Raw genomic sequence first — 57,671 nt, forward strand, 5'->3', positions numbered from 1 at the left:
GAGTCCCCGACGCGATTGTCGAATGGAATCGGATGGTCGCCGGACGGCCGCCTGATGTACTTCACCGACAGCGGCGCCCAGACGACCTACGTCTACGACTACGATCTCGACACCGGCACCACGCGCAACCGACGCGTATTCCTCGAGGTGCCGAAGCAGGACGGTCTGCCTGACGGACTCGCCGTCGACGACGCGGGCTGCGTGTGGATCGCGCTGCACGGCTCCGGTACGATCCGTCGGTACTCACCCGACGCGAGGACAGACCGCACGATCGACATCCCTGCGACGCAGGTGACCAGCCTGTGCTTCATCGGACCGCGCCTCGACACAATCGCCGTCACGAGCGCCCGCTACTTGCTCGCCGACGGCGCACTCGGCACCCAGCCGCTCGCCGGCTCGGTGTTCACCTTCGACGCCAACACCACCGGGCCTGCGGCGACGCCGTGGGCACCCCGCTGACCAGCATCCGCCACCGGCGTCTTCGCCGCTCAGAAAGGACCTGATCGATGTACCTCACCCGCTATCTCGACCCTGTCACCGGCGAAGCCCGCATCGGGCTCGAGACCGAAGACAGCAGCCTGCACACCCTCTCGGTGACCGACCTGCCCGACCTGCTCGCGCAGAGCCGCGCCGAGATCGCGGCCATCATCGCGGCCCCCGGTGCAGTTGTCGAGGGCCCCGTGCGCTGGCTGCCGCCCGTCACAGGGCGCACTGAGGTGTGGGCGGCCGGCGTCACGTACCTGCGCTCGCGCGAGGCGCGCATCGAGGAGAGCCAGGTGAAGGACGTCTACTCGAAGGTGTACGACGCCGAGCGCCCAGAGCTGTTCTTCAAGTCGCCGGCCTGGCGCGTGATGACCGACGACGAGCCGATCGGAATCCGCGCCGACAGCGAACTCAACGTCCCAGAGCCAGAGGTCGCCGTCGTCGCCAACGCCGACGGCGAGGCGATCGGCTACACGATCTGCAATGACGTCAGCTCGCGCAGCATCGAAGGCGAGAACCCGCTGTACCTGCCGCAGGCGAAGGTGTACGCCGGTGCCTGTGCTCTGCACCGTCGCATCCGTCTGGCATCCACCATCGACGATCCGCAGGATCTCGCCGTCTCGGCTTCGATCACGCGTGATGGGAAGATCGTGTGGCAGGCCGACACCTCGACGGCCCGCATGCACCGCACGTTCACAGACCTTCTCGGCTGGGCATTCCGCGGCGACCACCACCCCGAGGGCATGGTGCTGTCCACCGGAACCGGCATCGTCCCCGACATCGACATCACCCTCGCCACCGGCGACGAAGTCGTGATCGCGGTCGACGGAATCGGCGAGCTGCGCAACACCGTCGTGGCGGGCAAGGACGCGTTCACCCCGACCGTGCTCGCTCGCGAGGTGGTCCGCCGATGAGCATCGAGCTCGACTCCACCAGCGAAGAGGTCGAACGGGCGCTCGCGAGTGCAGCCGCCGCGAGGCTGCCGTTCGGCGCGCTGTCCCCCTCACAGCGGCAGGGGATGCTGCATGCGGCCGCCGATGCGCTGACAGATGCAGCGGGCGAGTTGATCGCCATCGCGATCGAAGAGACGAACCTGACCGAGCCGCGCCTGCGTGGTGAGGTCGCCCGCACCGCCTTCCAGCTGCGCGCCTACGCGGACGCCGCCGTCGGCGCGGTGCGCGCCGAGATCGACCTGGCGGATGCTGACGCGACCCCGGCGCCCCGTCCGGACCTGCGCCTGACGAGCCGTCCGATCGGCGTGGTGCTGAACTTCGCAGCGAGCAACTTCCCCTTCGCATTCAGTGTGGCGGGCACGGACACGGCGTCTGCGCTGGCTGCCGGATGCCCGGTGATCGTCAAAGCCCACTCCGGGCATCCGCTGCTGAGTCGCGCGACGTTCAAGGTGCTGGACCGCGCGCTGCGCGCCGCTGGAGCACCAGACGGAACGGTCGGCATCGTGTTCGGCCGCGAAGCGGGCGTCACTGCGCTGCGCGATGACCGCGTGTCGGCCGCGGCCTTCACGGGATCGACCTCGGGAGGGCGGGCATTGTTCGACATCGCGAACGCCCGGCCACGCCCGATCCCGTTCTACGGAGAACTCGGCAGCCTCAACCCGGTCGTCGTGGCGCCGTCGGCTGCGGCTGCGCGGTCGGACGAGATCCTTGCCGGATTCACCGCCTCAGTGACAGGCAGCAGCGGCCAGCTGTGCACGAAGCCGGGCGTGCTGTTCTGGCCCTCTCAGGTGCCGTTCGCCGAGCGTCTTTCGGAGCTGCTTGGGGCATCCGCCGTGCATCCGCTACTCACGCCCGGATTGCAGCGCGGCTATCAGGCGAGCGTCGACGCGGTCCTGACTGCCGGTGCGGAGCTCGTACATGGCGACCCGTCCGCCGCGACGGTCGAGGCCAGCGCGCTGCGCACCACAGCATCCGCCATCGCCGCCGCGCCGTCGGCGCTGCTCGAGGAGTGCTTCGGACCGGCCTCGCTCGTCGTCACATACGACGACGAGTCGGATCTGCTGGCCGCACTGCACGCGATGGAGGGGAACCTCACAGCGGCCGTCTTCGCTGACGCGGGCGATCACGACCTGGTGCGGGCAGTGCTGCCGGTGCTCGAAGACAACGCCGGTCGCATCCTGTGGGGGCAGTGGCCGACTGGCGTCTCGGTCACTCGTGCGCAATTTCACGGCGGCCCTTACCCCGCCACGACGAACCCGCTGCACACCAGCGTCGGCACACACGCGATCGATCGATTCCTGCGCCCGATCACTTACCAGAACTTTCCGGAGGAGTTCTTGCCGGCGGCAGTGCGCTGACGCGCCGCGTTGACAGCGAGAAGGGGGCGAGCCGATGACCGGCTCGCCCCCTTCTGTGTTGCGTCCTACTTCACCGTCACGACGACGCGCGCCTTGACGTCCGTCCCCGCGATCGTGCCGGGGGCCACGAACCAGCCGGCCTTCGCCAGCTTCTCGGCTGGAATGACGTCCCAATCGACTGCCACGACTCCGGTCGTGCCATCGCTGTAGATCGCGTCGACCGAGGCGGGCAGCGTGGGCTGCTGAGCCACTGCGGTGGTGACCGGGGCGGCGGCCGCCTCGACCACGCCCTTGGCGCTCGCAGGACCGAACACACTCAGCTCGGCAAGGCCGACCTCACCACCCACCTTCTGGTTGTCGAAGGTGTTGTTCGGGTCGATCGTGAACTTCAGCCAGGACGTCGTGACCGGGGCATCCAACGCGATCATGTTGTCGGGCTGGCCGTCCCACTTGAGGCCGGTGACGAATTTGCTGCCACCCTCCCACTCGAGCAGACCCTCGACGACCTGGTTCACCTGGTGTCCTCGGTCGACGAAGTTGACACGGTCGACCTTCACGTCAGAGCCGAAGTCGAGCTTGATCCACGGCGAGACATCAGACTGCTTCGACGCCCACGATGTCGCCTTGTCGCCGTCGATGGCCTTCGCCCCGACATAACGCGAGTCCTGGTCGTCTCCGTTGGGAACGCCGTTGCGGTCGCGCACCGACGAGACGGTGACACTCGCCGTGCCGGCGATGTTGGCGCCGGTCAGTGTGAGCGCCACGGGCTCAGAGGTCACGGTCTGGCCGTCGTAGGTGACCGTCGCCCGCACGGTCGCCCCCACGGGAGCGGCCACCGGCTCGGTCAGCACGATCGTGTTCGACGTGCCCACCTGCGCCAGGCGCGGGTCGGAGAACTCGAACTTCGTCGTCACCTCGGCGGGGTTCACCGTGGCGCCGGTGTTCACCTTCGTGGTGACCTCAGCGACAACCGGCTCACCCACCTGGATAGATCCGCTGCTCAGCGACAGCGTCGTCCCCTGCACGTAGTCCGGGAACGACAGCGTGCCGTCAGCGGCGACCTTGGCGAAGAAGAAGGTCGACGCTCGGTAGCCGTTCACGTTGGCGTTGACGGTGACCTTCGTCGAGCCCGCGGCCTTGGCCGTGATGACGCCCTTGGCAGAGATCGATGCGACCTCCGGGTCAGCGCTGACGAGCGAGACAGCCTTCGCCGGCACCGCCACGGGCTTGCCCTCGAAGGACTCCCCCGCGACATCGACGGTCGCCGACTGCTTGCCAGCTGCCACCTTCGGCGTCGCCGTGATGCTGGCGAGCCCACTCATCTCCTTGACCGCGTTGATCTGCACCTCGAGCACGTCGAGGGATGCCCCCGCCGACCCGTCTGGGAACGAGACACGCACGTGCTCGGCGATCCCCTTCACCGGATAGGTGTTGAACTCACCCCAGAAGATCGATCCGCTCGGGCCGTTCGCCGTGTGCGCATCCTTCCAGGTCTCGCCATCCGTGCTCGTCTGCACGACGATCTTGCGCGGCGCGTTCGCGAAGCGCTGGGCCTCTTCGTTGAACGCGAGTCCGACGCTCGACAGATCCGTCGCCGAGTCCAGGTCGAACTGCACCCATGACGAACCGGCCGCCGACGTGCTCCAGCCCGAGCCCTTGAGGTTCTGCGAGTCGATGATGATGCCATCGGCCAGCTTCTTGGCTGCAGCGGACCCATCGCTGCTCGTGATGGTGGCCGAGGAGGCCACATCACGCGTCGGAAGCAGGTCGAGGAACACCCGGTTGCTGGTGACGGTCTTGCCGTCCAGCTTCACTTCGGCCCACACCGCACCGCGCGTCAGGCTGTCGACCTGTGGCGTGGTGACCTTGCCGTTCGCGAAGTCGAAGGTGTCGACCTCGGTGATCGCAACCGGTACGGTCTTGGTGCCACCGTCGAGGTCGACGATGCCGGCGTGCCAGGTCACGTCTGCGGCATCGAGGCGCACGGACTGCCCGTGCCCGGAGCGACCCTCCAGCGCGTACTCGGGCTGCTCATTGATCGAGTACGTTCCGTACGTCTCCTTGCCGCCGATGCGCAGCACCGCCGATGACAGGTCGTCCCCGATGTACGCGAGGCCGTCCTTGACCGAGATCGTCACGCTCGTGCTCTTCTTGACGCTCTCAGCCTTGACCGTCACCTCGACGGTGGCCTTGCCGTCGCGGCCCGGCTTCACGAGACCGTCCTTGCTGACGTCGGCGATCTTCTTGTCGGAGGACTTGAACTTCACCTGATCCACATCCGCCGGCAGCGCCGGGTACGTCATGTAACCGCCGCCGATGAGCTGCAGACGACCCTTGTCGCGCGGCTGCGCGTCGACGGTGGCATCCGTCAGCGCGTAGCTGCGCTTCTTGGACTTCGTCTGGATCTTGATGATGGTGTCAACCGGGTCGACCGTGACGCCCGACAGGTCGAGCGCGAGTTCGGCGCCCTGCTGAGTCGCCTTGCGGACCTTGGAGCCGTCATTGAGCACGGTGACCAACGTCACCTTGTCGTCGATGCCGCCGATCGTCAGCTTTCCGTCCGGGATCGCGTCGAAGCCCGTCTTGCCGTCGGGCCCCTTCATGATGTGCAGGTAGATCGTGTTGTCGCGCTGCGTGGCATAGCCCCACTGCGGACCCTTCGATGCATTCGGGAAGGCGAACGTCTCGTAGTTGCCGCGGCCGTCATCCTCATAGCCGTAGCCGGGGAGGAAGCGCGGGGTCGTCCCCGAGATGGATTCGAGCAGGTTGATGTCGGATGCCGGTGCGTACCAGTCCGTCATCTCATCGCGCACATCGATGAACTCCTGCGCGCCCTTGGGGTAGCGCGTGACGATCTCTTCGGGCGAGTGCCAGTTCGGTCCTCGTCCGTCGACGATCGTCTGGTCGTTGTTGTCGGCGTAGCCGCGACCCGCGTTCATGATCGCCTCCTGCACCACGAGACGGAAGTCATCGCGCTGCGGGTAGTACGGGGAGTCCTGGTTGCGGGTGCCGAGGATCTTCCACGGCTCCATGGGCGTGCGCTTGACGAGGTGGTTGCCGCCCGTGTTGGCGTAGATGTGCGACGCCTCCTCGGTGCGCACATCCGGGTCGCCGTACTCCTCGCCCCAGGCGTTGGAGTTGATGACGACATCGGCCCCGTGGTTGCGCACGGCGCTGTACATCACGTCATAGTTCGCACCACGCATGGCCTGCGGGCCGTCGAAGTAGAGGTAGCTGGGGTCGTAGCGATCCAGCAAGTCCTCGACGTTCTGCACGAACACGTCCGTGGAGAAGTGCTGCAGTCCGCCACCTTCCGTGGCGTAATAGATGCCGACGTCCATGCCGTAGCGACGGATGGCATCCGCCATGGGCTTGAGCCCGTCGACGACATTGCCGTCCTCACCCTTGGGCAGGTACTTCTGGCGATCACCCGCCGGATCGGAGAACTTCGACGGCCAGTGGTAGTTCTGCTGCAGCGCCTCGAGCGTGACGTAGCCCAGGCCCTGATCCTTCGCCCGCTCGGCCCACTGGTCGAACGAGTAGTTGGGGTCGACGAAGTAGCTGAACATCGGCGCCGCGTGGGTCAGCCCGTTCGCCCTCGCCTGCTCGAGGCGGCGGTTCGGACGGTCTTCGACCTTGAGCGTGAATTTCTTCGTGACGCTCGCGCCATCAGCATCCGTCACCTTCACAGTGAATTTGTGGTCGCCGATGCGCGCGTCCGGGCTGATGATGCCCTCGGTGCCGCTGAGGTCGGCCTTGCCGTCGACGAGGCCGTCGGCGATGGTGCCGTCAGCCTTGAGCTCGAGCCCCTTGGGCAGCGCACCGTCGATCAGCTCCCAGGTGTACCCGGGCTTGCCGCCACTGGCGTTGAACTGGAAGGGCGATGCCGAGACGCCGTAGCGGTTGCCGGTCACGGACTTGTTCCACACGTACGGCCACTCCAGGTAGCCCGTGGGAAGGGTCGCGCCCAACGTGCCCTTCTTGAGGCCGGTGCTGTCGAGTGCCTGCGTCTCGATCTTCAGCTTGTCAGCCGGGCCCGACACCGAGCTGACGATGCCGTCGAGGCGGTTGCCGTCCTTGTCGCTGATCCGACCGTAGAAGCCCAGGTACGCGACGTCCTGGTCCTTCGCGATCGGCACGCCGTTGCCGTTGACGTCTTCCGTGAAGGTGTGCTCGATCTGCAGCAGCACCTTGTTCCAACCGGCCTTGAGAGTCACCTCCTGGCGGGTGAGATCCTTCTGCACCTCGACCGGATTGCTCGGAGCGGTGATGCAGGCGTCGTTCACGTACAGGCGGTACGAGCCGCTGGCGCCGACGTTCACGTACGCCTGCTTCGCCTCGGGGCTGTACACGTAGGTGTGCGCGTAGACGAACTTGTCGCGGGTGTCCTCGCCCTTCTTCACCGAGAAGTAGCCGTAGAGGTCCTGGTAGTCGTCGTAGTTGCGGTTGTACAGCCGGTCGTCGAAGTACTCCCAGTCACTCGACTCGCTCGCCTCGCCGAGCGAGTCGCCGATGGCGGGTGTGATCGTCGCCGAGCCCTCTTCGGGTGTCGCGCGCTCGTAGACCTCGATCTCAGAGAGGCCGGTGACCGAGGGGTACGGGCTCAGACCGGCGTCGATGACGATGGCCACCGAGACGACATCCTTCAGGGTGCTCTCGTGGGTGTAGATGGTCGGTGAACCCGGGTCGGCCGAGGTGCTGGTCACTCGCGGGGAGACGACGGTCGATCCGTCCGCGAGCGTGAACGTGAGGTCGTAGTGCGCGTTGACGTGACGGCTGTCACCCCACTGCGCGAGGCGCACCTCATTGAGGGCGATCGGCGATGCCCAGGTGAGTGTCACCTGGGCAGCGTCGGCGGTCTCGGCCACCCACTGCTTTCGCGTGTCGCCGTCGATCAGCTGCGAAGCGGGGTTGACGGGCAGTGCGGCGGATGCCGTGGCCGTGGCCGACCGCGCGAGGTTCGCCGCCTCGGCGACCTCGCAGCCGTAGACCTCATCGGCGACGGCCGTGTCGAACGGCCCCGACACCAGCCAGGAGTTGATGAACGGAGCGTTGCCTCCTGCCTGCTGAGCGAGCGCCGGTCCTGATGCGCCGAACACCACGCTCGTGGATATCAGCGCGGCCGCTCCGACGATCGCTATGGGCTTTCCAGGTCTGAACTTCATTGTCGATCCTTTGCGGTGCGCCGCCCAGCAGGGCGACGACGTGGGGAGGGGGTGGGGAAGGGAGAGAGCTGCGGATGCCTGGATCCGGTGGAGCACGACCAGGCTTAAACGTTTATGCGAGAAGGTAGCGAACCCTCCTCCCAGAGTCAAGGAGGGTTACGCCGGGCGAGGTGTCAGTCGGGCAGAGCGCCGATCCGCGCCACGATCGTCCGCGCCTCGCTGCTGAGCATGTCGCTCGGCCAGATGTCGGGACCGCACGAGCGGGAACCGATTCCGTTCTGCGCTGCGTCGAGGTAGAGGTGGGTCGCGGCCGGTTCGGGCAGCTCGAACGGATGCCGCGCCTGAGCCAGCTCCTGAGCGGTGTGGCGCGTCAGAGTGAATCCCGGGCGGCGACCGAGCAGATCCGCCGGCAGATCGAACATGACACGCGGGGCGCCGTCCTGCGTCAGGATGAGCTCACGCACGTCGGAGCGATGTCCGGTCTCCTGCGGCCGTGCGTAGGGTGCGCTGAGCCCATCGACGTCGGACGAGAAGCGCCCCACCGTAACAGCATGATCCGTGTCGGGGTAGGACTCACCAGGACCAGTGCCGAACCACTCAGCGCCGTCGACGCTCGCAGGCAGGTCGATCCGGATGCCGAGCCGCGGCCAGATGTACGGCCAGTCCGCGGTCGGCTCGAAATCGAACCGCACCCACAGATCTCCGCGATGGAGCTGCCACGTCTCGGTGAGCGTGACCGCATGCCGCGAGTTGGGCGGCGCCCACCGCGTTCGCGTCTGCAGTCCGTTCGCGAAGGTATCGACCGACTCGACACGTCCCCTGAGCAGGTGCAGGTAGTCCTGCTCCCACACATCGGCGTGCGGAGGGTCGATGGTCGCCCGGGCGTAGTCGACCGGAACCATCGGGTCGTACTTGGTGGAGTCGACAGCGCCCGCACCGCGGTCGTTGTCGGTCGGCGCACGGAACAGCTCGCAGCGCACGGGACCGGTCGGCATTCCCGCCAGCGATGTGAGGCGTCCTCCGACGAAGGATGCCGGCCCGAGCGTCGTGCGATGCACGCCGACGACCGGCGTCGTCGCCACCGGCGGTCGGGGTGCGACGGCGCGTGCTCGGTCGTGCACGCTGCGTGGGGTCAGGTCGAACTGCGTGACCGACAGGACATGCCCCGCCGGCGCCCAGGGCAACTCGGTCTCGTACTGCGCCTCGATCGTGACCCACGTCTCGCCGCCGACGGCCGGTTCGGGAACCGGCATCGTCAGCATCCGACGCTCGCCCGGCGCAAGCGCGCCCCGAGGGGTGTCGGCGGCGTCCGACCCCGGCAGGACCGACAGCAGCACGGGCTCACCGGATGCGGGAGCCCCGTCGATCTCCACGCAACCGATGAACCGCACCGGCGCGATGGCGACGCCGGCGTGCCCGCGCACCTCGACGCTCAATTGCCCATCGCGCACCGTGGGCTCGCCGAACTCGACCGGCGCGACGACCGCCGCGAACTCGTGCAGCCCGGGGCTCGGTGACCCGTCTGAGAAGGTGAGCCCGTCGAGCACGAAGTTGCCGTCATGGACGAGTTCGCCGAAATCGCCGCCGTAGGCGAAGTACTCCTCGCCGTCCGGTGTCGTGTGTCGGATGCCATGGTCGCGCCATTCCCAGACGAAGCCGCCGTGGAATCGCGGATGGACACGACTGCCGTCGGCGTTCCGTGCGTGCACCAGCGCTTGATAGCGGGCGAGTCCGCCCGGCCCGTTGCCCATCGCGTGCGCGTACTCCGCCATCAGGAAGGGTCGGGTGCGCACCCGGGCGGCTTCGGCGAAGTCCGTGGCCCACGGCGTCGACCCGTCATCGCCGCAGATGCTCTGCACGTCGGCCACCGACGTGTACATCCGCGAGTAGACGTCGGTGTAGCGCCCCTGGTAGTCGCCCTCGTAATGCACCGGGCGCTCGGGGTCACGCGCGTGCACCCAGTTCGCCGCCGCCGCGAGGTTGTCCCCAGTGTGCGACTCGTTGCCGAGTGACCACATGATCACGCTCGGGTGATTCTTGTCGCGCTCGACGGTGCGACGCATCCGATCCACGACCGCGGTGCGCCACTCCGGCTCGCCGCTGGGGTTGCCGGCCCACTGCACGGGTTCGGATTTGCCGAAGGCGTGCGATTCGTAGTCGTTCTCGAGCAGGACCCAGAATCCGATCTCGTCCATCAGATCGAGGACCCTCGGATGCGGCGGGTAGTGCGCCGTGCGGACCGCATTCACGTTGTGCCGCTTCATAACGTGCAGCTCTTCGCGCACCCAGTCCTCGTCGAACACCCGTCCGAGGTCGGGGTGCGTCTCGTGCCGGTTCACACCGTTGAAGATCACCTGCGTCCCGTTGACTCTGATCTCGCCGTCGACGATCTGCACGGTGCGGAAGCCCAACCGCAGCGAGATCGCCTCGCGCGCACTGGCGACGGTGGCGTCGTACAGCCTCGGCACCTCGGCCGACCACGGCTCGACGGAACCGATGCGCACCGGCAGCACGTCGTCAGCGGTGGCCCAGCTGACATCGACGCCGAGCTCCGGCATCCGCAGTCGGATCGGAAAGGCCCGCTCGTCAGCGGTCAGCTCGGGCAGAATCTCGCCGGCGCCGCTGTGGTGGTCGAACGCCGCACGGAGCCAGACGTCCTCGATGCCGCCGACTGGACGCGCCTGAACGCTCACGTCACGGAAGATGCCAGGCAGATACCACTGATCCTGGTCCTCGACGAAGGTCTGCGCCGACCACTTGTGCACGCGCACAGCGATGGTGTTCTGCCCTGGCCGTAGGGCAGAGGTGACGTCGAACTCCTGCGCGAGGCGAGATCCGACCCCGACGCCGATCTCGATTCCGTTCACCCACACCCGGTAGATCGACTCGACCCCGTCGAAGCGCAATGCCACAACCTCGAATCGGGCAGGATCCAGCCATTCGCCGGGGACCTCGAACGTGCGCCGATGGTCGCCGGTCGGATTCTCGTCCGGTACGTGCGGCGGATCGATCGGGATGCTCAGTTGGCTGTTCGTGTACTCGGGCCACCCGAACCGGCCGCCACCGGCCATCACCCAGTGGCCGGGCAGCTGGATGACGCTCCAGCCCGAGTCGTCGAAAGCCGGGTCGGCGATCGCTTCGTCGTCCTCGCCCTCAGGAAGAGCGTCGGGCGCGCCAAGCGCACCGGGCGCTCCGGCCAGCAGCCGAAAGCGCCATTCGCCGTTGAGGGAAAGGGTCGGGGCATCGGAGTGCAGCCAGGAACGGGCCGGGCGACGCGCGCCTGTTCCTTCGGTGATGGCCGTGACGTAGTCGGCGGAGCGGATCATTCGAGGCGCTGCACTTTCTGGACAGGGGCGAGCGGGTTCGCGAACAGGGACTCTTCGAATTCGTTCAGCGCGAGGCGCACGGCACCGAGCGCGACCGCGCTCTCTCCCAGTGGGGAGACGGCCACCGTCGGCTCGAACACGCAGACGTCGGAGAGGGTCGAGCGGATCGCCTCAGCCGCGATGTCGCCGGCGAGGATGACGCCACCTCCGACCACGACCACCTCGGGATCAACGGTGATGACCAATCCCTCGATGCCGGTGGCGAACTCCTCGGCGAAGTCGATGACCGCCTGACGAGCACCGGTCTCGCCGCGTTGAGCGGCTTCGAAGACCGTGCGCGGATCGATTCCGAGCATCTCCTCGCGAGAGAGCGCGTCGACGTCGACGCCGGTGAAGCTCGCGAGCTTGCGATAGGCGTCGATGAGTCGGCGACCCGACTCCGGCGGAATCTCGCCGGCTGCCCCGTGGTGCCCGAGTGGCGAGACGCCGCCGATGAGGTACGCCGTCCCGAGTCGCCTGCCCGCATGCAGATAGACGGCGCTGCCGCAGTCCGCCGCCGCCCCGACCCAGTGCTCCGCGAGCACCGCAGCACGCATGTCGTTCACCAATCGCACGGGCACGGGCACGAACCCGCCAAGCATCTCGGAGAGGTTGTGGCCGACCAGCTCGGGCAGCGTGGATCGCACCACGGTGCCATCCGCATGCGCGATGCCGACGGTCGCCGCGGTCGCGGCGAGGATGTCGGTCACATCGCGATCGGCCAGCCGCAGCGCCTCGGCCGTCGCCGTGCGCGCGCCCGCGATCCGCTCGCCGACGGACGCCCCGTGAGCCACCGGATACTCGGCGCGACCGATGATCCGGCCCGCCAGATCGGAGACGAGCACCCGCACCCAGTGCGGCGCGAGGTCCAGTCCCAACACGCATCCGGACTGAGGGTCGAACCGGATCGTGCGCGCCGGTCGTCCGGCTGAGCGCCGGCCGGCCCGCGAGTTCGGTCCGGCTTCGACCAGCCAGCCCTGTTCGATCAACGCGTCGACCGCATCCTCCGCGGTCGGCCGCGAGATGCCGGTCGACTGCGCGATCTCGGTCACCGTGTAGCGACCGTCGCCATCATCGGTGTCAGTCGGCGCGGAATGCAGGAACCGCAGCACCGCGGTGATGTTCATCTTTCGCAGCGCAGAGGGGTCCCCGGCGTACGTGGCTCCCCAGCCGTCATCTTTGATCGACATATAGAAATCTCATTTCTGAATCACCTGACGGCTCAGGCGATTCACCAGAGACTAGCGGAAGTCCCGGTTGACAGCATCCCCTCGCCCTGCGACACTACCGAATCAAGAGATTACAAAAAGAAATTTAGTAAGTCTCGTGCAGTGGCGCACCCCTTGGACGCCACGACCCCCTCTCAGCACCAAGAAATGAGAATCCCGTGGTTACACAACGACGTAGAACGCGGCTCCTGACGGTCGGCATCGCCGCTGCAGCTGCCCTCGCACTCACCAGCTGCACCGCCGGCGCTCCTGACTCGTCGGGTTCTGACGGCAAGGACAGCGACGTCACCCTGACGTTCCTCGTCTCGGAGTCGCCGAACCTCACCCCCGAGTACTGGGATGCGGCGATCGCGCGCGCATCGAAGGAAGTTCCCGGCGTCAAGATCAAGAAAGTCGTCGGCGAGAACACCCCCGCCTACGCACAGCAGCTGTTCGCATCGGGCCAGGCACCCGACATCTTCGCGGCCGGCATCGCGAACGGACTCGCCCAGAAGGGGGAGCTCGCCGAATACACGCGTGAGGAGCTGGAGGCGGCTGGCATCACCGATTTCACCTCTGGCACCATCAACGGCAAGTTCTACGGCGTCCCCACCGGCGCTCAGGCCATCCCACTGGTGTACTACAACAAGGACCTCTTCGAGCAGGCCGGCATCACCGCGCCTCCGGCCACGTACGAGGAGCTTGTCGCCGACGCGGCCAAGCTGAAGGCGGCAGGCATCGCTCCGTTCGAGATCGGCGGCGGCGGAGAAGACACCTGGGCCACGGTCCTCACGCTGAACGCCCTCGTCGCGGCAGATGTTCTCGTTGCCGACCCGGAGTGGTTCCTCAAGCGTGAGAAGGACGAGGTGAAGTTCACCGATCCCGAGTTCGTCAGCGCATCCGCCAAGGTGGCTCAGCTGGTCAAGGACGGCTTCTCCGACAGTGCCGGCATGACCCGCAGTTACACCGACCTCGAGCAGGCATTCGTCGACGGCAAGGCCGCGATGTACCCGATGGGCTCGTGGTTCACCGCCGCGGCAGACAGCAAGGACATGACCAACATCGGCGTCTTCGGCTGGCCGAGCGAAGACGGCAAGCCGGCTTTCCCGGTGGTCACCGGCGCAGGCATGAACGTGAACGCCAACTCCAAGAACGTCGATCTCGCCAAGAAGTGGGCTCTCGCGTTCTCTGTCAACACGGAGAACCTCGACTCCACGGTGATCACGGACGGCGCGATCGTGACTGTGAAGGGCTACACGATCCCTGACGGTGTCGGCGGTCTCTACAAGCAGATGGTCGACGCGTATGACGCAGCCGTCGAGGCGGACGCCACCGTTCCGGCCTGGGGCAACATCACCGGCGACGGTGCACTGCCCCCCGGATTCAACGACAAGATGATCGCCGCCAACGTCGATCTGATGACCGGCAAGACATCACCCGAGGACTTCGCGAAGTACCTCGACGAGCAGTACGCCGCCGCGCAGAAGTAAGCGCAGCCCCAGAAGAGAGGGGGACGGACGCCGACCACAGTCGGATCCGTCCCCTTCTCACAGAAGACGACCGAGAAGCGAAGACGCACTCATGAGCACCATCCAAACCAAGAGCAGCCCTGCACTGCCCAAGCGCAGACGATCTCTGCACAGCCCCCTCCACTTTCTGCTGTTCGCCCTTCCTGGCGCAGTGCTGTACTTCGTATTCGTCCTGTGGCCATTGCTGCTCGCCTTCTGGTCGAGCCTGACCAACGAAGACGCGTACCGCGCTGAGACGTCATTCATCTGGTTCGAGAACTACGTCAAGCTGTTCACCGACCCGGCGTACCTGCAGGTTCTCGGCAATACCGTTGTGCTCACGATCATCGCGATCATCGTTCCCAACGCGCTGGGGCTCGGCATCGCGATCCTCCTCGATCGCAGCGGCTGGGCCTTCAACGCGATGCGCGCGGTCTTCTTCGTGCCCGTCATCCTCTCCTCGGTCGTCGTCGCGGTGGTCTGGCAGCAACTGTTGAAGGACGACGGACTGATCAACTCGGTGCTTCGGAACTTCACGCCGAATCCCCCGGGATGGCTGTCCGACCCCAATCTCGCTCTGTACAGCGTCGCGGCCATCGTCGCCTGGCAGTCGGTCGGCGTGTGCGTGGTGCTCTACCTCGCGGGCCTGCAGAGCATCCCGAAGGAGCTGCTCGAAGCAGCATCCATCGATGGCGCAGGACCCGTCCGCCGGTTCTGGACTGTGACCTGGCCCCTGCTGGCACCCTCGGTCACGATCATGACCGTGCTCACGATGATCGGCGGCTTCAAGATCTACGACCATGTCAAGGTCATGACCAACGGCGGCCCCGGAGTCGGCACGACCTCGACCTTGGCGTTCGATGTCATTCAGACCGGCCTCAGCGCTGGCGCAGTAGGCTACAGCGCCGCGAAGGCCGCCGTGATGTTCCTGATCATCGCGCTCATCTCGATGGCCTCGATGAAGCTCATGAAGAAGCGGGAGGTGGACCTGTGAGCATCACAGAGTCGTCAGTCGCCACAGAAGAGCTTGTGGCCGAAGAGGTGAGCCTCCCCCGGAAGAAGCGCCGCTGGCGCGGACCGGAGGCCACGGGGGCGAGCCCCGCGCGCACGATCCTCGCACTGGTCGTCACGGCGATCTTCATTTACCCGATCTACCTCGTGGTGCTCAACGCGTTCAAGACGCAGGAGGACATCTACAAGTACCCGGGTGTGCCGGTTATGCCGCTCACGCTGCAGAACTTCCAGGACGTGTTCACACGTCCGGACGGCCTGTTCTGGAACGGACTGATCAACAGCGTGCAGATCACGGTGATCGGCACCCTGGTCGCCACCATCATCGCCGCGATGATGGCCCACTACATGGTGCGATCCTCGAGTTGGTTCGCGAAACTGCTGTGGGTCACGATCCCACTCGGCCTGATGATCCCTGCGGCGACCACACTGCTGCCGCTGCTGCGCATTCTGGACACCTTTGGGATGATCGGGTCGATCTTCGGCCTGATCATCGTCTACATCGCCGGCAACCTGCCTTTCGGTGTACTGGTGTTCAGTGGATTCATGCGCTCGATCCCCAAGGAGATCGAAGAGGCGGCGGCCATCGATGGCGCTGGTCCCATCCGGACGTTCTGGGCGATCGTGTTCCCGCTGCTCCGGCCCGCCGGCGCGAGCGTCATCATCTTCCTCGCGGTCGGCATCTGGAACGACTTCATCACTCCGCTGATCATCCTCGGGCCCGGCAGCGGCACCACTGTCACTGTGGGCATGTACCGGCAGATCAGTCAGTACGTGTCGAACTACGGAGCGGTGTTCGCCTACATGGTGCTCGCCACGATCCCGATCGTGATCCTGTTCATCTTCTTGCAAAAGTACTTCGTGAAGGGACTGGTCAGTGGCGCATCCAAGGGCTGACGACAACGGCGAGACCCGCGACATCCGCTTGGCGGTGGTCGGCGCGGGAATGCGCGGCCACGCCTACGCGACAGAGGCGGCGGCGCTGCCAGGCGTCGAGGTCGTCGCGGTCGCCGAGAAGAATCCCGCCGCGCTGTCACGGTTGCGGCTGCTTTTCCCGGATGCCCGGGTGTTCGACGACTGGCAGGATCTCGCCGCGCAGCCGCGTCTCGCTGACGCGGTGATCGTCTCGCTCCCGGACCATCTGCACCGCGATGCGAGCGTCACGTTCGCCGAAGCGGGATACGACATCCTGTTGGAGAAGCCGATCGCGACCAGCCCAGAGGACTGCGACGACATCGAGAACGCTGCGCTCGCCAACGGTGTCAGCGTCACGGTATGCCACGTGCTGCGCTACACGACGTACACGCAGAAGCTGATGCAGCTGCTCGATGCGGGTGCGATCGGCGAGATCATGCAGATCGAACATCTCGAGCCGGTCGGTCATCACCACTTCGCGCACTCCTTCGTGCGAGGCAATTGGGCGCGCTCCGCCACCGCCCACAGCCTGCTGCTGGCGAAGTCGTGTCACGACATCGACTGGCTGCTGCATGTGATGGGTCGCCCAGTGCAGCGGGTGAGCTCGTTCGGCTCGCTCGGCTACTTCCGCAAGGAGTCGCAGCCGGCCGGAGCGTCCGACCGGTGCGTCACGTGCCCGGTGGCATCGTCCTGCGCGTTCGACGCCGCCCGCTTCTACCGCAGCGGCCTGAACAACCCCGGGTCATCAGAGGAGTACAACGCACTGGTGATGGCGGGCGAGGTGACCCCGGAGGCGATCGACAGGGCGCTCGAGACCGGCCCCTGGGGGCGGTGCGTCTACCTGTGTGACAACGACGTCGTCGACCACCAGACGGTGCAGATGGAGTTCACGGACGGCAGGCTCGCGAGCTTCACGCTCACGGCCTTCGCCGAGGGCAGCAACCGCAAGACCCGTCTGTTCGGCACGGCCGGGCAGATCACGGGTGACGGCCGCATGATCAGCGTCTACGATTTCCGCACGCTGAAGACGACGGTGTATGACACCGATGAGCTCGGCTTCGATGCTGCCGCCGGTCACGGCGGCGGCGATCGGGGCCTTATGAGGGCGTTCGTCTCCGCACTGCGCAGCTCGTCACCGGCGTCCATGTCCTCGAGCATCTCGGCGAGCATGGCCAGCCACCGCGTGGTCTTCGCCGCCGAAGAGGCGCGCCAAAGCGGCGCTGTCGTCACGGTGGCGGTGCCCGCAGTCTGACGAGGTGACACAGAAGCGGCGCCGACGGGAAACCGTCGGCGCCGCTTCTGTGTGGAGATGATTTGCCTCAGCGCGCGGACTGCGCCGCGACGCCGGATCGCGAGCCCGGCTGTCCCTCGTCGAAGTACCGGATGAGCTCAGGGTCGAGCGCGGGCACGTCGCGTGCGCCCTGATCCGTGCGGATCGACTCGGCACCGAGTACACCGACAGCCACAGCCTGGCGCGCCGCTATGGGCGAGGTCTCAGTCGTTCCACCGTCACGGACGAAGCGAATGAACTCGTCGAGCAACAGCGGGTCTGCGCCACCGTGCGAACCGCTGGCCTCGGGGATCTCGATGACCTCGTCTGGCGCACCGAAGCCGGCCTTGCGAGACATCCACACGTGCACCGCATCTCCAGGACCGTCACCGACGTTCTCGAGACGTCCCTTCGTGCCGATCACGGTGTAGTTGCGCCAGTAGTCCGGCGTGTAGTGGCACTGCTCGTACGTCGCGAACACACCGTTGTCGAGCTGCATGGTGACCATGGAGATGTCCTCGACGTCGACATTCGGGTTGACCCCGGTCTGCTCGGTCGGCGGCCAGTTGTCGGTGCTGATCCAGTCGGTCATCATGTCACCGGCGGGCTTGCCGTGCTCAACGTCGCCGTACACCGTCAGACCGCCCATGCCCGAGACGCGCTGCGAGTAGCCGCCAGCGAGCCAGTGGATCACGTCGATGTCGTGCGCACCCTTCTGGAGCAGCAGCGAGTTCACGTGCTTCTGCTCGGCGTGCCAGTCCTTGAAGTAGTAGTCACCGCCGTGGCCGACGAAGTGCCGAGCCCACACGGCCTTGACCGTACCGATCCTGCCGGACTGGATGATCTCGCGCATCAGCGTGACGACCGGCATGTGCCGCATGTTGTGGCCGAGATACAACCGCGCCCCGGTCTGCTTGGCCAAAACCAGCATCTCATCGGCATCCTCGATCGAGATCGCGATCGGCTTCTCGCAGAACACGGCGACGCCCGCGGAAAGACATGCCTTCGCGACGGCGGCGTGCGTGTCGTCTGGCGACAGCACGAACACCGCTTCGACACCTGACTCGAGCATCTCCGCGAGCTGCGCCGTCACCAAAGCCGACGGCACCTGGTCCGAAGCCCGCGCACGCGCGGAATCGGACGGGTCGCAGATCGCACGGACCTCGATGTCGTCCCTCGCCAGGAGGTCGTCGATGAGAAGTGCGCGCACTCCGAAGCCGACGATGCCGACGGGCATCCGAGTATTGCTCATTACTTAACCTTTCGAGCCACTGAAGGCGATGCCCTGGATGAACTGCCGCTGCAGCACCAGGAAGACGATGATCATCGGGAGCGAGCTCAGCAGCGCTCCCGCCATGAGAAGTGCGTCATCTTTCAGACGCAGGTCGGTGAGCAGGCTCAGCCCGACGCTCAGCGGCATCGAGTTGACGTTGCCCGAGACGACGAGCGGCCACAGAAAGTCGTTCCACGACCACAGCGCGGTCAGCACCGTGAGCGCGATGATGCCCGGCTTGGCCAGCGGCATCATGATCTTCCAGAAGATCTGCCATTCGTTCGCGCCATCGAGCCTGGCGGCCTCTTCGAGCTCCATGGGCAGCGTCGCGAAGAACTGCCTCAGCAAGAACGTGCCGAACACACTGAACAGGCCAGGCAGCGCCATGCCCGGAATCGTTCCGACGAGACCGAGCGCGCCGATGATCTCGTACTGCGGCAGCAGGAAGAGCTGCCCCGGCACCATCAGGACTGCGAGGAACCCGACGAAGACGACGTTCTTGCCCCTGAAGTGGAAGCGGGCGAAGCCGTAGCCGGCCATGGTGCAGAAGATGACCTGCCCCGCGGTGCGCATCGCGGTCAGCCAGATCGAGTTGCCCAGCAGCGTCCAGAATGGCAGCGTGTCGAAGACCTTCTCGTACGCGCGCAGCGTGAAGGGGTCGGGGATGATCTGCGGCGGCACTGCGGACGTGCCCGACAGCGTCTTGAACGAGGTCAGCGTCTGCCAGATGAACGGGAAGACCATCACAGCGCTGAGCACGATGAGGATGACGTAGACCCAGACGAGGGACTTCTTGCGGCGATCACGACCAGGCGTGGCCTGGGTGATCATCATGGTCTCACTCATAGTGCACCCACTTGCGCTGGAGTCGGAACTGGATGGCGCTCAGGGCCAGGATGATGATCAGCAGCACGCAGGCGATGGCCGCGGCTGCGCCGAGATCGTTCTGCAGGAATCCTCGCGTGTAGAACAACGACACGAGGCTCTGCGACTGGGCGAGTGCCGGGTTGTTCTGACCGATCATCAGGTAGATGAGGTCGAAGACCTGCATCGAGGCGATGATGCTGAGCACGCTCAGCAGGAACGTCGTCGGCGAGAGCAGCGGCACGATCACGTTCGTGAACCGGCGCACGGGGCCTGCACCATCGAGCTCGGCCGCTTCGAGCAGCGTGTCTGGAACACCCTGCAGCCCGGCGGTGAAGATGATGATCTGGGTGCCGAGTCCCATCCAGATGCCGACGAAGGCGATCACGATGATGTTGACGACAGGCGTGGACAGCCAAGCGACCCCTGGAATGCCGAATACGGCGAGTGTCTGGTTGACGATGCCGTAGTCCACGTTCAGCAGGATCCGCCAGACGAGGGCGACCGCCACCGGCATGGTCACCACTGGCAGGAAGAACAGCACGCGCCACAGTCCGCGCAGCTTCAGCCCCTTGGTGTTGATGAGCACGGCGACCACCATCGCGATCGGCACACCGGCGAGGCAGATGGCGGCGTACATCAGCGTGTTGAACAGTGCCCGGTACATGTCGGGCTCAGAGAAGATCTCGACGAAGTTGGCGAAGCCGACGAACTCTTCACCGCCGAACGGTCCGACATCCTGGAATGCGAGGTACAGTCCGCGGAAGATCGGCCAGATGTAGAAGACGGCCAGCCCGAGCCCGGCGGGCCCGATGAACACAAGTGCCCACCAGGCCCGCCCACGGCTCGACTGCGAGGCTGGTCGCCGTGCGGCTTCGCGGCCGCGCAGTCGTGCCTTTGTCATGTCACTCCTTGGCGAGCAGGTCGTTCATCTCGCCGGCGAGCTTCTTCAGGCCCGCTTCGGTGTCGATCTTGCCGGTGTAGATGTCCTTGATCATGGTCTCCTCGACCGAGACCCAGGCAGCGGTGTTCTTCGAGGTCGGCAGCGGCACACCAGTGTCGGCTGCATCGAGGAACAGTTGAGCATCGATGGTCGGCAGTGCGTCGACCCATTCCTGCTGCGTGCCGTTGAACGCCGGGATCACCGTGGCGGTCTTGGCCTGGATCTCAGCGACGTCCTTGCTGCCCATGAAGGCTGCGAACTTCGTCGCCCACTCCGGGTTGTCGGACTGTGCGGATGCGGCGTTGGCGAGGCCGTGCACGACCGAGGTGTTCTCACCCGAGGGTCCGACGGGCAGGGGCGCGACGCCGATGACGTCCTTGATCGCCTCAGCGCTGCTGTACGTGCCGGCAGCCCAGGAACCATCCCAGAACATGCCCATCTTGCCCGAGCTGAAGGTGTCGCCGGGCCACGTGTCGGTGATCTGCTGCAGGGTCTGCGAGCCGCCGTCGTTGATCAGGTCGACCCACAACTGCACGCCCTCGGCGGCCTCGGGGGTGTCGTAGCCGGACTTCTTGCCGTCGGCAGAAATGATCTCGCCGCCGGCCTGAAGGATCGTGTTGTAGTAGGTCATCTGACCGTAGGGAGCGGCGGCGGTGCCGTAGATGCCGTCGCCGAGGCCGCTGATCTTGTTGGCTGCGGTCGTGAAGTCGTCCCACGTCCATCCGGCCTTCGGGTAGTCGAGACCGGCCTGGTCGAACAGCGCCTTGTTGTAGTAGACACCGATTGTGTCCATGTCCTTGGGTGCGCCGTACATCTTGCCGTCGAAGGTGTACAGGTCGACCATCGACTTCGGGTAGTCGCTGGCCTTGACGCCGGCGTCGTCCAGGGGAAGCAGCTGGTCGTTGGATGCGTAGAGCTGGAAGTTCGGGCCGTTCACCCAGAAGACATCCGGGCCGTTGCCGGCCTTGAGCTGAGTCTGGAGCTTGGTCCAGTAGTCAGCGGACGGGACGACCGTGATCTCGACGGTGACGTCGTCGTTCTGCTTCTCGAACAGGTCGGCCGCCTCGCGCAGCGCGGGCTCCTGGTTCTGGTCCCAGATCGTGTAGTTGAGCGTGACGGGTCCGTCGCTGGCCTCGCCGCCGCCGGATGCCGAGGAGCAGCCGGTCAGCGCGAGAGCGGCGACCGTGAACACCCCCAGGGTTCCCATGCCGTATCGGATAGCACGTGACTGCATTTCGTTTCCTTTCCACCGCAACTTCGCGGCAGCACTTTCTTTCCACTGTGAAATCGGACGGGTGCGGGGCAGGGACCCTGCTTAACCGATTATGCAGACTCTAACAAACATCCGATGGCTGAGCAACGCGGGATGTCAGCGCGACGATCCGCGGACGAACAGAGTCGGTTCCAGCTCGAGAAGCCGGTCCACAGGCGTGTTCTCGTCTCTGGCCCGCTCGAGGACGAAAGCCACGATCTTCTCCCGCATGTCGCGCGCGCCCACTGAGCTGATGTCGGCCTGCTCTGCCTGCCGCGAGTCGCCGATGCCAATGACCGCGACGTCTTCCGGGACGCGCAGTCCCAGTTCGCGCGCCGTCTGCACCGCAGCGAACGCCACGAAGTCGGCCTCGGCGAAGATGGCCGCGGGGCGATCAGGGCGGTCCAGCAGCACGCGCGCCGCGCGATACGGATCAAGAAGATCGCGTTCATACTCGACGACGTACCCCTCGGGCACCTCGTGACCCGCCTCGCGCATCGATTCCAGATACACCTGACGCCGCAGACTGCCCTCGGGCTGCCCCGACTCGGGGATGGATGTGAGACAGCCGACGCTCGAGGTGCGCTCAAGCAGGTGGCGCATCGCGATCTGCGAGGCACCACGCTCATCGAAGCGCACGACATCGAATCCGTCCGGATCCAGAACCGACGAGTACACCGCGACCTTGCGCGCCAGCGGCCCGAGCTCATCGCGCCACTCCGTGTTGTCCGTCGCCCCGACGGCCACCACGAAGGCAGCGTCGAACTCGCTGCGCGCGAGTGCCGTTCCGAAGTCCGAGTCCATCGCGATCAACGTCGTCCAGCCCTGCGCAGGGGTCCGCTCGCTGAACGCCTCGGCGATGCTCAGCGTCCACGGGTCGTCCAGCATGTGCAGCACGAGCTGGATCACGCCGGTCCGGCCTGTGCGCACCGAGCGCGCCATCCTGTTCAGCCGGTACTGCAGGTCGGCGGCGGCGTCCCGCACTCGCTGCGCCGTCTCATCTGAATAGCGGGCGCCCTCGCCATCCGTGCCGGAAAGCACATACGAAGCCGTCGCGATCGAGACACCGGCGCGCTCTGCGACGTCGCGCAGAGTCACGCGCGTCGCGCGTTTCGTCCCTTGAATGGCCATCAGATCAGAGCATAGCCGTGCCCGCGCGCCGGACTGCGCGATATCACGACGCCGACCGGACGCGCACGACGATCGATCTCGCTTCACTGCGCAGCATGTCATCCGGCCATACGTCGGGTCCGCACGACCGCGAGCCGATCCCGTTCTGGGCGGCGTCGAGATAGAGATGTGATGCGGTGGGCGCAGGCAGCTCGTGCGGATGCCGGGCATCGGCCAGCTGCTGGGCGGTGTGCCTGGTCAGTGTGAACCCCGGGCGGCGACCACGCGGATCCGCGAACGCGTCGATGTGCACGCGCGGTGATCCACTTTCAGCCAGTGACAGACTGCGCAGGTGCGAACGGTGCCCACTCTCCTGCGGGCGCGCGTACGCAGTGCTCAGGTCGTCGATTCCGGCCGTGAACCGCCCGACGCGGGCGGCATGGTCGATGTCGGGGTAGGACTCCCCCGGCCCGGTGCCGAACCATTCGGCACCGTTAACGTCCATCGGCAGGTCGATGCGGATGCCGAGTCGCGGCCAGATGTAGGGCCAGTCCATGGTCGGCGCGAAGTCGAACCGCGCCCAGAGATCGCCGTCGTGCAGCTGCCAGGTCTCGGTGAGGGTCACGGCGTGACGCGAGTTCGGCGGCGACCACCGACTGCGGGTCTGCAGCCCGTTCTCGAACACCTCCACTGACTCGACCCGACCCGCGAGCAGATGCAGGTAGTCCTGCTCCCAGTAGCTCGCGTGCGACGGTTCGGTGGACAGGTGCGGCTGCTCGACGGGACGCGTGGGATCGTGCTTGGTCGAATCGTCGTTGCCGACGCCCCGATCGTTGTCGGTGGGCGCGCGGAACAGCTCGCAACGCACAGCCCCCGCGGCCAGCCCGGCGAGCGAGGTGAGTCGCCCGCCGACGAAGGTGGCCGGGCCGAGAGTCGTCGCGTGGTCGGCGGATGCCGGGGTGAGCGTGCGCGGGACGGAAGGGCCACCCTGCAGGGCGAGCCCCGCCCCGCCAGATCGGGTGAGGTCGAATTGGGCGGATGCCACGATGTGACCGACCGGTGCCCACGGCAGCGCGACGGCGTGCTGCGCTTCGATCGTCACCCAGGTCTCACCATGACCGGACGCGCCGGGGACGGGCATCCGAATCTCGCGGTGCTCGCCCGGTGCGAGCGGCGAAGTCGATTCGAGCACCACCGGCTCGCCGACGCGCACGCCGTCGACTTCGACGCGGCCGACGAATCGCAGCGGCGCGACTGCGACGCCGGCGTGGCCGCGCACGCCGACGCGCAGCTGGCCGTCCTCGACCACATGCGACCCGAACTCGACTGGCGCGATGACCGCGGCGAGTTCGAGCAGTCCTGGGCTCGCGGTGTCGTCAGAGAAGACGAGTCCGTCCATCACAAAGCTGCCGTCGTGCACCTTCTCGCCGAAGTCGCCGCCGTAGGCGAAGAACTCCTCGCCGTCGGCGGTGGTGTGGCGGATGCCATGGTCACGCCATTCCCAGACGAAGCCGCCATGGAAGCGGGGGTAGACGCGCGATCCGTCAGCGTTTCTGGCGTTCGCCAGCGCCTGATAGCGGGCGAGCCCACCCGGTCCGTTGCCCATGGCGTGGGCGTACTCCGCCATCAGGAAGGGGAGCGTGCGCACGCGCGCCGACTCGGCGAAGTCGGCTTCGTACACGGCGGAGGCGTCGTCGCCGCAGATGCTCTCGACGTCGGCGACTGAGGGGTAGAGACGTGAGTACACGTCGGTGTAGCGCGCCTGGCGATCGCCCTCGTAGTGCACGGGGCGCTCAGGGTCGCGAGAGCGCACCCAGTTGGCTGCTGCTGCCAGGTTGTGCCCGGTGTGCGACTCGTTGCCGAGCGACCACATGATCACACTCGGGTGGTTCTTGTCACGCTCGACCGTGCGACGCATCCGGTCGATGATCGGCTCGCGCCAGGCGGGATCGTCGCTGGGGTTCTGCGACCACTCGACCGGCTCCGCCTTGGCGAAGGCGTGGGTCTCGTAGTCGTTCTCGACCATGACCCAGAATCCGATCTCGTCGATCAGATCGAGTACCCGAGGGTGCGGCGGGTAGTGCGCGGTGCGGATCGCATTGATGTTGTGCCGCTTCATCATGTGCAGGTCTTCGCGAACCCAGTCCTCATCGAACATGCGCCCGCGATCGGGGTGCGTCTCGTGCCGGTTCACGCCGTTGAAGATCACCTGCGTGCCGTTGACGCGGATCTCGCCGTCGACGACTTGCACCGTGCGGAAGCCCAGCCGCAGCGAGATCGTCTCGCTCGCGCTGGCGACGGTGGCGTCGTACAGCCTCGGCGACTCGGCCGACCACGGCGCGACCGCGTCGATCCGAACCGGTCGCACGTCAGCGGGGGTTGCCCAGGTGACGTCGATCGCGAGCTCGGGGAGGTGAAGCCGGATCGGGAAAGCGACAGCATCCGCCACCACCTCCGGCAGCACCTCACCGCCACCGGTGTCGAAGTCGAACGCCGTCCGCAGCCAGACGTCCTCGATGCCACCCACCGGGCGCGCCTGCACACTCACATCGCGGAAGATGCCAGGCAGATACCACTGATCCTGGTCCTCGACGTACGTCTGCGCCGACCACTTGTGCACGCGCACGGCGATGGTGTTCGCCCCCGGCCGCAGCTCTGAGGTGACATCGAACTCCTGAGCGAGGCGCGAGCCCGTGCCCACGCCGACCTGCTGCCCGTTCAGCCAGACCCGGTACAGCGATTCGACCCCGTCGAAGCGCAGCACGACCGCCTCGAAGCGCTCCGCATCGAGCCACTCCGCCGGCACCTCGAAGACGCGCCGGTGATCGCCCGTCGGGTTCTCATCGGGGACATTGGGCGGGTCGAGCGGGATGCTGAGCTTGGCGTTCGTGTACTCGGGCCACCCGAAGGCGCCGTCTTGGCCGAGCACCCAGTGCGAAGGCAGTTCGATGTCGCCCCAGCCGGAATCATCGAAGTCCTCAGCGGCGAACGCTTCGGGAGCTTCACCGGCGGGCAGAATCCCTGCCGCGCCGAGGGATCCCGGAACACCAGGCAGAAGCCGGAAGCGCCAGGCCCCGTCCAGCGACAGTGCCGGCGCATCGCTGTGCAGCCAGGATCGCGCGGTCCGACGCGCCCCCTCGCCCGAACTGACAGCTGTGATGTACGCGGGAGAGTGGGACATCTGGCCTCCTTGGCCCTCGGTGTGCGGAATGCTCTTGCGGGTGCAGAGGCGACTCGATGCTTAAACGATTATCCCGTAGGTTCGCGCCGTGGTCAAAGACAGCGCACGGCCCCCAGCACGCCACAGCGCCCGGCGCCGCTCAGAGGAGCGACACCGGGCGCGGCGTTCGTACCGAGGTGCGCCTACGGAGCCCCCACCGTGACGATGGCCACGGCCTTCACCAATGCGCCGGCGACCGTTCCCTCCACGCGGAACCAGCCCGGCTGCGAGACGCTGTCAGCTGACACCGGCTCCCAGTCGACCGTCGCAGGCTCGACAGTGCCGTCGGAGTACACGGCACCCACCTGGGCGGGCAGAGTCGGCAGCTGCCCGACGACTGTGCTTGCGCTCACTGCGGAGAAGCCGACGACGCCCCGGTCGACCTGCGGTCCGTACACCTGGAACTCGGCAAGCCCGGTCTCGCCGCCCATCGACACGTTGTCGATGGTCTTGTTCGGGTCGATCGTGAACTTCAGCCAAGAGGTCGTGATCGGCTCGTCGAAGGCGATGATGTTGTCCGGCTGCCCGTCCCACTTGATCCCGGTGACCATCTTGCTGCCACCGTCCCACTCCAGGAGCCCCTCGCCGATCTCGTTGACGGGGTGACCGCGATCGATCAGATTGACCCGATCGACCTGGATGCTGCTGGGGAAGGTCAGCGTGATGGACGGCGTCGCGTCAGCCTGCTTCGAAGCCCACGAGGTCGACTTGTCGTCATCCGTGGCCTTCGGGCCGAGGTAACGGGAGTCCTGATCGTTGCCGTTCGGATTGCCGTTGCGGTCTCGCACCGACGAAACCGTGACCTGAGCGAGGCCGGCGAGATTGTCACCGGTGGCCGTGATCTTCGCCGGCGCGGACTGCACCTCGACTCCATCCAGGGTCGCGACGACCTGCACCGTGGCTTCGAAGGAATCGGTGATCGGCTCCTTCAGCACGATCACGCTGCTCCCCGGGACCACCTGCAGCCGATCGTCGCTGAACCGATACTCGACGTCGGCGCCTGCCAGGTTCGCCTTGTCGCCGGTGTTCAGCACGCCGTCGACAGTTGACACGATCGGCGCGCCCGCACGAATCGTGTCAACGCTGAGTTTCAGATCGACCGAGGTCAGGAAGGTCGCCAACGAGATGCGGCCGTCCTTGTCGACGTCCACGTACAGGTATTCACTGGCGTGATACCCGGCCCGAGTGGCGTTCACCGTGATCTTCGCCCTGCCTGGCGCGACCGCCGTGATGACGCCGTTCGCGTCCACAGTCGCCACCTGCGTGGCTGCGCTGGTGTAGGCGAGGTTCTTCTTGCCGAGCTCGATCGCCTCGTCGAGGAACGACGCGCCCTTCACCTGGATCGCCGCGGTCTTGCCGTTGTCCGCCACCTTGGCGTCAAGCGTGATGCTCGCAAGCGCCGTCAGGTCGCGCAGGGAGTGCACCTGCACTTCCAATACGTCGATCGGGTTGCCGTTCTGGCCGCCCTCGGGGAACGACACCCGCACGTAGCGCGCCTGCACGCTCTTGTGGGCAGGGTCGACCGGGTAGTTGTAGTACAGCCCGTCCTGTTCCCAGCCGTAGAGGGTCGTGTCGTTCTTCGGCACGGCCTTGGTGTTGCGCGACGTCGGCAGCCCGCCGCCGGAGAGCTCCGTGGTCTCGGTTCCCGTCGTCCACGTCTGACCGTCCTTGCTGTACTCGATCTTCACCTTCTGAGGCGCATTGAAGTACGTGACGTTGTCGGCGTTCGGCATCCGGTGGTTGAAGAACACGTTCACCCTGGTGAGATCCTGCAGCGACTTCAGGTCGTAGGTCAGGCTGCCGGATTCTCCGGCCGGCACGACCCACTTCGATGCATTGCCGCCGGTCTTGTCATTGATCACGCCGTCCGACAGTCGCTTGGCATTCGCCGCATCCGCCGACACCTCGGGCGTGATCCCTGCTGCGGCATTGCTGTCCGGGATGACCGAGACGAAGTTGCGCGTTGAGGTGTGCTTCTTGCCGTTGACGGTGATGTCAGCCCAGTAGGCGTACATCGTCGACTTCTCTACGCTGCCATCGACAGTCAGCACACCATCGGCGACGGTGAACGGAACCTTGTCGGCCGACACCTCGTCGATGACGATCTTGCCCGTCGGGTTGTCCCGGCGACCATCGACCGTCGCGTAGTGGTACGTGACGTCCTCGGCGCGTGGGATGTCGATCTGACCGCCCTTCTCGGTGTAGCCGTTGAAGTCGACGGGAACCTGCTGCCGAGCCTGGAGCTCCTTCCAGAACTGCGCACCACCCGTGCTCATCTCGACGCCGACCAGCGGCAGATCAGGCGCGATGACGCCGTCGCTGACGACGACCGGATACGTGTCGGTCTTCACCTGCGCTTTGTTCACACCATCCTTGTACGTCGAGGTGACGGTGATTGTGGCGGTGCCGTCCTTCTTGCCCCGCACCTCGCCCTTGGCGTTCACCGACGCGATGGACGGGTTGTCGCTGCGGAACTGCACCTTCGCCGGAGCCAAGACGTTGGTGTAGTCATTCAGATAGCTCTCGGCCCGCAGATCGAGGATGTTCGCCTTCTTCTGCGTGCTGAAGGTCTTCACCCCGGTCAGCGCGTAATTGCGTTCCTTGCTCTTGGTCGTGACCTTGATCACCGTGTCGATCGGGTCGGTTTTCACCTTCGACGTGTCGATGTCGACGTAGTACTTGCCGTCGACCTTCTTCGTCGTGAATCGCAGCGACTTGCCTTCATTGAGCCACTCCACCTGCTCCACGTCGTGGGTGAAGGGACCGATCTCGTCCATCGAGTCCTGGCCTGCGAAGCCGGCCTTGGCGGTGCCGTGGATCTGGTTCTTGACCATGTGCAGGTACACGAACTGATCCCGTGACATGGCGTAGCCCCACTCAGGGCCCTGTCCGAACGCGATCGCCTTCTGCGGGTCCTCGAACCAGCCGGGCTTGAGGTCGTAGTCCAAGGTGTAGGGCGTCGTGCCGTACAGCGATTCGCGCAGATCGGGGCCGTCGGAGTTGTCCATCCAGCCCACGATCGACTTGCGCATGTCGGACAGCTGCTGCGACGAGATCGGCACCATCGAGAAGATGTTGGTGTTGTCGAGGTTGCTGCTGAGGTTGTCCATGCCGCGACTGACCGTGACCGATGAGTCGTAGTTCATGACATAGCCATGGCCGTACTGGTTGATCATCTCCTTCGTCGCCTCGGCCCAGTCGTCACGCTCATTGCCCTTGGCGTACTGCGTCCAGACGTCCAGGGCGGTCGTGTAGGGGTCGTTCCACTCCTCATGCGCGGTCTTGCGTCCCTGCTTGAGGATGCCGTTGACCCAGCCGCCCTCGTTGTAGGGCTCGGCGTTCCAGAACGGACGCTCGTGCAGCGTGATGTCCTGGTCGCCGGTCTGCGCATTCGGATTGGCATCGATGAGCACGCGGTCGTTGTAGTTGCGCGCCGAGCTCCATGCGATGTCGGTGTTGGAGTAGGACTCCGGACCGCCGTCGGCGAACAGGTACCAAGGGTCGTAGCGCTCCACGAGGTCCTGGATGTCGGTCTCGAGAATGTCCCGACCCTCGTACTGTGACGACAGGTAAACGCCGAACTTCAGACCTTGACGCTCTGCGGCCTCCTTGGCCTGCTGCACGCGGTCGCGCACCTGCCAGCTGCCGCCATCGCCCTGTTCGAGCGCGCCGTACTTGAAGTTCTTGTTGCCATCGGTCGGCGAGAGGTTCGCATTGGACGAGGGCCAGTAGTAGACGGTGTTCTGGATGGTCTCGGTGGAGAGCATGGTCATGCCCATCTGCTTGGCCCGCAGCGCCCACTCGTCGTAGTTGTAGTTCGGGTCGTACAGGTTCGGCATGGTGCCGGTCGTGTGCGACAGCGCAGACATCTTGCCGTCGATGAACCAGTCGACAGGGTTCTTCTTGACGGTGATCGCGTACTTCTGTGTGGCCGTCGCGCCGTCAGCATCCACCACCTTGACGGTGAAGCTGTAGTCCTTGGCGTCCTTGCCGTGCGCACCGTCGGCGACGGTGCCCTCGATCCGACCGTCGGACGCCAGTGTGAGCCCAGGCGGGAGGTCGCCTGCGCTCACGCTCCAGGTGTACCCAGGTGCGCCGCCGGCGGCCTGGAACCTGAACGCTGCCGCTTCGGGAGCGATGCCGGAGGTGTTCGGCTTGCCGTCGAGAGTCGCCTTCATCGCGACGTAGGGGTTCTCGTCGTAGGCGATGGGGAGGACGTTGCCCGGGTACTCGTTGGCGGGGACGGCGGCGTTGCGCTTCTCGAACGCCTTCTTGTCGATGTCGAGTCCGCCGGTGACGATCGCCAGCTCGTCGCTGTCCGTCACCGAGTAGGTCAGGTCGGGCACCTCGTTGCCGCTGTTGTCCGAGATCCGCGAGTAGAAGCCGAGGTAGTTCTTGTTCGCGCTCGGATTCTTGTGCTGGATCTCGAGCACCAGCTTGTTCCAGCCGGCCTTGAGATCGACGGCGTAGCGCGTGCCGGTCTTGCTCACGCGACTGGGCACCGAGGTCTGGGCGCCGACCTGCGCATCATTCGCGAAGAGGCGGTAGATTCCGGAGCCACCCACCTGCCACTGCACGGACTGGGCCCTCGGGCTGTAGACGTATGTGGCTGCCAGCACCCACTTGTCGGCTGTGGGCTGGCCCTGCTTGACGTCGAAGTAGCCCATCAGGTCGTTGTAATCGTCGTAATTGCGGTTGAAGATCCGGTCGTCGAAGTACTGCCACTCCGAATCATCGGCTCCTGGCCCGTCGAATTCGGCGCCCAGCACCGGTGTGACCCCATCCGGAGCGTCAGCCGCCACTGGATTCGCGAACGGGCCGGAGACCAGCCACTGGTTCAAGTAGGGCGCGGTGCCGCCCGTCTGCATGGCGGAGGCCTGCTGCGTGGGCAACACGCAGCCGACGGCCACGACTGCTCCGACCGCGAGGATCCCGGCAGCGCGCTGCCTGATCATCCGTGAGTGTTTCGTCATGTTCCTTCTCTTCTTCGAGGCGTGCATGCGTTGGATCTGGCTTAATCGTTTATGCATTTAGAGAATCGATTAAGCACGGTTCCAAGAGACAGAGTGGCAACGATCGGCGTCGCCGTCAAGAGTCGGAGCGCTCTGTTTCACCGCGCTGCCGCGCACCGCGTTCTCGCCACACCGCGACCTGCCCCACCACCGCCGGCTCGAACGGCCCGGGACTGACGTGCTCCCCGCGCGCGGCGCCGAGATAGTCGAGGTCCATCAGCGAACCACCGGCGTACCCCTGCCGCGGCACCACAGCATCCGCCATCGCCTCGACATCCACCCGCGGAACGGACGTCACCCACTCAGCCCGAGATTCCAGCGCAAGCTGCCACGAGCCCCGATGAACCTCCAGCGCTACCGCCAGATCGCCCTCGTGCTCGTGCCGGCCGCCCGTGGTGATCACGACGTTGCCCGAGAACGTGCACGGCAGCTCCGCCGCGGCCTTGTCGTACTGCGACAGGTCGACGCGCTGGCCGAGGATGTTGTTCGCCCAGTGCGCGTCGCCCACCGAGCACAGCCTGCGCATCTCGACGAGGTCGGTGGCGTGGGGCACCAGGTACGGCGTCTCCCGGTCGTCATGGCGCACATCCAGCTCGCCGAGCAGGAGGTTGTGCGCAACGAGCATGCCGCGCGAGTTCGACAGCCATCCGCGGCGCGAGAGCAGCAGGTTGTTCGCGACCACGATCGGGCCGTGGCTGACCTCGGTGAAGAGGTCCCGGTAGTTGTCGTGCAGCAGGTTGTCCGAGATCTCGGCGCCCTGGGCCATCCAGTCCAGCCAGATGGCGGCAGGCTCCCCGCACCGGTGCAGGTGATTGCCGCGGATGACGGTGTCGATCGCCCCGTGCAGCTTGATGCCCGCCATCTCGGCACCCGACCAGATGCCCTGAGCATTGCAGTCGTGGATCTCGTTGCCCTCGATCGTGCTGAACGCGCAGCCGAGCGAGCCGACGATGCCGACCTGGCCGCAGTGGTGGATGCTGTTGCCGCGCACCAAATGCGAGCCGATGGTCTCGCGCGACCAGCCGTCCCGCTCCAGGGCGTCGGAGATCGTGTCGTAGTAGCCCTCGGTGGTGCCCCGCTCGCCGTCGAACTCGTCTCGGTTCTTCGCCAGCGCGATGCCCGCGCAGCGCGAATAGCTGATCTCGTTGTCTTCGATCACCCACCCGCGGCTCCAGTACGCGGTGACGATGCCTTCCTGTCCGGCAGTGGGCGCCACCCAGTTCGTCGCCGCGTTGCGGATGTCGAATCCGCGCAGCGTGATGAAGTCCACATGCTCGGCCGTCGGAGTGAACACGGTCGACCGCACCGACACCTCGACATCGGCGACGTTCGGGTCTACCCCCGCTGGGAACCGGGCCGTGACCGTCGTGGCGCCCGCGGGGTCGTATTCTGCGGGGTCGAAGGCTGCATGCCCCCCCGACGCCGTAGACGACCGGCACGGGTCGCTCCACCAGTCCGTCGACGACCGCGGTCCACCCCAGGCCGCTGCCGATAGCCAGTGCATCCGCCGTCGCCACCTCAGGCAGCCACGCCCCGTCGAGGAAGACGTTGCCGCGCCGGTGCCGCCGACCATGGTCGTTGAACCAGTCGCCGTGCACGTACTCCGCGTACGGGTTGAAGCCGTTGAAGTGCGCGTGCGGAATGGCCAGCTGCCACAGATCACCGGCCACTGGCATCCACGAGTCGAATCGGTCGGACCCCGTCAGCACCGCCTTCGCCCCGGGTGCGGCGGCGTAGGTGATCGGGGCGTCGGACGTTCCGCCTCGAGGCGGGTCGATGCGCTCGCGATACACACCCTCGGCCACCAGCACGGTGTCGCCGGCGTTGGCACGCGCGGCCGCAGCCGACACCGTGCGCAGCGGGCGCCCCTCAGAGCCGTCCGCCGAATCGTCGCCGTCCACCGAGACGTGCAGAACGTGCGCCATCAGGCCCTCCTAGCCTTGCAGGGCAGCCAGCCCCTCCGTCAGCGGCACGAGTGCGGGCCGCTCCGCCGTCGAGGCGATCTCGACCCGGCATCCGCTCTCGGCTGACTGCAGCAGCGCGGTCATGACCTCGAGCACGTGCAGGGCGAGCTGTCCATCGGCGCGCGCGGTGCGCCCACCCGAAGCGCGCAGCATGTCGACGAGACCCGCCCCGCGCGCGGCACCGACGACACCGGCGAGAGGCTCGGAGTCGGTCCACTCCCCCTCGCCGACCTGCCGCACGGCGCACGTGCCGTCGAAGCCGTTCGGGTCCGGCACGCGCAGGCTCCCGGCCTCGCCGTGCACCTCGATCGGCGCTGCCGTGGTGGCCGCGGAGTCGAAGCTCATGATCAGCGTCGAAAGCGCACCGGATGCGTGCGTGAGCACACCCGTGACATGCGAGTCGATCAGTACCGGCACGCTCTCGCCGACGCGCGGCCCCGAGCCGATCACGCGCTCGGCGCGCAGGCGGCTGCCGGCGCCGATCACCGCGGTGACCGGACCCAGCAGGTGCACGAGCGAGGTGACGTAGTAGGGCCCCATGTCGAGCAGGGGACCGCCGCCGGGTGCGTAGTAGAAATCGGGGTTCGGATGCCAGCGCTCGTGTCCAGCGGTGGCCATCACCGCTGTCGCCGCGAGCGGGCGACCGATCCGGCCCTCGTCCACCAGCGCTCGCGCGGTCTGGATGCCGGTGCCGAGCACCGTGTCGGGCGCGCAGCCGACGCGCACACCGGCGGCATCCGCGGCCGCCATCACGCGCACGCCGTCGTCGAGTCGTGCGGTGAGCGGTTTCTCGCCGAAGACGTCCTTGCCGTGTCGGATCGCCGCCTCGGCGATCTCGGCGTGTGCGGCGGGGATGGTGAGGTTGAGCACCACGTCGACATCGGATGCTGCCAGCAGCTCTTCCACAGAGAGAGCCCGCGCGTGCGGGAGCGTCACAGCCACGGCCTCAGCACGCGCCGGGTCGAGGTCGGCGACGGCCGTGATGATCACATCGTCGACGTCGGTCAGCGTCTCCAGATAGACCCCGGAGATGACTCCGAGTCCGATGATCCCTACGCGGTGCGTGCGGCCCACAGCATCCCTCTCTCCACGATCGCGCGGACGTTCGGATCCGCGAGCACAGCGACGTCGTGCCCTGGGGTCGCGACGAAGACCCGCCCTGCTCCCCACTGACGCGTCCAGACGGCGGGCACGGTCAGCTCGCGCGACCACGGGCGACCGGGTTCGACCGGGAACGACGTGGTCGCGAGCACGTCGTTCAGTCCGTCGGCGAGCACCCAGTACTGCTCAGTGCGCAGGTCGAAGTCCGCGATGTCGGCGGTGATCGGATGCTGCCGCCCGAGTTCGGTCATCGCGATCGTGTGATCGCGGAAGCTCTCGGCGCCCGGTTCGCGGGGCTCGCCCTCTGCCACCGGCGGGTGGGCGGCGAACTGACCGCCCACGAGCTGCAGGTAGTCGGTGCTGGCCCGGAACGAGTCGGCGATGCCGCCGTGCCAGCCGGCGAGCCCGGTGCCCGCTTCGACAGCCGCGCGCAGACCGCGTGCGGCTTCGGCCGAGATCTGCGACATCGTGATGCACTGCACGACGAGATCGATCGTGCTCATGCGATCCGCATCCGCATACACCTCGGGATCGTCTTCGACGCTCACCTCGAAACCATGCTCGCGCAGGAACGGGATGAACAGGTCGGTGGTCTCGACGGGGTGATGGCCTGCCCAGCCCCCGCGGACCACGAGCGCATTTCTAGACATCGATCTGCCGGCCCTTGATCAGCGGCGCCCAGTCCTCGCGTCGCGACCACGGCGTCTGATAGCTCGGCTCGTTGACGTACCGGCGCATGCCGAGGCGCAGCACGGCACCCGCGCCGGGTGCGAGGCGCACGCCGACCCAGGTCGAGTCGAGCGTGCGCGCGTCGGATGCTGTGCCTTCAGCATCCGACAGCACTGAAGTGAACTGGTGCTCGCCGAACCCGCCGGCCTGCACGACGACGTCATGCTCGAAGCTGCCGACGTTCACGAGCTCGATGGTGACCTCATCCGGCGAAATGGCGCGCACGAGCGCGGCGACGTCGGCTGGCAGTCCGGGGCGCTGCAGTTCCGCATCGAAGTACCGCACGGTGGCGTGCTGGAAGCCGCCGTGCGAGATGTGCATCGGCGCACCCCACATCAGCTGCACCAGCGACTCGAAGTACACCGGGTTGAACTCCATCCAGGCGTGGATGGCGTAGCCGTCGGCCTGCAGCGAGACGGTGTCGGGGAAGCCCTGGAGGTGCGTGATCATATCCCACGCACGCGGGTCGCCGTCATCCGAGCGCATGCGGGCCAGCTGCTGCTCGAGCAGCTCGCTGTTGGCATCCAGCGCACGCTCGGGGAAATCGGCGTTGTGTCCCTGCATGTACTCGTACCAGGCCAGGGTGTTCACGTTGTAGTGCTTGACCGAGAACGGAACCACCGGGAATGACACGTCCGACCAGTCGGTGGTGCGCGGCACGCGCTCGACCCGCTCGTGGTCGGCGTCGCTCAGCGTGCGCGCCCACATGTGCACGGCGTGGAACGGGGAGGCCGGCCGGTAGTCGGCCCAGCCGCCGTCGAAGCGCTTGTTGGGCACGACCCAGCCGTCGTCCTGCGCGTGCCCGAGGCCGAAGTTGATGTCGATCTGCTTGCGGGCGGCGTCAAGGTGCGCGTCGTCGCCGGTGAGCAGATACGCGTTCGTTCCGGCGTTGATCAGCGGCTCGAGGATCGTGAACAGCCCGTGCGGCCAGCGCCAGCCGTAGTGGCCGCCCCACCACTTGCCGTCCTGGTACTCGCCCACCTCTCCTGAGAGGCCGACGTTGTCGGGCATGACGCCGCCTTCATTGGCATCCGCTCGTGCCGCCCACCTGGCGAGGTAGTCGACGACCCACTGGCGGTGCTTCTCGGCACCGGAGTACATGAAAGCGTGCGCGAACTGGCCGGTGGCGTTGAGGTTGAGCGGCACATCGCCACGGGTGGTGCGCTGGTTCATCAGCTCGATGACCTCGGCGAACACGGCGTCGTCGAGCCAGTCGGCCCTGCCTCTGCCTTCGTCGAATGCCACGCTCGTCATGTCTTCGAATGGCGGCAGGTAGTCGACCAGCACACCACGATGGGTGCCGAGATCTTCTGCGGTCACGATGTGGCGGGGGCCACGACTGCCGGACTGCGGGGCAGTGATGATGCCGAGCTCGGCATCATAGTTCGCCGCGGCCTTCGGATCCTCGCCGTTGTACATCTTGGCGAAGTTCTCGGCGCGCTGGCGGTCTACGAGGGACGCCGGCTTGGCGAGCCCGAAGAAGTAGTGGAAGAGGTTCGCCTCGCCGTGGTGCATCCAGTCGTAGTAGCCGTCGAACTCGCGCTCGATCTGGCCGTACTGCGTCCACTGCCAGGTGATGGCGTCCCACATCTTGCGGGCCGCCTCGTAGACCTTCTCACTGCCGCCGAGCGAGTAGAACAGTGCGAGGTACATGAACGCCTCGTACGGGTCGTCCGAGCCGTCCATGCCCGGCCACTCGTCGCGCCAGATCAGCGTGCCGTCTTCGCGGGTGTAGCGCGCGATGAATTCCGCGGATGCTGACTCGAGACGCGCCATGAGGTCGCGCTCGAGCTTCGCCCACCGTGGCGGCTCGACGGGAGTGGTCACATCGAGCCACTCGAACTCGGGGGTATTGCTCATCAGGGTTCTTCTCTGTCTTTCTTGTTGCTGTGCCGGGCCTCGTCAGCCCTTGGTGCCACCGGCGAACATTCCGGCCACCAACGACTTCTGGGCGAACAGGAACAGCACGAGAACCGGGATCACCGAGAGCAGGATCGCCAGCGCCAGCTCGGGCGAGTCGATGCCGAGGTCGGCCGTGCCGCCTGGGTTGAAAGCGGGCGACGATGCCATCAGCTGACTCAGCCCGACCTGGATCGGCTGCTGTTGGCTGGTCGGCGTGACCAGGTAGGGCAGGAAGAAGTTCTGCCAGTTGCCGACGAAGTTGAAGAACGCCACCAGCGCGATGATCGGCTTCGCCAGCGGCAGCGCGATGCGGAAGAAGATCTGCATCTCGCTGGCGCCGTCGATGCGCGCCGCTTCGAGCATCGAGCGCTGCAGGCTCGTGGAGAAGTAGATGTAGGTGAGGTAGACGCCGAACGGGAAGAACGCGAACGGCAGGATCAGCGCCCAGGCGGTGCCGATCATGTGGACGGCGTTCAGACCGAGGAACAGCGGGATCACCAGCGTCGTGGCCGGCATGATCATCACGATCAGCGTGATCGTCAGCAGCAGCTTGCGCCCCTTGAAGCGGGTGAGCGCCAGGCCGTAGCCGGCGGGGACCGCGGTGACCAGCGTCAGCAGCAGACCGCCGAACGTGTAGAGGGTCGAGTTGCCGAACCAGCGGAAGATGATGCCGTCCTGGAAGGCGGTGAGGTTGTTCCATGCGTCGCCGATGGCCTGGAACGAGCCGAACGCGAACGGGAAGGAGTGCTCGATCTCGTACGCGGACTTCGAGGGCGTCAGCAGCAGCCACACCATCGGCAGCACGAAGAAGACGCCGAAGGCGATGAGCACGGCCCAGACGATGATCGTGGCGATCCGACGCTTGGGTGCACCCGCGGGCTTGATGTCGGGAAGGTCTCCGACGGTCACGACGTTGCGCGTCTCACTCATCAGTCCTCAGCCTCCACATCGAAGAGTCCGGATTTCTTGACCAGCACCGTCGCGACGACGAGACCGACGGTCAGCAGGATCACCGACAGCGCGGCGGCGGCGTTCGCGTTCGACATCGGCCCGAACGCGAACTGGTAGGCGAGCTGGTTGGGAGACCAGGTGATATCGACCTGCTTGCTCGCCACACCGAGCAGCTGCGGTTCGACGAAGATCTGGGTCCCTGCCGCGAACGCCAGGATCAGCATGTAGACGATCCACTGCCGGATCATCGGGATCTGGATGTACCAGGCCATCTGGAACGTGTTCGCGCCGTCCAGGCGCGCCGCCTCCATGACATCGTCTGAGATGTTGTTGAGCGCGCCATACATGATGATGATCCATCCGCCGGCACCGGCCCAGAACGCCATCACGGTGAAGATCCATGGCAGGTTCTCGGGCTGCACGATCTTGCCGAAGTCCGTCCACCCCATCGCGTTCAGCAGTGGCGCGATCGGGCTCACCTGCGGCGAGAGCATGAACATCCAGACGACGGCGCTGGCCACGCCGGCCAGTGCACCGGGAAGGTAGAACAGGAAGCGCCAGAAGACAGAGGCGCGTCCACGGATGAAGTTGCGCAGCAGCAGGGCGAGTCCGATCGAGAACACCACGATCGAGATCAGCCACAGCAGGATGTAAGCCGCGAGGTTGCCCATCGAGCGCAGGAAGCGGAAGTCGGTCACCGCGACGACGAACTGCCCGAAGCCGACGAACTGCCCCTGGTCGTTCGTGAAGGCGAGCACCAGCGAGTACACCGTGGGCAGCACGCCGAATGCCAGCAGCAGCACGACGTATCCTGCGACGAAGACGTACCCGGCCTTGTTGTTGCGCTCGCGTGGTTTCGCAAGCGTCTGTGATCGTGTCGTGGTGTTCACCTCGGCAGACCTCTCTCCGATTCAAGTCAGGCTGTGGGGCGGTGTCATCACCGCCCCACAGCCTGGCCATGCGATTATTCGACGACCTTGTAGCCGGCTGCCTTGGCCGTGTTGGCGGCCTCGGTCTGCCAGTCGCCCATCACGGACGTGACCGTCTTGCCGCCGTTGACAGCGGTGAGCACGACGTTCTTGTACGGGTCCTGGTCGAGGAACGTGGTGTTCGCCCAGCCCTTCCAGGTCTGCCCCGCGGCCTTCTCGAACGGCGCCTTGACGTCGGTGGCGAAGTAGGCGATGTTGTCGGGGTTCTCGAGCCACGCCGATGCGGCCTTGGTGTTGGCCGGGTACGTCGGAGCGGTCTTCTGGAACTCGGTGTCGCTGGTCGCCCACACGGCCAGGTCGGATGCGGCCTTGAGGTTCTTGCTGTGCGAGGAGACCATCCAGATGCCACCGCCGACGCTGCCGTTGGATGCCTCGGAGTCACCCTCCCACTGCGGCTGGTCGGCGACGCCGATCTGACCGGCAGGGGCGTTGTACGTCGCCTCGAACAGGTACTTGCCGTACCACGACGGCCCCACGGCCATCAGCAGCTTGGAGCCGTCGATGCCCTTCTCGAAGTAGCTCTGCTTGCCCATGACTCCTGCCTCGATGAGGTTGTCGAGCATGGTGGCGACGCGCGTGCACTCAGGCGTGGTCATGTTGACCTTGATCGTCTTCGGGTCGTCGGTGTTCTCCTGCGCCGAGCAGCGGCTCGCCCAGAAGTAGACGTCGAGCGAGTTCGGGTCGCCGATCTGTCCGATCAGGTAGCCGGGGTGCTCGTCCGCCACCTTCAGGCCCAGCGCCTCGTAGTCCTCCCACGTCGTGGGGACTTCATAGCCCCACTCGTCGAAGAGTGCCTTGTTGTACCAGGTGACCGTCTGCGCGAGGTCGTTGCGCAGACAGTAGACGTCGCCGCCCGATTCGCACGGAGCGAGAGAGCCCTCGGCCCACTCGTCGAGGGTCGCCTGCGGAACGATGTCCTGGTTCAGCGGTGCGGCGAAAGGCTGCACGCCGCCGCCGCTGGACTGCGACGCCCAGGCCGAGTCGGCCGTGCCGGGCGAGAAGATGACATCCGGCCAGCCGGAGCCGGCCTTGTCGAGGAGCGAGATCTTGGCCTGCAGGCCGAGACCGTCGAACGTCTCGATCTTGATCTTGGCGTCCGGGTGGGCAGCCTGGTACGCCTCGACTGCCGCCTGGCGGGTCGGGTCGACCAGGACGTTGATCTCGGACGTCTCATCCTGCTTGACGGGGGTGAACCCCTCGGCAGCATCCTGCTTCGTGGGCTCGACGCTCGCGCAACCGGCGACGATGACTGCCGAGGCGACGAGCGCGATTGCTGCCAGCCCCTTGCGCAGGTGACGGTGCTTTGCTGTGCTTTTCACTCTGATTCCTTTCGGGAGGGCACCCGCCGCGACTATGCGGTACGGGCGTATTGCTGAATTGACGGGTGATAGTCCAGGCCAGGCGGAAGAGCGATGCCAGGCTCGGTCGGGGCGTGCAGCAGTCCGTCAGCATCGACGACCGATTCGCGGACGACGTCGACGGAGGGCACGAAAGACTCGTAGTAGGTGGTGTTGGAGATCGCCATGCACAGGTGCTCGGCGTGCACTCCGCCGCCGTGGACCTCCGCTCGCAGGCGGAAGGCATCGGCAAGGTGCGCGGTGCGCATGGCCCCGGTGATTCCTCCGCGGAGCCCCGCGCTGGCGCGGACTCCGAACGTCGCTGCACCGGCCGCGATGAAGTCGGCGCTGTTCATGTACGCGCCGTCCGAGGTCTCGGCCGACAGCAGCGGCACGCGAACCGAGCGAGCGAGCTCCTTGTAGGCGCTGATGCTGAACTCGCGCATCGGCTCCTCGTACCAGCGATAGTTCGCGTCCGAGAGGGCGTTGCCGAGGTAGATCGCGTCCGGCAGGTCGAACCCCGCCGAACCGTCGTACATGAGGTCCAGCTCGTCGCCGACGTGCTCGCGCAGCGCCAGGCAGAGGGCGGCGTCCTTCTTGGCGTCCCCCCAGGCGTGGAGCTTGATCGCCTTGAAGCCGAGCTCGAGGCACTGCGACGCGACATCGAGGAACTCCTCGGTGGTGTCGAACGTCGCCGTGGAGGCGTAAGCGGGGAGCGTGTCGCGCATGCCGCCGAGCAGCTTCCACACCGGAAGACCGGCAGCGCGGCCGGCGAGATCCCACAGGGCCACGTCGAAGAGACCGAAGACCGGGAGCGGGAACTCCTGCATCCGGTCGAGCTCCCACATGCGGTGATAGTGCCACTCGCGGTTCAGCGGGTCCTTGCCGATGAACTCAGGGCGGTACACGTGCTCGACAAGTGACTCGAGCATCGCGCCTGCACCCAGTCGTGAGAAGAACGCGACACCGTCGACACCCTCATCCGTGCCGATTCGCAGCACGACGCCGTCCATGGGTCCGTACTGCGCACTGCCGGGAAGCCCAGCACGCCAGCGGAAGGGCGGGTCGATGGGAGGCAGCGCGACGGGGTACGTCTCGATGTGGGTGATCTTCATTGAACGGTCTTTCGGACGACGACGGTCGGCGCGCCGCTCATTCGCGGCGTTGGTCAAACGTTACACGTTTAATGTTTACTGAACAAGCTACGATTCACGATGAGTGCAACTTGAAGGGGGCCGACGATGGCGAAGACAGCGGTTGACCGCACACCAGCGGAATCGCGCGACGCCGACGCCGACCCGCTCTGGAACCGGCCCGACCGGCCGAAGCGGCCAAGGCGACTGAGCACGGCCGTGTCCGAGGAGCTGGTGCGCCGGATCGTCGCCGGAGAGTACCCGGTCGGCACCCTCCTGCCGCCCGAGCCCCAGCTGGTGGCCGAATTCGAAGTCAGCCGACCTGTGGCACGCGAGGCGGTGAAGTACCTCGAGGCGGCCGGGCTCGTCACCATCCGGCAGGGCGACGGCACGGCCGTGCGTGCGCGACCGTGGTGGAACCTGACCGATCCGACCGTGCTGCGCATCGCGCTCGCCTTGAACGTGGATGAGCGGATGCGCGGCGACGCCGTGGCCCTCAGGCTGCACCTCGAGCTGTCACTGCTCGAGGAGGCCGCTCCCCTGATGACCGATGAGGATCTGCGCGAGATGCAGGCCAGCGTCGAGCGCATGGACACCGCGACGTCGCTGGAGGACCTCACCGCCGCGGATCTCGCGTTCCACCAGGTGTACCAATCGCGTGCCGGCAACCTTCTCACCGGAGGCATCGTGCACCTGCTGGTGGCGGAGATGCCACCGCCAGGTCGCGTCTTCGCCGACCCTAGAGCGTCCTACGACAAGGCGAACGTCCAACACCGCGCGATCTACGATGCTCTCCGCGAGGGCCGCTTCGACGATGCGAAGACGGCCCTTCGGGCGCACGTCACGGAGATGTGGATGTAGGTTCGAGGGCCCTTCAGCCCCGTCGCAGCCGCGTCACGAACTCGTAGCGCGAGTCGTCATCGAACCACGGGCGGAAGTTCGTGCTCCACGCGTTGTTGTGCAGCGTGAACGCGAAGCCGTCGGCTGCGCTGCCCGGATCGTTGTCGAACTCGTACATCCTCGGGCGCCCGAGACTCAGCACCGGGGCATCGAGCGGTTCTACGACGATCTTCGTCGCGACATCGTCATAGCGCGCGGCCTCGACAGCATGCCAGGTGCGACCACCATCACGGACGACATCCAGCGGGTCGACAAGCGAGCCCGCCTTCTGCAACCGCCAGCGACTCGGCGTGCGAGTGGCCGGGTCGAATCGAAGCCAGGACGACTCGGGGGCGTAGATCGCGTCCTTTTCGCCGAGCCACAGGGTGGTGCGCACCGTGGCGCCGTGCACCTCGCCAGGAGTGATCGCGTGTTCGACGGTGATCCGGCGCGGACCACCCGCGCTCTCGCACGCCTCGTCGGGGAGCCGAAGGCTGCTGCGAAGGTGCAAAACCCCATCGCTCGCCCAGGTCACGGCTTCGATCACTCGCGGCAGGAACCGCCTGGTCTTCGGCACCGGGCGAAGCAGTTCGAGGCCGGCCTTGCCCAGCTCGGGAATGGCCCAGAAGCCATTGCGATACGGCTCACGCACGTAGTCGTTCACCCACTGCTGCACGTCGGCCGCACCGTAGGTCCAGTACTCGTAGGCCCCCAGGGTTCGGCTTGCGATCTCGATGCCGTCGGGATCCGCGAGGATCTCCTGCCCGTCGATCTGCAGTCCGACGAGCGACCCGTCATCGCCGATTCGGGCGACCACGCGGTCGGCCGTGGCGGTCCGGTCCACCGGCTGCGCCGAGGCAGGAGCGTCCGGAACGGATTGGTCGAGCTCGCGCTGCGCTTCCGCACGCAGCGCGTCCGGCAGGTTCGGGACGATCGCCAGAGCGTTCGCGCGTTTCTCATCCCACGATTCCATCGCGTGTGAGTAGCTCTGCTGCACACCATCCGTCAGAGCCCAGCGCGCGTACGAAAGCGTCGGCGGGATGGTCTGCTCGACGTCGATCACGTCTCGTTCCCGGTTCACGTGGAACAGATCCTTGTCGTACGACACGTAGTCGGGCAGGTAGCGCATGTGGCTGTACCCGCAGGTGTGCTCGGCGATGAGCATGAGCTGCTCCGCGAGCTCACGGTCGGTCGGGTCGTCAAGGGTGAGGCGCCCATCGGCCAGCCACTCGTCGCGCAGTCGGTCGAGGCGGGTCAGCGCCCCGGTCGCGATCGGGTCAGCGGCCATCCCGTAGATCCACGAGTCGCCGATCTCCTGAGTCACCACCGGCAGGGCATCCCTGGCATCCCATGCCGCCTGGCCGAAGCCGTTCAGGTCGGATGCCACCACGTCCGCACTCGGGTAGCGCTCACGCAGCCGCTCGAGCAGGCCGCGCACGTCACTCTCGACCGGCGGGCCGTGGTTGTCGTTGGTGAACGAGAAGAACAGCCCCTCCGTCGATCCGGGCACCGGGCGCACGGTGGCGCGCTCGGGATCCGAGCCGTATGCCGGGTCGTACGAGAGCACGATCTCGCTGCCATCGGGAGCCCGCCAGACGGCGTGCTCCGGCACGTCAGGCACGGGAGATGCCGGGTTCACCCCGATGTGCAGGTAGTTGACACCGGCCGCGGCCAGCGCCGACACCAGCCCGATCGTGTGACCGGGCACGTCGGTCATCTTCGCCGCCGTCGTCTTCCGTCCGTACTCGGCATCGAGGCGCGCAGAATAGGTCATCGCGTGATCGAGCATGCTGCGGGACAGCAACTCGGTCTGCGTGGTGACCGGGTAGGCGTGCCAGGCCACCAGCCCGTCGCGGATCGCGGCATCCAGATCAGCCCGTTCTGCGGCTGTGCCATCACGCAGTGCGTGCGTGATCAGCCACGAACCCGTAGTCCAGACGAACTCCGGGCGACCATGCTGGTCGGCCATGTCGCGTGCAAGGCGGATGGCACCGGGGATGAACTCCTCGCGATAGCTCCGCAGGACATTCTTCTCGAGATCCGTGTATCCGAGATCCAGGTGCGTCTTGAAGACCACGTGGATCTTCGTGAATTCGGTGGATGCCTCGTGTGCAGCTTCCACTGTCTCCTGCGTGCGCCACGCGTCGACCAGCATGTCTTCAGCCTCTCTCTTGTTCCTCAGACACTGTTCCTAGGACACTGTCACGACTTGCGCACGGCGACGGCGGCCGTGCCGAACGGCGGCAGGGTGACCTGCACCGACGATCCATCCTGCACATCCAGTGGCTGACCGCCGCGGCCGACCAGTGAGGTCAACTCGGCTGCACTGATGCCCGCGTGCACGGTCACTGCGGTCTCCACCGGTGAAGTCGCCAGCGACTGCAATGCGATGCGCACCTGTCCGTCGGCGAGGCTGCGCGCCGACAGCACGCGTACCCGATCATCGTCGACTTCGATGCCCGTCACCTCAGCGGCTGCACTTCCGATGTCGGAGGTGGCGACGCCGCGCAGCGGGCGGATGAGGTCGCCGGCGAGCTGGGCGGCCCGCACTCCGACAGCGTCCGCGTCCGCAGCCGACACCACGCCGACCCTGTAGGCGAAGAACATCTCGAATGCCTGTCCGGCTGGGAAATTCGTGTCCCACAGGTTGTTGTGGATCCACGAGAATACTGTGCCCTCCTCACGCTCTGCGAGCGTGCCGGGGAAGGGCGAGAACGGCAGCGCGATGTCGCCGATCTGCACGAGCGGGGCATCCTGCGCGATCAGCGCGAACGCCGCGCCATCCTCGATCAGGGCGACCCAGTCGCGCACGGTGTGCATGTAGTCGGCGGCACCTGGCACGGCATCGATCCCGCTGCCGGCGACAGCGCCACCGATCTCGTACCGCACCGCCGGTGCCGTCATGGCGAACGGGAACGCGAAGAAACCCGACTCCTTGCCCACCCGGTACGGCTTGTTCACGCGGTTCTCGATGTCGAGGTGCTCCGCCCCGGCATCCAGCCTGAAGGTCGTGTCGATCCAGCTCACGCCTGGGGCGTAGCTGCGCACGCGGATCCAGGACGACACCGCATCCGAACCGGCGTTCAGGAACGCCACATGCGTCGTCGACGTGCGCTCTGCGAGGAGCACCAGATCGGGCCCGCTGTCGTAGAGGAAGCCGGTCAGATGGTTGTGCTCGCCCTGTGTCGCGAGGGTGTCATGCACGTAGGTGTTGAAGCCGAATGCGGACGTGCCGCCCACGAGCTCGCGGCCACGCACTGTCAGCGAGCGCACGACGCCGGTGCGCGGGTCCAACTCGACCCTGGTGATCCCGTTGTCCAGAACCCACGTCGGCTCAGCGGGCGCCTGGACCGGCATCGTGCCATCGGCTGCGACGATTCGACCGCCTTCTTCAAGCACGTTGACGTCGAAGCGACGCCCGCCGAGCGCGGGGACGTCCGACGCGAAGAAGCGCACGAAGCGCCCCGCTTCCCGATGATTCGGGTTGACCTGGTTGTGCTCCGCGAACGGCACAGACTCGCCGGTGACGGCGTCCGAGATGGTGATCACGGACGTGGTGTGCATGACACTTTCGGGCAGAAGAAGCGTCACCATCCCCGAGCGCACGCGACCTTCGGTATTCGCCACCCAGATGGTGGCAGCACCGTCACCTCCGCCGTGTGCTTCCGCGTATGCGTGCAGCGCCTCCTGCAGCAGGAGCGAACCCTCCTGCTGGGCACGCAGCGCCTTCTCGGCCTTCCAGTGCCACTGGTCCGTGCCCGACTCCTGGAAATCGTCGGCCGACGTCCAGGGGTTCGACGCACCCCAGGTGTGCTCGTCGAACAGCTCGACGTTCTCCCACGCGTCGTCGACATTCTCGTCGAAGCCCGCTGACACTGTGTCATCGAGCAGCGCGGCGATCGATGTCGCCTGAGAGATCGTCGACTGCGCCTCGCGCGTGAGCTGCACATGGCGAGAACCCGAGCCATTGCCGTCGGCCCACCAGTTGTTCCAGTCGCCGCTCACCGTCTCGACCTGGTCACCGAAGCGATCCTCCATGATCTCGAAGAAGTCCTGAGTGCGGGTCACCTTCAGACGAGGGGACTCCCACCGCTGATTCCATGCCTCGACGATCTCATTCAGTCGACGTGCAGGCGGAGCGTTGTCAGCCACTCGACCCATCACACGCAGGTGGATCTCATCCCACGGGTAGGGCGTACGCTCGCCCGCCCGATCGCCCAACGCGAACCCGAAGACGTTCTCGTCATAAGGGAAGCCGCTGGTGGCCTCCGCGTGCAGATACAGCGGCAGCAGATCTTCGACCTCGTCGATGTGGTTGTTGAAACCGAGGACTGCGGCCTCCTGATAGGCGATGCCCTCGGCGGAGGTCGTGATCCAGACCAGCACACTGTTACCGGCCGGGGACTCCCACCGGAAGAACCTCGGGAGGTTGAGACCGTCACGCAGGTAGGGCACCGATCGGCCGGCCCAGTTGTGCGCAACGGAGAGGTACTTGACCCCGTTCTGCGCCAGCGCGTCGACCGTGCCCGCGACGCAACCCGGGATGTCGGTCTGGTACGCGACCGGGATCTCGACGCCGAATCGCGCGGAGATGTCGCGGGAATAGCGCAGCAGCCCGTGCAGCTCTTCGGTCGAGCAGAGCTCGGTGTGCACGTTGAACGGCAGCGCCGCCAATTCGATCCGCCCGGCGCGCACCTGATCGAAGAAGCGCTCGACCGTCTGTGCGGATCGACGCTCGATCCATTCGCGGAGCACCCAGATCGACTCGACACTCCACCGGAACGAGCTGTCGTCGTCATCATCGCCGGCGGCTTCGGAAAGGCGCAGCGCATCGTCGAGGTAGGCGAGCTGCTCGCGGATCACGCGCCCCTGCATGTCGGTGTAGCCGATGTCGAAGTGCGAGTGGTGCACAAGCGAGACCGTCCAGTCGCGGATCGGCTCGGCCTGCAGCGCGAATGAGGATTCCGAGATCTCCGGCAGGGTCACGGCGAGCGCTGCGCTGTCGACGTGGGGAATGAAGAAACGGCATCCGTCGCTCGTCGGCTCGGCCAGGATGCTGAGCTCCGTCGCACCGTCGATGGAGACCAGCGCCCGTGTCAGCGCCAGCGCCGTGCGAATCCGAATGGGGCGTTCACGACCGTCGGCACCGTTGCGGATCAGCGGTTCCAACACGACGTCGAAGGTGCCGCCTTCGACGTCGACCGTTTGGTAGGCGCCGTCACGCAAACCCTTGATCGCACGGTCGTGGTCGAACGGATGGGTTCGACGCTGACCCGTGTGCGGGCGTTCCTCGTGGCGAGCACCTGTCGCAAGCGATGCGTTCAGTTCGACAGCCATGTCAGATTCAATCCTTAGTTCTCAGAGATCGGTGAGTGGGGTCTAGAGGTTGGTGGTGAGTCCCGCGACGAAGAATCGCTGGAAGAAGAGGAAGACGAGCACCGCAGGCAGCGACACGATGAGCGCTGTCGCCAGAATCGCGGGCTGCGAGAGCGCGCTCCCCTGGGTCTGCATGGTGGCGACGGCCGCCATGACGGGCTGGTTCTCGATGCTGATCGTGAGCGAGATGCCGAAGAAGAGCTCGTTCCAGATGAAGATGAACTGGAACACGAACGCCGCCACCATCGCCGGGCGGACCAGCGGAAGGTAGATGGACACGAACATGCGCCACCATCCCGCACCGTCGATCTTGGCCGCCTGGCCGATCTCTGGGGGCAGCGTGACCATGAAGTTGCGGGTGACGAAGAACCCGAACGGGATGCACAACGCGACGTAGACGATGATGAGGATCATCTTGGTGTCGTAGAGCTCGGTGGCGACACCTGCCTGGTACAGCGGCAAGGCGAAGACCTGCAGCGGCAGCAGGGTGCCGGCGTAGATCAGCCAGAACCACAGCCGCTTGTGCTTGGTGGGCATGATGACGAGGCCGAAGGCTGCGATCGCCGCAAGTATGACGGCGATGCCGGCTCCCAGCGTGGCGTAGAGCAGGCTGTTCAGGAATGGCGCCGTGAAAGACCCGGCCTCCCACCCGGTGGCGAGGTTCTCGAAGAGCGCGAATCCGGATGGCCACCACACCGGACTGCCGGTGTATGACGTGACCGGAGTCATCGCATTCACGATGACGAGGTAGGTCGGGACCGCCCAGATCAGCGCAAGGAGGATGACGATCGTGTTGCGGGCCAGGATGCCAGGACGCAGTCTGTTCATGATTCCTGTCCGATCTGTCGACGCAGGTACAGCCAGGAGCACACGACGACGATGAGTGTGAGCACCACCGCGATGGCCGAGCCGACAGCGGGGTCGAGCATGAGGAACGATTGGCGGTACATCGAGAGCGCGAGAGTCTCGGAACTGCGGTTCGGGCCGCCTGCGGTCAGCACCCAGATCAGGTCGAAGGCGCGAAGGGCGTTGGTGATCGTGAGTCCGATCACGACGGCGGTGGTCGCCTTGAGCTGAGGAAGGATCACGTAGACGAAGCGCCGCCATCCGTCCGCGCCATCGAGCGCCGCGGCCTCGACGGTCTCGCGTGGGATGGTCTGCAGACCGACCATGTAGAGCACGACGTTCACCCCGGTCGTCTGCCACGCGGCGAACACGATGACGCTGATGACGTTCGACGGCCACTGCAGCAGCCACTGGATCGGGCTCTCCGGATCGGTGAGACCGACGAACTCCAGGAACTGGTTGAGTGAGCCGGCGGTGCTGAGCAGCACGTTGCCCACGATCGCGACGACAGTGCCCGCCAGTGCGTACGGCAGCACGACCAGCGCCCTGGCCACCGCGCCCAGTTTCATCGCACTGGTCATCACTGCGATGGCGAGTCCGAAGCCGACCGGGAGGATCAGAGAGCCGATCGCCCACATCAGGGTGTTGATCATCGACCGCTGCAACGCCGGGTCTCGGAACATCGCCACGTAGTTGTCGAATCCGACGAACCCGCTGCCCCCGTTCCCGAGGAACGAGCGGTAGATCGTGTAGACGAAAGGTGCCAGCAGCACGATTCCGACCACGGCGAGCGCCGCACCGACGAACGGGATGGCTGCAACGCGCGCGCGACGCTCATGGCCCACGGGCGCACCGGAGTGCGATCGACTGCGCCTCTTGACCGTGGTCAGGAGTTCTGTTTCGGATACCGTCACTGATCTTCACCTCCTCTGGTTCCGGCGGGCGGCCGTCGGCCGCCCGCCGGAGGTGTTTGCCGTGGTCAGCCGATCGAGGGATTCTCGTCCCAGGCCGCCCATTCCTGCTTCGCCTGACGATCGAGCTCGGTCAGCGTCGCGTCGATGTCGGGGTTGACGATGAACCCTCCGAACGTCGCGATGCTCGACTGCACCAGCTTCGGCGGAAGCGACTCGTAGTACCGGTTGATGTACACCGGCGACTGCTCTTCGATCTGCGAGAGGATGCTGCCGAGCACAGGGTCGTCGGAGGTGACGTTCGGGTTGGCGGAGAAGTCACCCGTGTATTCGGCCCACGGCTGCTGGACGTCAGTGTTCATCCAGGCCACGAGAGACTTCTTGGCAGCGTCGAGGTTCGGGGCGTTCTTCGGCACGGCGATTCCGGCCGTGTCGGCGACGACCACAGGCGGTTCGCCATCGGTCATCGCGGGGGTGAGGAATGCACCGTAGTCGGCGTCGGTCAGGCCGGCTTCGCCGAAGAACCCGTTGTACCAGGTCGCCATGTTGATCAGTCCGACCTTGCCCGCCTTCATCATCGCCGGGCAGTCCGCGAACTTGGTGTCAGGCGGGGTCACCCAGCCGCTGTCGATCCAGTTCTTCCAGACCTTCATGCTGTCCTTCACATCCGGATCCGTGAACTTCGCCTTGTTCTCGGTGATGTCGGTGTAGAGCTGCGTGGATTTCGAGCCGACGATCTGCTGGAAGGGGACGAATGTCTCCCATCCGGTCTGTCCGCTGCACATCAGCTGCCCGGCTTCGCCGAGCTTCTCGACCGCGGTCTCGTACTCATCCCAGGTCTTGGGCGTCTCCGTGATGCCCGCATCGGCGAAGGCCTTCTTGCTGTAGTAGGTCACCCATGATGACTGGTTGAGCGGCATGGCATAGACCTTGCCGTCCAGGGAGAAGTACGGACGCAGGGCATCGTTGAGATTTCCGGCGGCTACAGCCTCGTCCCATTCCGCTGTGAGGTCTGCGAGCTGGCCGGTGGCCGCCAGGCCCTGCAGCATCTTTCCGCTCCACCACTTGATGAGGTCGCCCGACTTCTTGGTCGGCAGGGCGGCGAGCACCGTCTGCGTGTAGTTCTCAGTGGTCGGCAGCGACTGCGTCTTGATGCCGTAGCCGGTCTCCTTGCGAATGGTCTCGCCCGCGGCCTCGAACCCCTTGGTCCATTGCGGGTTGTCGTTGTACATGATGAGGTTCTTCTCACCGGAGTCGCCCTCATCACCCCCTGCGCCGCTCGAGCAGCCTGCGAGCGCGCCTGTTGCGACGAGCGCTGCGACCGCGGCCGTCAGAATCCTGCGGCCTGAAACTTTGCTGAGTCCTGCCATGTCGATCACCTCTCTGTGATTCTCGGGTCATCGCCGAAGCGATCCACCGATACTTGCATACAAGAACTCTAGTCGGCAAGCATTCAGTACAATCGGGGGCAAATCAGGTAAGGCTCAGCTAAGTTAGAGGGGTACCGAGAGCCGAGAGAGACCCGCTTGCCAGCATCCGCGCCCCTCCTCCGCGTGCGCGACCTCAGCGTCACCCACGCGGGTGCGACGCACCCCTCTCCGCACGCCGCGTCCTTCGACGTCAGCGCGGGCGAAGTCGTGCTCGTGCTAGGCCCCAGCGGCTCCGGCAAGTCGACGCTCACCCTCGCCCTCAACGGGCTCATCCCGCAGTCCGTCGCCGCCGAGATCGCGGGCACGGTGCACGTCGGCGAGATGGATGCCCGTACGACACCCGTCGCCGAGCTGAGCCGACAGGTGTCCATGGTGTTCCAGGACCCCGACTCGCAGCTGGTCACCGGCACCGTGCTCGACGAAGTCGCCTTCGCGCTCGAGAACCTGCTGCTGCCGGTGCCCGAGATCCTCACCCGATCCGAGCAGGCGCTGCGCCGGGTGGACCTGTGGCACAAACGCGCCTGGAACCCCGATCTGCTCTCCGGCGGAGGCAGGCAACGCCTGGCGATCGCGTGCGCGCTGGCCATGCGGTCGCGCGTGATCGTGCTCGACGAGCCCACCGCGAACCTCGATCCGCAGGGCATCGATGACGTCTACGACGCCCTCACCGAGCTCGTGCAGGACGCCGACCGTGCAATCGTGCTGGTCGAGCACAACCTCGACGCCGCCATGCGCTTCGCGACGAGGGCCATCGTGCTGGACCACGATGGCCGGATCGTCTTCGATGGCCCCGCCGGCGACACGATCCGCCAGCACGCCGACGAGCTGCTCGCGCTCGGCGTGTGGCTGCCGTCGAGCACACTGGCAGCCCTCCGACTGCGCGCGGCCGGCCTCGAGATCGAGACACTCCCCATCACGCCGGAGGAGTTCGCCGCACTGCCAGACATCGTGCGTCCGACGCCGCATCGGATGCCAATGGCCGACGCCCCCAGCGCCATCACGGTCCGCGACCTGGCCGTGCTCAAGCGCCGCGAGCCGGTGCTCGCCGTTCCGTCGCTCGAGATCCCGCAGGGGTCGTTCACGGCGATCGTCGGCGCGAACGGGGCTGGCAAGACGACGCTCATCCAGGCCCTGGCCGGCGTCGTTCCCCCGCCGCGTCGTACGGTCATGATCGGAGACCTGGATGCCGGCCGCGCGGCCCCGAGGCAGCTCGCCGCCCGCGTCGGCTTCGTATTCCAGAACCCGGAGCACCAGTTCATCGCGGGCACCGTGCGCGACGAACTCGCGCACGGTCTGCGCATGCAGCGGGTACCCGCCGCCGAGATCGAGCAGCGGGTCGATGAGATGCTGTCGCGGTTCGGCCTGTCACACAAGGCCGACGTGCACCCGTTCCTGCTGTCGGGCGGCGAGAAGCGTCGCCTGTCCGTCGGCACCGCGCTGATCTCGCGCCCGCAGGTGCTCGCTCTCGATGAGCCGACATTCGGGCAGGACCGCGCTCGCGCTGCTGAGCTGCTGTCGCTGCTGAAGGACCTGCAGCACGACGGCACCACGATCCTCATCGTCACGCACGACCTGCAGCTGGTCGCCGAGTACAGCACGCACACGGTGATCCTCCGCGACGGGGCGCTGCACGCCGTGGGTGCGACGAGCGCCCTGCTCGCTGATGAGGCGGTGTTCGTGTCGGCTGGGCTCCGCCTGCCGCCGATGCTGCGAATACTTGCCGGCGGGAGCGTCGCATGACCGGCTTCCCCGCCACGACTCCCGGCCCCGTCCCAACAGGACCGGTCCCCACGGGGCCGGTGTCGACCAACACCGTCCCCACGCCGATCGACCCGTTCGCCGCCCCGGTCGCTGCGCCATCGCACTTTCTGCACCATCTCAACCCGTTGACGAAGATCGCCGCGGTTGTTCCGGCGATGGTGCTGCTGGTGGCCGTGCGCGACTTCGCCACTCCGCTGGCGTTCATCGCCCTGTCGTACGTGCTGCTGCTCGTGGGCGCTCGCCTGACCCGTGGTGTCGCCGCGCTGCTGTTCCTCGCCGTGCCGGCCGGCATCGCACTGCTCACTTTCGGCTTCTCCATCTGGATCGACGACGCACTCGTCGCAGGCACACCGCCGGTACTGCAGATCGGCGACTGGGTGCTCTACCAGGGGGCCGTGGCGATCGGGCTGGCGACGGCGCTGCGGCTGTGCGCGATCCTCGCTTTGGCGCTGATCGGCGGCCTGACCACCAGCGGTCCTGATCTCGTGCGCGCCAGCGTGCAGCAGCTGCGCGTGCCGTACCGCATCGGATACACCGCGCTGGCCGCGTACCGCTTCGTCCCCCGCTTCGGCTACGAGCTGTCGATCATCCGCGCCGCGCACCGGGTGCGCGGCCACGGTGCCAGCGGACGCTGGGGCGGACGTGGACCGATCGCCAGCCTGGTGCGCGGCTGGGGGTACATCGTGCCGCTGCTGGCGTCCGGCATCCGACATGCCGAGCGCGTCGCGCTGTCGATGGATGCCCGCGCCTTCGGCGCCCACTCGACCCGCACTGAGCGGCACCTGGTGCCGTGGCGCGTCCGCGACACGGTGTTCCTGGTGCTCATGCTCGCAGCATCCGCCACCCTGTTCATCGCCACCTGGCCCTGGCAGCCGGCCTGAGAGGAATCGCATGTCCATCGGCAAGATCGTGAAGCCCGCCTCGGCCGACCTGCTCCACCTGACGGTGCTGCGCACCGCGCGGCTGTCGCCCGGATGGATGCGGGTGACTCTCGGCGGCGGCGATGTCGATCGGTTCGCGCCGATGGGCTACGACCAGTGGATGCGACTGTTCCTGCCGATCGGCGGCGAGGCCGCACTCGACCGCGTGCCGGCGAAGGCGAACAAGGTGTTCGGATACCTGCGGTTCCTGCGCATCCCCGACGGCGAGCGCCCGGTCATGCGCAACTACTCGGTGCGCGCGCACCGCGCGGCCACCGCGGGTGCGGGCGCTGAGATCGACGTGGACTTCGTGCTGCACGGCTCGGCCGCAGAGGGCACTTCTGGTCCGGCGGCGCGCTGGGCTGAGACCTGCTCGCCAGGCGAGCACGTGCTCGTGATCGATGAGGGGCTGGGCTTCAATCCGGCGCGTGGCGTGCAGCGAGTGGTGCTGGTGGGCGACGAGACGGCACTGCCGGCGATCGCGTCGATCAGCGCGTCGCTGCCGGCTACTGCGGTCGGGGCCGTGATCGTCGAGTCGCCGAGCGCGGCGGATGCGCTCGACTTCCCACATCCGCCCGGCCTTGAGGTGCGGTGGATCGTGAGGTCGGATGCTGATGCTCCTGGCGTCCTCGCTCTTTCGGCGCTGCGCGCGCTCGAGCTTCCGGCAGAGCCGTTCCATGCATGGATCAGCGGCGAGCAGGCCCTGGCATCCGGTGCGCGAAAGCTGCTAGTGAACGAGCGCGGCGTCGACCGCGATCGGGTGAGCTTCGCGGGCTACTGGCGGATCGGGGCCGCGTCGCCGGCATCCCACGCCGCGCGTGACGCGGCTGCACGTCCTGCGGCCTGAGCGGGGCCACTGCCACCGAGTGCACGGCTTGCTGTCGAGCGCACGAGTCGGTCACGCGATTAGCCCGTGCGCTCGGCGAGGTCCCGTGCTCTCGACGCTGGTGCGGCGCTGGGTCCTACGACGCCGTAGATGCAGAACGCCGGCCCCGGGCATCCGGGACCGGCGTTTGAACCCTGCGAGTCAGCGCTTGCCGACGATCTGGCGACCGACGAGGTCGCGCATGATCTCGTTGGTGCCGCCGTAGATGCGGTGCACGCGGGCGTCGGTGAAGGCGCGGGCGATCGGGTACTCCATGATGTAGCCGTAGCCGCCGTGCAGCTGCACGCCGATGTCGAGAAGCTCCCACTCACGCTCGGTCGCCCAGTACTTGACCTTCGCCGCGTCCTCAGCCGACAGCTTGCCGTCCTTGTACGCGAGCAGCGCGCGGTCGACGTACGCCCACATCACCTCTGTGGTCGTGACCATGTCGGCGAGCTGGAAGCGGGTGTTCTGGAAGTCGGCGATCCGCTCGCCGAACGCCTCGCGGTCCTTGGTGTACTCGATGGTCCAGTTGGTCGCAGCCTCGGCGGCAGCGGCCGCGGCGACACCGATCGACAGGCGCTCGAGCGGCAGGTTCATCATCAGCTGGATGAAGCCCATGCCCTCCTTGCCACTGATCAGGTTCTCGTCGGGGACGAACACGTCGGTGAAGCTGAGCTCGGCGGTGTCCCAGCCGTGGAAGCCCATCTTCTTGAGCTTCTTGCCCTGGTCGAACCCCGCCATGCCCTTCTCGAGGATCAGCAGGCTGAACGCGTCGGGGCGGGTGCCCTCGCCCGTCTTGACGAAGGTGACCACGATGTCGGCGGTCGTGCCGGACGAGATGAACGTCTTGGCGCCGTTGACGATGTAGCCGCCGTCGACGTTCTTGGCATTGGTCTTGATGCCGCGCAGATCGGATCCGGCGCCCGGGTCGGTCATCGCGAGCGCACCGAGCACCTCGCCGGTGGCCATGCGGGGCAGCCACTTCGCCTTCTGCTCAGGGGTTCCCATGTGCACGAGGTACGGCACCGCCAGGTCGTCCTGGATGCCGAAGGCGCCAGCGAGCGAGCCTGCACCCGAGGCGATGACCTCTTCCATCACGATGGTGCGGAAGCGGTAGTCCTGCAGCATTCCGGCGCCGCCGAACTCCTCGGGGACCGAGAGTCCGATGATGCCGGCCTCGCCCGCGGCGAGCATGGTCGCGCGGTCGATCTCGCCGGCAGCTTCCCACTGCTCGATCGACTCGTTCGAGACGTGTCGCTTGACGAAGTCCTTGACCAGATCGCGGAAGGCGTCGTGGTCCTCTTCGTAGATGTCGCGTTCCATGTCGTCCTCCTGAACGTCGTGGTAATGGTGCGTCGTCGCACGGCGAGTCTACGGGTCGCGAAGGTCGCGAGACAGTCAATTGTGGGAATGCGTCTCACCAACCGTGACACTGCGTCTCGCGTTTGTGGGATGCCGCAAGCGCGGCGTTCGGATGCCAGGATCAGTGCACGTAATCGGGCGCAGCCGGCAGCCCGAAGAACTCCTCCAGCGAGTGGAAGCCGCCTTCGTGATACGCCGCGGCCAGCTGCTCGCCGATGTAGCGGATGTGCCAGGGCTCCGGCGCGTAGCCGGTTGTGCCCGTCTTACCACTCTCGTATCGCACGATGAAACCGTGCCGCCAGGCGTTCTCCGCCACCCAGGACCCTTGACTGGTGTCGCCGAAGACCTCATGACTGCCGCACCGCGACGAGCAGGCGATGAGGTCGAACGCGAGCCCGCTCTGGTGCTCGCTGAAGCCGGGACGCGCAGAGACGGCATCCGCCCCCTCCTGTCCCTTGTTGCGCACGTGCGAGCCATATGTGCGCGTCTGCACGTCGAAGGAGCGGTAGCCGTTGTTGATGCCGATCGTTCCGGCCCCCGCCTCGGCTGCTGCCGCTGCCATCACCTCGAGGGCGGCGGTCGCCTCGGGGCGGAGTTCGTTCGAGCGGGACGTCGCCTGCAGGCCGATGGCGGCGAGGGATGCCGGCGCGTAGTGCTCGGGCTGCAGAGGGCGCTGCTTGTTCACGACGACCCAGGTGCGGTGCGGGTCATCCAGCGAGATGCAGGGAGCGTTGCCGCTGACGACGGCCGCCTGGAACTCGGCGCCTCCGCCGAAAGCCTGCACGGTCGCCGCGTCGTCCCCCGCGGCGAGCGCGGTCACGACCGCATCGTCCACGCACGGGTCCATCGCGGGCTCGGCGACCACCTCGACCGTCGGCAGTGCCATGGCAGCCGCAGGCGCGGGCAGGGCAGCGCGTTCGGATGCTTCGGACGGCGGTATGCCGAGCAGGGTCGCCAACGATGCCATCGCGGTGAAGAGCACGCCGGCGGGCACAGCGATCCGCACGGCGAGCGACTCACGCGCGGCATGTCGGGACAGCACAGCGCTCACCCGGCCATTCTCGCGCATGCGACTGGATGCTTCCAGGTGGAGCAGACCTCCATTTGCAATAGTCATTCGTCATACGTCATATACTTAAGCGATCAGCGACGATGAGGAGCAACCATGTTGACGGCCACCTACGCGGGCGACCGCACGATCGAGATCCGCGAGGCTGCGTCCGAGCCGCCGAAGGCCGGCGAGGTGCAGATCGCGGTGGCGTACGCCGGGCTGTGCGGCACCGACCTGCACATCCTGCACGGCAACATGGATGCCAGGGTGCAGACACCGCTGGTCTTCGGGCATGAGATGAGCGGCACGATCGCCGCCCTGGGTGACGGCGTGACCGGTCGACAGGTCGGCGACAAAGTCACCGTGATGCCGCTGGACTGGGACGACACCTGCCCCGCCTGCGTCGCGGGCAATCAGCACATCTGCCAGAACCTGAACTTCATCGGAATCGACTCCCCCGGCGCACTGCAGCCGCTGTGGAACGTGCCGGCCGACGTGCTGGTGACGGTACCCGCCGAGGTTCCACTCGCGCACGCGGCGCTCGTCGAGCCTGTCGCTGTCGCCGTCCACGACGTGCGCCGATCGGACTTGGCCGCCGGCGACAAGGCAGTGGTGATCGGCGGCGGGCCGATCGGCACGCTGATCGCCGTCGTCGCCCGCCACACCGGGGCGGAGGTGGTCGTCATCGAGATCGATCCGGAGCGCCGCGCTCAGGCATCGGCACTGGGGTTCTCCACCGTCGATCCTGCCGCGGTCGATCAGGTCGCCTGGGTCGAGGAGTGGACGAACGGCGCCGGGGCGGATGTCGTGTTCGAGGTCTCCGGAGCGGCAGCAGCCGTGCGCGGAATGACCGCACTCGCGAAGGTGCGCGGAACGATCGTGGTCGTCGCGATCCACGCCGCGCCGCGCGAGGTGGATCTGCAGCGGGTGTTCTGGCGGGAGCTGCGTCTGCTCGGCGCGCGCGTCTACCAGCGGACCGACTTCGAGGCTGCCGTCGCACTGATCGCAGACGGAATCATCCCCACTGATCTGGTCATCACCGGCGTCGTGCCGCTTGCTGAGACGGCGCAGGCTTTCGCGACGCTCGAGAGCGGCCGCGCCATGAAGGTTCTCGTCGACGTGCAGGCAGGACAGCGATGAACGCGCTATTCGATCTGTCCGGCCGCACCGCCGTCGTCACCGGAGCCAGCCGCGGCATCGGCTTCGCGATGGCAACCGCTCTCGCCGACGCCGGTGCGGACATCATCGGCG

General features: G+C 66.4%; 38 protein-coding genes (2 of these 38 running past the window's edge). 13 read left to right on the forward strand and 25 right to left on the reverse strand.

The features are described from left to right. The 3 genes in view from MNR00_RS15125 to MNR00_RS15135 are tightly spaced (at most 47 nt apart) and all read left to right on the forward strand, a layout consistent with a single transcriptional unit that may run on beyond the window. A protein-coding gene (locus tag MNR00_RS15125; protein WP_241926732.1) for an SMP-30/gluconolactonase/LRE family protein crosses the window boundary here: on the forward strand, positions 1-459 show its 3' portion. It extends 450 nt beyond the left edge of the window; 459 of the gene's 909 nt are visible here — the last part of the coding sequence; its start codon lies off the left edge, out of view; the stop codon is at positions 457-459. Between the two features lie 47 nt (positions 460-506). Then, entirely contained in the window at positions 507-1,397 is an 891-nt protein-coding gene (locus MNR00_RS15130; protein ID WP_241926733.1) for a fumarylacetoacetate hydrolase family protein, read from the forward strand. Next, positions 1,394-2,794 (forward strand): aldehyde dehydrogenase family protein, encoded by a 1,401-nt coding sequence (locus tag MNR00_RS15135; protein WP_241926734.1) that lies wholly within the window; start codon positions 1,394-1,396, stop codon positions 2,792-2,794. The genes MNR00_RS15130 and MNR00_RS15135 overlap by 4 nt, the downstream gene beginning before the upstream one ends. Positions 2,795-2,859: 65 nt before the next feature. Here MNR00_RS15135 and MNR00_RS15140 read toward each other — a convergent pair whose 3' ends face one another. The 3 genes from MNR00_RS15140 to MNR00_RS15150 all read right to left on the reverse strand — a co-directional run bounded on the left by MNR00_RS15140 (position 2,860) and on the right by MNR00_RS15150 (position 12,514). Further along, on the reverse strand, positions 2,860-7,959 hold the full coding sequence (locus tag MNR00_RS15140; protein ID WP_241926735.1) for a discoidin domain-containing protein: 5,100 nt from the start codon (positions 7,957-7,959) through the stop codon (positions 2,860-2,862). A gap of 173 nt (positions 7,960-8,132) precedes the next feature. After that, positions 8,133-11,285, reverse strand: a complete 3,153-nt coding sequence (locus MNR00_RS15145; RefSeq protein WP_241926736.1) for a glycoside hydrolase family 2 TIM barrel-domain containing protein — start codon at positions 11,283-11,285, stop codon at positions 8,133-8,135. Further along, entirely contained in the window at positions 11,282-12,514 is a 1,233-nt protein-coding gene (locus tag MNR00_RS15150) for an ROK family transcriptional regulator (RefSeq protein WP_241926737.1), read from the reverse strand. Before MNR00_RS15150 ends, MNR00_RS15145 begins: the two co-directional genes overlap by 4 nt. A 197-nt stretch (positions 12,515-12,711) precedes the next feature. Between MNR00_RS15150 and MNR00_RS15155 the strand changes: the two genes are divergently transcribed. The 4 genes from MNR00_RS15155 to MNR00_RS15170 all read left to right on the forward strand — a co-directional run bounded on the left by MNR00_RS15155 (position 12,712) and on the right by MNR00_RS15170 (position 17,218). Further along, positions 12,712-14,022, forward strand: a complete 1,311-nt coding sequence (locus tag MNR00_RS15155) for an extracellular solute-binding protein (protein ID WP_241926738.1) — start codon at positions 12,712-12,714, stop codon at positions 14,020-14,022. A 91-nt stretch (positions 14,023-14,113) separates the two neighbouring features. After that, positions 14,114-15,034, forward strand: coding sequence for a sugar ABC transporter permease (locus tag MNR00_RS15160; RefSeq protein WP_241926739.1), 921 nt, complete (start codon positions 14,114-14,116; stop codon positions 15,032-15,034). Next, positions 15,031-15,948, forward strand: a complete 918-nt coding sequence (locus MNR00_RS15165) for a carbohydrate ABC transporter permease (protein ID WP_241926740.1) — start codon at positions 15,031-15,033, stop codon at positions 15,946-15,948. Before MNR00_RS15160 ends, MNR00_RS15165 begins: the two co-directional genes overlap by 4 nt. Next, entirely contained in the window at positions 15,929-17,218 is a 1,290-nt protein-coding gene (locus MNR00_RS15170) for a Gfo/Idh/MocA family oxidoreductase (RefSeq protein ID WP_241926741.1), read from the forward strand. The genes MNR00_RS15165 and MNR00_RS15170 overlap by 20 nt, the downstream gene beginning before the upstream one ends. A gap of 67 nt (positions 17,219-17,285) precedes the next feature. Here the strand turns inward: MNR00_RS15170 and MNR00_RS15175 are convergent, their stop codons facing one another. The 15 genes from MNR00_RS15175 to MNR00_RS15245 form a co-directional block, all read right to left on the reverse strand. Beyond that, entirely contained in the window at positions 17,286-18,488 is a 1,203-nt protein-coding gene (locus MNR00_RS15175; RefSeq protein ID WP_241926742.1) for a Gfo/Idh/MocA family oxidoreductase, read from the reverse strand. A gap of 3 nt (positions 18,489-18,491) precedes the next feature. Beyond that, positions 18,492-19,343, reverse strand: a complete 852-nt coding sequence (locus tag MNR00_RS15180; RefSeq protein WP_241926743.1) for a carbohydrate ABC transporter permease — start codon at positions 19,341-19,343, stop codon at positions 18,492-18,494. Between the two features lie 4 nt (positions 19,344-19,347). Next, positions 19,348-20,277, reverse strand: coding sequence for a sugar ABC transporter permease (locus MNR00_RS15185; RefSeq protein ID WP_241926744.1), 930 nt, complete (start codon positions 20,275-20,277; stop codon positions 19,348-19,350). A gap of 1 nt (position 20,278) precedes the next feature. After that, entirely contained in the window at positions 20,279-21,550 is a 1,272-nt protein-coding gene (locus MNR00_RS15190; RefSeq protein WP_241926745.1) for a sugar ABC transporter substrate-binding protein, read from the reverse strand. A 135-nt stretch (positions 21,551-21,685) separates the two neighbouring features. After that, on the reverse strand, positions 21,686-22,786 hold the full coding sequence (locus MNR00_RS15195) for a LacI family DNA-binding transcriptional regulator (RefSeq protein WP_241926746.1): 1,101 nt from the start codon (positions 22,784-22,786) through the stop codon (positions 21,686-21,688). Beyond that, complete coding sequence (locus tag MNR00_RS15200; RefSeq protein WP_241926747.1) at positions 22,743-25,859, reverse strand: glycoside hydrolase family 2 TIM barrel-domain containing protein; 3,117 nt, start codon at positions 25,857-25,859, stop codon at positions 22,743-22,745. The genes MNR00_RS15195 and MNR00_RS15200 overlap by 44 nt, the downstream gene beginning before the upstream one ends. A 182-nt stretch (positions 25,860-26,041) precedes the next feature. Further along, positions 26,042-30,871 carry an Ig-like domain-containing protein gene (locus MNR00_RS15205; RefSeq protein ID WP_241926748.1) on the reverse strand — a complete coding sequence of 1,610 codons (4,830 nt, stop codon included), beginning with the start codon at positions 30,869-30,871 and terminating at the stop codon, positions 26,042-26,044. Between the two features lie 115 nt (positions 30,872-30,986). After that, positions 30,987-32,414, reverse strand: coding sequence for a right-handed parallel beta-helix repeat-containing protein (locus tag MNR00_RS15210; RefSeq protein WP_241926749.1), 1,428 nt, complete (start codon positions 32,412-32,414; stop codon positions 30,987-30,989). 430 nt (positions 32,415-32,844) lie between these two features. Continuing rightward, positions 32,845-33,948 (reverse strand): Gfo/Idh/MocA family oxidoreductase, encoded by a 1,104-nt coding sequence (locus MNR00_RS15215; RefSeq protein WP_241926750.1) that lies wholly within the window; start codon positions 33,946-33,948, stop codon positions 32,845-32,847. Further along, positions 33,927-34,625, reverse strand: coding sequence for a ThuA domain-containing protein (locus tag MNR00_RS15220; RefSeq protein WP_241926751.1), 699 nt, complete (start codon positions 34,623-34,625; stop codon positions 33,927-33,929). The genes MNR00_RS15215 and MNR00_RS15220 overlap by 22 nt, the downstream gene beginning before the upstream one ends. After that, complete coding sequence (locus MNR00_RS15225; protein WP_241926752.1) at positions 34,618-36,564, reverse strand: hypothetical protein; 1,947 nt, start codon at positions 36,562-36,564, stop codon at positions 34,618-34,620. Before MNR00_RS15225 ends, MNR00_RS15220 begins: the two co-directional genes overlap by 8 nt. A 42-nt stretch (positions 36,565-36,606) precedes the next feature. Further along, entirely contained in the window at positions 36,607-37,536 is a 930-nt protein-coding gene (locus MNR00_RS15230; protein WP_241926753.1) for a carbohydrate ABC transporter permease, read from the reverse strand. Continuing rightward, positions 37,536-38,447 carry a sugar ABC transporter permease gene (locus MNR00_RS15235; protein WP_241926754.1) on the reverse strand — a complete coding sequence of 304 codons (912 nt, stop codon included), beginning with the start codon at positions 38,445-38,447 and terminating at the stop codon, positions 37,536-37,538. The genes MNR00_RS15230 and MNR00_RS15235 overlap by 1 nt, the downstream gene beginning before the upstream one ends. Before the next feature lie 74 nt (positions 38,448-38,521). After that, complete coding sequence (locus tag MNR00_RS15240; protein WP_241926755.1) at positions 38,522-39,865, reverse strand: extracellular solute-binding protein; 1,344 nt, start codon at positions 39,863-39,865, stop codon at positions 38,522-38,524. 32 nt (positions 39,866-39,897) lie between these two features. Then, entirely contained in the window at positions 39,898-40,998 is a 1,101-nt protein-coding gene (locus tag MNR00_RS15245) for an enolase C-terminal domain-like protein (protein ID WP_241926756.1), read from the reverse strand. Between the two features lie 126 nt (positions 40,999-41,124). Between MNR00_RS15245 and MNR00_RS15250 the strand changes: the two genes are divergently transcribed. After that, on the forward strand, positions 41,125-41,877 hold the full coding sequence (locus MNR00_RS15250) for an FCD domain-containing protein (protein WP_241926757.1): 753 nt from the start codon (positions 41,125-41,127) through the stop codon (positions 41,875-41,877). 13 nt (positions 41,878-41,890) lie between these two features. Here MNR00_RS15250 and MNR00_RS15255 read toward each other — a convergent pair whose 3' ends face one another. The 5 genes from MNR00_RS15255 to MNR00_RS15275 form a co-directional block, all read right to left on the reverse strand. After that, on the reverse strand, positions 41,891-44,050 hold the full coding sequence (locus MNR00_RS15255; protein ID WP_241926758.1) for a DUF5054 domain-containing protein: 2,160 nt from the start codon (positions 44,048-44,050) through the stop codon (positions 41,891-41,893). A 47-nt stretch (positions 44,051-44,097) separates the two neighbouring features. Next, positions 44,098-47,232, reverse strand: coding sequence for a hypothetical protein (locus tag MNR00_RS15260; RefSeq protein WP_241926759.1), 3,135 nt, complete (start codon positions 47,230-47,232; stop codon positions 44,098-44,100). Positions 47,233-47,274: 42 nt separating this feature from the next. Next, a complete protein-coding gene (locus MNR00_RS15265; protein ID WP_241926760.1) occupies positions 47,275-48,099 on the reverse strand; it encodes a carbohydrate ABC transporter permease in 825 nt (274 codons plus the stop codon). Continuing rightward, entirely contained in the window at positions 48,096-48,962 is an 867-nt protein-coding gene (locus tag MNR00_RS15270; protein ID WP_241926761.1) for a sugar ABC transporter permease, read from the reverse strand. Before MNR00_RS15270 ends, MNR00_RS15265 begins: the two co-directional genes overlap by 4 nt. Before the next feature lie 134 nt (positions 48,963-49,096). Continuing rightward, the gene (locus MNR00_RS15275; protein WP_241926762.1) at positions 49,097-50,398 is read right to left on the reverse strand and encodes an extracellular solute-binding protein; all 1,302 of its coding nucleotides are present in this window, start codon (positions 50,396-50,398) and stop codon (positions 49,097-49,099) included. A gap of 183 nt (positions 50,399-50,581) precedes the next feature. Between MNR00_RS15275 and MNR00_RS15280 the strand changes: the two genes are divergently transcribed. Genes MNR00_RS15280 through MNR00_RS15290 form a run of 3 tightly spaced genes read left to right on the forward strand, consistent with a single transcriptional unit; the run spans position 50,582 to position 53,986 of the window. Next, positions 50,582-52,198 (forward strand): energy-coupling factor transporter ATPase, encoded by a 1,617-nt coding sequence (locus MNR00_RS15280; RefSeq protein ID WP_241926763.1) that lies wholly within the window; start codon positions 50,582-50,584, stop codon positions 52,196-52,198. Continuing rightward, on the forward strand, positions 52,195-53,100 hold the full coding sequence (locus tag MNR00_RS15285; protein ID WP_241926764.1) for an energy-coupling factor transporter transmembrane component T: 906 nt from the start codon (positions 52,195-52,197) through the stop codon (positions 53,098-53,100). The genes MNR00_RS15280 and MNR00_RS15285 overlap by 4 nt, the downstream gene beginning before the upstream one ends. 10 nt (positions 53,101-53,110) lie before the next feature. After that, a complete protein-coding gene (locus MNR00_RS15290; protein ID WP_241926765.1) occupies positions 53,111-53,986 on the forward strand; it encodes a siderophore-interacting protein in 876 nt (291 codons plus the stop codon). Positions 53,987-54,166: 180 nt separating this feature from the next. Here MNR00_RS15290 and MNR00_RS15295 read toward each other — a convergent pair whose 3' ends face one another. Further along, positions 54,167-55,330 (reverse strand): acyl-CoA dehydrogenase family protein, encoded by a 1,164-nt coding sequence (locus tag MNR00_RS15295; RefSeq protein WP_241926766.1) that lies wholly within the window; start codon positions 55,328-55,330, stop codon positions 54,167-54,169. Between the two features lie 160 nt (positions 55,331-55,490). After that, on the reverse strand, positions 55,491-56,420 hold the full coding sequence (locus tag MNR00_RS15300) for a M15 family metallopeptidase (RefSeq protein ID WP_241926767.1): 930 nt from the start codon (positions 56,418-56,420) through the stop codon (positions 55,491-55,493). A gap of 114 nt (positions 56,421-56,534) precedes the next feature. On the opposite strand from MNR00_RS15300, the gene MNR00_RS15305 reads away from it, so the two are divergent. Both MNR00_RS15305 and MNR00_RS15310 read left to right on the forward strand, forming a co-directional pair. Next, positions 56,535-57,560: an alcohol dehydrogenase catalytic domain-containing protein gene (locus MNR00_RS15305; protein WP_241926768.1), complete on the forward strand. Its 1,026-nt coding sequence runs from the start codon at positions 56,535-56,537 to the stop codon at positions 57,558-57,560. Beyond that, positions 57,557-57,671 carry the beginning of an SDR family oxidoreductase gene (locus MNR00_RS15310; protein ID WP_241926769.1) on the forward strand. 644 nt of this gene lie beyond the right edge of the window, so 115 of the gene's 759 nt are visible here — the first part of the coding sequence; it begins with the start codon at positions 57,557-57,559; its stop codon lies beyond the right edge, outside the window. The genes MNR00_RS15305 and MNR00_RS15310 overlap by 4 nt, the downstream gene beginning before the upstream one ends.

Source organism: Microbacterium sp. H1-D42 (assembly GCF_022637555.1).
Classification (GTDB): domain Bacteria; phylum Actinomycetota; class Actinomycetes; order Actinomycetales; family Microbacteriaceae; genus Microbacterium.

Excerpts from the sequence above, each read along its gene's own strand:
- MNR00_RS15160 (WP_241926739.1), top strand. The coding sequence starts at position 14,114 with ATGAGCACCATCCAAACCAAGAGCAGCCCTGCACTGCCCAAGCGCAGA.
- MNR00_RS15200 (WP_241926747.1), bottom strand. The coding sequence starts at position 25,859 with ATGTCCCACTCTCCCGCGTACATCACAGCTGTCAGTTCGGGCGAGGGG.
- MNR00_RS15250 (WP_241926757.1), top strand. The coding sequence starts at position 41,125 with ATGGCGAAGACAGCGGTTGACCGCACACCAGCGGAATCGCGCGACGCC.
- MNR00_RS15140 (WP_241926735.1), bottom strand. The coding sequence starts at position 7,959 with ATGAAGTTCAGACCTGGAAAGCCCATAGCGATCGTCGGAGCGGCCGCG.
- MNR00_RS15290 (WP_241926765.1), top strand. The coding sequence starts at position 53,111 with ATGTCCATCGGCAAGATCGTGAAGCCCGCCTCGGCCGACCTGCTCCAC.
- MNR00_RS15245 (WP_241926756.1), bottom strand. The coding sequence starts at position 40,998 with ATGAAGATCACCCACATCGAGACGTACCCCGTCGCGCTGCCTCCCATC.
- MNR00_RS15205 (WP_241926748.1), bottom strand. The coding sequence starts at position 30,871 with ATGACGAAACACTCACGGATGATCAGGCAGCGCGCTGCCGGGATCCTC.
- MNR00_RS15135 (WP_241926734.1), top strand. The coding sequence starts at position 1,394 with ATGAGCATCGAGCTCGACTCCACCAGCGAAGAGGTCGAACGGGCGCTC.
- MNR00_RS15175 (WP_241926742.1), bottom strand. The coding sequence starts at position 18,488 with ATGAGCAATACTCGGATGCCCGTCGGCATCGTCGGCTTCGGAGTGCGC.
- MNR00_RS15180 (WP_241926743.1), bottom strand. The coding sequence starts at position 19,343 with ATGATGATCACCCAGGCCACGCCTGGTCGTGATCGCCGCAAGAAGTCC.
- MNR00_RS15285 (WP_241926764.1), top strand. The coding sequence starts at position 52,195 with ATGACCGGCTTCCCCGCCACGACTCCCGGCCCCGTCCCAACAGGACCG.
- MNR00_RS15185 (WP_241926744.1), bottom strand. The coding sequence starts at position 20,277 with ATGACAAAGGCACGACTGCGCGGCCGCGAAGCCGCACGGCGACCAGCC.
- MNR00_RS15230 (WP_241926753.1), bottom strand. The coding sequence starts at position 37,536 with ATGAGTGAGACGCGCAACGTCGTGACCGTCGGAGACCTTCCCGACATC.
- MNR00_RS15305 (WP_241926768.1), top strand. The coding sequence starts at position 56,535 with ATGTTGACGGCCACCTACGCGGGCGACCGCACGATCGAGATCCGCGAG.
- MNR00_RS15255 (WP_241926758.1), bottom strand. The coding sequence starts at position 44,050 with ATGCTGGTCGACGCGTGGCGCACGCAGGAGACAGTGGAAGCTGCACAC.
- MNR00_RS15260 (WP_241926759.1), bottom strand. The coding sequence starts at position 47,232 with ATGGCTGTCGAACTGAACGCATCGCTTGCGACAGGTGCTCGCCACGAG.
- MNR00_RS15220 (WP_241926751.1), bottom strand. The coding sequence starts at position 34,625 with ATGTCTAGAAATGCGCTCGTGGTCCGCGGGGGCTGGGCAGGCCATCAC.
- MNR00_RS15275 (WP_241926762.1), bottom strand. The coding sequence starts at position 50,398 with ATGGCAGGACTCAGCAAAGTTTCAGGCCGCAGGATTCTGACGGCCGCG.
- MNR00_RS15265 (WP_241926760.1), bottom strand. The coding sequence starts at position 48,099 with ATGAACAGACTGCGTCCTGGCATCCTGGCCCGCAACACGATCGTCATC.
- MNR00_RS15190 (WP_241926745.1), bottom strand. The coding sequence starts at position 21,550 with ATGCAGTCACGTGCTATCCGATACGGCATGGGAACCCTGGGGGTGTTC.
- MNR00_RS15150 (WP_241926737.1), bottom strand. The coding sequence starts at position 12,514 with ATGTCGATCAAAGATGACGGCTGGGGAGCCACGTACGCCGGGGACCCC.
- MNR00_RS15295 (WP_241926766.1), bottom strand. The coding sequence starts at position 55,330 with ATGGAACGCGACATCTACGAAGAGGACCACGACGCCTTCCGCGATCTG.
- MNR00_RS15225 (WP_241926752.1), bottom strand. The coding sequence starts at position 36,564 with ATGAGCAATACCCCCGAGTTCGAGTGGCTCGATGTGACCACTCCCGTC.
- MNR00_RS15210 (WP_241926749.1), bottom strand. The coding sequence starts at position 32,414 with ATGCACTGGCTATCGGCAGCGGCCTGGGGTGGACCGCGGTCGTCGACG.
- MNR00_RS15145 (WP_241926736.1), bottom strand. The coding sequence starts at position 11,285 with ATGATCCGCTCCGCCGACTACGTCACGGCCATCACCGAAGGAACAGGC.
- MNR00_RS15130 (WP_241926733.1), top strand. The coding sequence starts at position 507 with ATGTACCTCACCCGCTATCTCGACCCTGTCACCGGCGAAGCCCGCATC.